The 53,163-nt window shown below is 62.1% G+C and carries 59 protein-coding genes and 1 pseudogene (2 of these 60 cut by a window edge); 32 read left to right on the top strand and 28 right to left on the bottom strand.

Annotation, left to right across the window (positions count from 1 at the left end; translation table 11 throughout):
- A protein-coding gene (locus PMM47T1_RS08760) for an aldo/keto reductase (protein ID WP_008367744.1) crosses the window boundary here: on the bottom strand, positions 1–696 show its 5' portion. The gene continues 141 nt to the left of window position 1, outside the view; only the first 696 of its 837 coding nucleotides appear in the window; the start codon lies at positions 694–696; its stop codon lies beyond the left edge, outside the window.
- A gap of 145 nt (positions 697–841) precedes the next feature.
- Between PMM47T1_RS08760 and PMM47T1_RS08755 the strand changes: the two genes are divergently transcribed.
- On the top strand, positions 842–1,408 hold the full coding sequence (locus PMM47T1_RS08755) for a helix-turn-helix domain-containing protein (protein WP_043300855.1): 567 nt from the start codon (positions 842–844) through the stop codon (positions 1,406–1,408).
- A gap of 11 nt (positions 1,409–1,419) precedes the next feature.
- Positions 1,420–1,953 carry a GNAT family N-acetyltransferase gene (locus PMM47T1_RS08750; protein WP_008367740.1) on the top strand — a complete coding sequence of 178 codons (534 nt, stop codon included), beginning with the start codon at positions 1,420–1,422 and terminating at the stop codon, positions 1,951–1,953.
- On the opposite strand, the gene PMM47T1_RS08745 is transcribed toward PMM47T1_RS08750, so the two are convergent.
- On the bottom strand, positions 1,948–2,985 hold the full coding sequence (locus PMM47T1_RS08745; RefSeq protein WP_008367739.1) for a GlxA family transcriptional regulator: 1,038 nt from the start codon (positions 2,983–2,985) through the stop codon (positions 1,948–1,950). The genes PMM47T1_RS08750 and PMM47T1_RS08745 overlap by 6 nt on opposite strands.
- Before the next feature lie 145 nt (positions 2,986–3,130).
- Here PMM47T1_RS08745 and PMM47T1_RS08740 point away from each other — a divergent pair, with 145 nt between their 5' ends.
- Together PMM47T1_RS08740 and PMM47T1_RS08735 are read left to right on the top strand one after the other, a co-directional pair.
- Positions 3,131–3,922, top strand: a complete 792-nt coding sequence (locus PMM47T1_RS08740; RefSeq protein ID WP_008367738.1) for an MBL fold metallo-hydrolase — start codon at positions 3,131–3,133, stop codon at positions 3,920–3,922.
- 41 nt (positions 3,923–3,963) lie between these two features.
- Positions 3,964–4,743, top strand: a complete 780-nt coding sequence (locus PMM47T1_RS08735) for an alpha/beta fold hydrolase (RefSeq protein ID WP_008367737.1) — start codon at positions 3,964–3,966, stop codon at positions 4,741–4,743.
- Between the two features lie 97 nt (positions 4,744–4,840).
- Here the strand turns inward: PMM47T1_RS08735 and PMM47T1_RS28980 are convergent, their stop codons facing one another.
- From PMM47T1_RS28980 to PMM47T1_RS08715, 5 genes are all read right to left on the bottom strand, one after another.
- A complete protein-coding gene (locus tag PMM47T1_RS28980; protein ID WP_008367735.1) occupies positions 4,841–5,002 on the bottom strand; it encodes a DUF2986 domain-containing protein in 162 nt (53 codons plus the stop codon).
- 66 nt (positions 5,003–5,068) lie between these two features.
- Complete coding sequence (locus tag PMM47T1_RS08730) at positions 5,069–5,827, bottom strand: substrate-binding periplasmic protein (RefSeq protein ID WP_043300854.1); 759 nt, start codon at positions 5,825–5,827, stop codon at positions 5,069–5,071.
- 75 nt (positions 5,828–5,902) lie between these two features.
- On the bottom strand, positions 5,903–6,808 hold the full coding sequence (locus tag PMM47T1_RS08725) for an O-acetylserine/cysteine exporter (protein ID WP_008367732.1): 906 nt from the start codon (positions 6,806–6,808) through the stop codon (positions 5,903–5,905).
- A 179-nt stretch (positions 6,809–6,987) separates the two neighbouring features.
- Positions 6,988–7,431, bottom strand: a complete 444-nt coding sequence (locus PMM47T1_RS08720; protein WP_008367731.1) for a GNAT family acetyltransferase — start codon at positions 7,429–7,431, stop codon at positions 6,988–6,990.
- Positions 7,432–7,434: 3 nt separating this feature from the next.
- Positions 7,435–7,794, bottom strand: a complete 360-nt coding sequence (locus tag PMM47T1_RS08715) for an NUDIX hydrolase (protein ID WP_008367730.1) — start codon at positions 7,792–7,794, stop codon at positions 7,435–7,437.
- Between the two features lie 270 nt (positions 7,795–8,064).
- Between PMM47T1_RS08715 and PMM47T1_RS08710 the strand changes: the two genes are divergently transcribed.
- Positions 8,065–8,298, top strand: a complete 234-nt coding sequence (locus PMM47T1_RS08710) for a hypothetical protein (RefSeq protein ID WP_008367729.1) — start codon at positions 8,065–8,067, stop codon at positions 8,296–8,298.
- 47 nt (positions 8,299–8,345) lie between these two features.
- Here the strand turns inward: PMM47T1_RS08710 and PMM47T1_RS08705 are convergent, their stop codons facing one another.
- The 7 genes from PMM47T1_RS08705 to PMM47T1_RS08675 form a co-directional block, all read right to left on the bottom strand.
- Positions 8,346–9,497: an epoxide hydrolase family protein gene (locus PMM47T1_RS08705; RefSeq protein WP_008367728.1), complete on the bottom strand. Its 1,152-nt coding sequence runs from the start codon at positions 9,495–9,497 to the stop codon at positions 8,346–8,348.
- Positions 9,498–9,659: 162 nt separating this feature from the next.
- On the bottom strand, positions 9,660–10,799 hold the full coding sequence (locus tag PMM47T1_RS08700) for a porin (protein WP_008367727.1): 1,140 nt from the start codon (positions 10,797–10,799) through the stop codon (positions 9,660–9,662).
- A 330-nt stretch (positions 10,800–11,129) separates the two neighbouring features.
- Positions 11,130–11,456 (bottom strand): hypothetical protein, encoded by a 327-nt coding sequence (locus tag PMM47T1_RS08695; RefSeq protein ID WP_008367724.1) that lies wholly within the window; start codon positions 11,454–11,456, stop codon positions 11,130–11,132.
- A 284-nt stretch (positions 11,457–11,740) separates the two neighbouring features.
- The gene (locus PMM47T1_RS08690; RefSeq protein ID WP_008367723.1) at positions 11,741–13,075 is read right to left on the bottom strand and encodes a carbohydrate porin; all 1,335 of its coding nucleotides are present in this window, start codon (positions 13,073–13,075) and stop codon (positions 11,741–11,743) included.
- A 217-nt stretch (positions 13,076–13,292) separates the two neighbouring features.
- On the bottom strand, positions 13,293–13,694 hold the full coding sequence (locus PMM47T1_RS08685) for a MarR family winged helix-turn-helix transcriptional regulator (protein WP_008367722.1): 402 nt from the start codon (positions 13,692–13,694) through the stop codon (positions 13,293–13,295).
- Positions 13,691–14,395 (bottom strand): HPP family protein, encoded by a 705-nt coding sequence (locus tag PMM47T1_RS08680; RefSeq protein WP_008367721.1) that lies wholly within the window; start codon positions 14,393–14,395, stop codon positions 13,691–13,693. Before PMM47T1_RS08680 ends, PMM47T1_RS08685 begins: the two co-directional genes overlap by 4 nt.
- Before the next feature lie 286 nt (positions 14,396–14,681).
- On the bottom strand, positions 14,682–15,167 hold the full coding sequence (locus PMM47T1_RS08675) for a winged helix-turn-helix transcriptional regulator (protein ID WP_008367720.1): 486 nt from the start codon (positions 15,165–15,167) through the stop codon (positions 14,682–14,684).
- Between the two features lie 134 nt (positions 15,168–15,301).
- Here PMM47T1_RS08675 and PMM47T1_RS08670 point away from each other — a divergent pair, with 134 nt between their 5' ends.
- Positions 15,302–16,069 carry an SDR family oxidoreductase gene (locus PMM47T1_RS08670; RefSeq protein WP_008367719.1) on the top strand — a complete coding sequence of 256 codons (768 nt, stop codon included), beginning with the start codon at positions 15,302–15,304 and terminating at the stop codon, positions 16,067–16,069.
- A 619-nt stretch (positions 16,070–16,688) separates the two neighbouring features.
- On the opposite strand, the gene PMM47T1_RS08665 is transcribed toward PMM47T1_RS08670, so the two are convergent.
- The 3 genes from PMM47T1_RS08665 to PMM47T1_RS08655 form a co-directional block, all read right to left on the bottom strand.
- Positions 16,689–18,209, bottom strand: a complete 1,521-nt coding sequence (locus tag PMM47T1_RS08665) for a DUF2235 domain-containing protein (protein ID WP_008367718.1) — start codon at positions 18,207–18,209, stop codon at positions 16,689–16,691.
- 537 nt (positions 18,210–18,746) lie between these two features.
- The gene (locus PMM47T1_RS08660; protein ID WP_008367717.1) at positions 18,747–19,346 is read right to left on the bottom strand and encodes an NADPH-dependent F420 reductase; all 600 of its coding nucleotides are present in this window, start codon (positions 19,344–19,346) and stop codon (positions 18,747–18,749) included.
- A 61-nt stretch (positions 19,347–19,407) separates the two neighbouring features.
- Positions 19,408–20,142 (bottom strand): SDR family NAD(P)-dependent oxidoreductase, encoded by a 735-nt coding sequence (locus tag PMM47T1_RS08655; protein WP_008367709.1) that lies wholly within the window; start codon positions 20,140–20,142, stop codon positions 19,408–19,410.
- 112 nt (positions 20,143–20,254) lie between these two features.
- Between PMM47T1_RS08655 and PMM47T1_RS08650 the strand changes: the two genes are divergently transcribed.
- Positions 20,255–20,629 carry a winged helix-turn-helix transcriptional regulator gene (locus tag PMM47T1_RS08650; protein ID WP_008367708.1) on the top strand — a complete coding sequence of 125 codons (375 nt, stop codon included), beginning with the start codon at positions 20,255–20,257 and terminating at the stop codon, positions 20,627–20,629.
- 171 nt (positions 20,630–20,800) lie between these two features.
- On the opposite strand, the gene PMM47T1_RS08645 is transcribed toward PMM47T1_RS08650, so the two are convergent.
- On the bottom strand, positions 20,801–21,592 hold the full coding sequence (locus PMM47T1_RS08645; protein WP_008367705.1) for a PhzF family phenazine biosynthesis protein: 792 nt from the start codon (positions 21,590–21,592) through the stop codon (positions 20,801–20,803).
- Positions 21,593–22,006: 414 nt separating this feature from the next.
- Between PMM47T1_RS08645 and PMM47T1_RS08640 the strand changes: the two genes are divergently transcribed.
- The 4 genes from PMM47T1_RS08640 to arsH are packed head-to-tail and all read left to right on the top strand — an operon-like array spanning position 22,007 to position 24,883.
- Entirely contained in the window at positions 22,007–22,357 is a 351-nt protein-coding gene (locus PMM47T1_RS08640; protein ID WP_043300882.1) for a metalloregulator ArsR/SmtB family transcription factor, read from the top strand.
- Positions 22,358–22,379: 22 nt separating this feature from the next.
- Positions 22,380–23,669, top strand: coding sequence for an arsenic transporter (locus tag PMM47T1_RS08635; protein WP_008367700.1), 1,290 nt, complete (start codon positions 22,380–22,382; stop codon positions 23,667–23,669).
- Positions 23,670–23,678: 9 nt separating this feature from the next.
- A complete protein-coding gene (locus PMM47T1_RS08630) occupies positions 23,679–24,149 on the top strand; it encodes an arsenate reductase ArsC (protein ID WP_008367697.1) in 471 nt (156 codons plus the stop codon).
- The gene (gene arsH / locus PMM47T1_RS08625; protein WP_008367695.1) at positions 24,149–24,883 is read left to right on the top strand and encodes an arsenical resistance protein ArsH; all 735 of its coding nucleotides are present in this window, start codon (positions 24,149–24,151) and stop codon (positions 24,881–24,883) included. Before PMM47T1_RS08630 ends, arsH begins: the two co-directional genes overlap by 1 nt.
- A gap of 217 nt (positions 24,884–25,100) precedes the next feature.
- Here arsH and PMM47T1_RS08620 read toward each other — a convergent pair whose 3' ends face one another.
- The gene (locus tag PMM47T1_RS08620; RefSeq protein ID WP_008367692.1) at positions 25,101–26,111 is read right to left on the bottom strand and encodes a zinc-dependent alcohol dehydrogenase family protein; all 1,011 of its coding nucleotides are present in this window, start codon (positions 26,109–26,111) and stop codon (positions 25,101–25,103) included.
- A gap of 157 nt (positions 26,112–26,268) precedes the next feature.
- Here PMM47T1_RS08620 and PMM47T1_RS08615 point away from each other — a divergent pair, with 157 nt between their 5' ends.
- The 5 genes from PMM47T1_RS08615 to PMM47T1_RS30570 all read left to right on the top strand — a co-directional run bounded on the left by PMM47T1_RS08615 (position 26,269) and on the right by PMM47T1_RS30570 (position 30,896).
- Complete coding sequence (locus PMM47T1_RS08615) at positions 26,269–27,183, top strand: LysR family transcriptional regulator (RefSeq protein ID WP_008367691.1); 915 nt, start codon at positions 26,269–26,271, stop codon at positions 27,181–27,183.
- A 330-nt stretch (positions 27,184–27,513) separates the two neighbouring features.
- Positions 27,514–28,503 carry a zinc-dependent alcohol dehydrogenase family protein gene (locus tag PMM47T1_RS08610; protein WP_008367690.1) on the top strand — a complete coding sequence of 330 codons (990 nt, stop codon included), beginning with the start codon at positions 27,514–27,516 and terminating at the stop codon, positions 28,501–28,503.
- 150 nt (positions 28,504–28,653) lie between these two features.
- The gene (locus PMM47T1_RS08605) at positions 28,654–29,679 is read left to right on the top strand and encodes an IS110 family transposase (RefSeq protein ID WP_008367689.1); all 1,026 of its coding nucleotides are present in this window, start codon (positions 28,654–28,656) and stop codon (positions 29,677–29,679) included.
- 543 nt (positions 29,680–30,222) lie between these two features.
- Positions 30,223–30,582 (top strand): hypothetical protein, encoded by a 360-nt coding sequence (locus tag PMM47T1_RS30290; RefSeq protein ID WP_238536607.1) that lies wholly within the window; start codon positions 30,223–30,225, stop codon positions 30,580–30,582.
- Complete coding sequence (locus PMM47T1_RS30570; RefSeq protein WP_043300853.1) at positions 30,495–30,896, top strand: autotransporter domain-containing protein; 402 nt, start codon at positions 30,495–30,497, stop codon at positions 30,894–30,896. Before PMM47T1_RS30290 ends, PMM47T1_RS30570 begins: the two co-directional genes overlap by 88 nt.
- Before the next feature lie 63 nt (positions 30,897–30,959).
- On the opposite strand, the gene yfcF is transcribed toward PMM47T1_RS30570, so the two are convergent.
- Complete coding sequence (gene yfcF, locus PMM47T1_RS08595) at positions 30,960–31,586, bottom strand: glutathione transferase (protein WP_008367685.1); 627 nt, start codon at positions 31,584–31,586, stop codon at positions 30,960–30,962.
- Between the two features lie 426 nt (positions 31,587–32,012).
- On the opposite strand from yfcF, the gene PMM47T1_RS08590 reads away from it, so the two are divergent.
- Entirely contained in the window at positions 32,013–33,227 is a 1,215-nt protein-coding gene (locus PMM47T1_RS08590) for an aldose 1-epimerase family protein (RefSeq protein WP_008367683.1), read from the top strand.
- A 270-nt stretch (positions 33,228–33,497) separates the two neighbouring features.
- The gene (locus PMM47T1_RS08585) at positions 33,498–34,025 is read left to right on the top strand and encodes a DUF3237 domain-containing protein (protein WP_008367681.1); all 528 of its coding nucleotides are present in this window, start codon (positions 33,498–33,500) and stop codon (positions 34,023–34,025) included.
- 45 nt (positions 34,026–34,070) lie between these two features.
- On the opposite strand, the gene PMM47T1_RS08580 is transcribed toward PMM47T1_RS08585, so the two are convergent.
- Both PMM47T1_RS08580 and PMM47T1_RS08575 read right to left on the bottom strand, forming a co-directional pair.
- Positions 34,071–34,280: a hypothetical protein gene (locus PMM47T1_RS08580; protein ID WP_008367679.1), complete on the bottom strand. Its 210-nt coding sequence runs from the start codon at positions 34,278–34,280 to the stop codon at positions 34,071–34,073.
- A gap of 41 nt (positions 34,281–34,321) precedes the next feature.
- Positions 34,322–35,218: a LysR substrate-binding domain-containing protein gene (locus tag PMM47T1_RS08575; protein ID WP_008367672.1), complete on the bottom strand. Its 897-nt coding sequence runs from the start codon at positions 35,216–35,218 to the stop codon at positions 34,322–34,324.
- 130 nt (positions 35,219–35,348) lie between these two features.
- Here PMM47T1_RS08575 and PMM47T1_RS08570 point away from each other — a divergent pair, with 130 nt between their 5' ends.
- Positions 35,349–35,774: a VOC family protein gene (locus PMM47T1_RS08570; protein ID WP_008367670.1), complete on the top strand. Its 426-nt coding sequence runs from the start codon at positions 35,349–35,351 to the stop codon at positions 35,772–35,774.
- 60 nt (positions 35,775–35,834) lie between these two features.
- On the opposite strand, the gene PMM47T1_RS08565 is transcribed toward PMM47T1_RS08570, so the two are convergent.
- A complete protein-coding gene (locus PMM47T1_RS08565) occupies positions 35,835–36,074 on the bottom strand; it encodes a hypothetical protein (RefSeq protein WP_008367668.1) in 240 nt (79 codons plus the stop codon).
- Between the two features lie 308 nt (positions 36,075–36,382).
- Here PMM47T1_RS08565 and PMM47T1_RS08560 point away from each other — a divergent pair, with 308 nt between their 5' ends.
- Positions 36,383–36,688: an NIPSNAP family protein gene (locus PMM47T1_RS08560; RefSeq protein WP_008367667.1), complete on the top strand. Its 306-nt coding sequence runs from the start codon at positions 36,383–36,385 to the stop codon at positions 36,686–36,688.
- 13 nt (positions 36,689–36,701) lie between these two features.
- On the opposite strand, the pseudogene PMM47T1_RS30665 reads toward PMM47T1_RS08560, so the two are convergent.
- Positions 36,702–36,803: pseudogene (locus PMM47T1_RS30665) on the bottom strand (phosphodiesterase); the annotation flags it as partial.
- Between the two features lie 386 nt (positions 36,804–37,189).
- On the opposite strand from PMM47T1_RS30665, the gene PMM47T1_RS08550 reads away from it, so the two are divergent.
- From PMM47T1_RS08550 to PMM47T1_RS08530, 5 genes are all read left to right on the top strand, one after another.
- Positions 37,190–38,224, top strand: coding sequence for an ABC transporter substrate-binding protein (locus PMM47T1_RS08550; protein ID WP_008367666.1), 1,035 nt, complete (start codon positions 37,190–37,192; stop codon positions 38,222–38,224).
- A gap of 53 nt (positions 38,225–38,277) precedes the next feature.
- A complete protein-coding gene (locus PMM47T1_RS08545) occupies positions 38,278–39,312 on the top strand; it encodes an aromatic ring-hydroxylating dioxygenase subunit alpha (RefSeq protein ID WP_008367664.1) in 1,035 nt (344 codons plus the stop codon).
- A gap of 53 nt (positions 39,313–39,365) precedes the next feature.
- Positions 39,366–40,130: an ABC transporter ATP-binding protein gene (locus PMM47T1_RS08540; RefSeq protein ID WP_085989339.1), complete on the top strand. Its 765-nt coding sequence runs from the start codon at positions 39,366–39,368 to the stop codon at positions 40,128–40,130.
- Between the two features lie 64 nt (positions 40,131–40,194).
- Entirely contained in the window at positions 40,195–40,923 is a 729-nt protein-coding gene (locus PMM47T1_RS08535; protein WP_425224354.1) for an ABC transporter permease, read from the top strand.
- Between the two features lie 27 nt (positions 40,924–40,950).
- Entirely contained in the window at positions 40,951–42,387 is a 1,437-nt protein-coding gene (locus PMM47T1_RS08530) for an amidohydrolase family protein (protein ID WP_008367661.1), read from the top strand.
- A 15-nt stretch (positions 42,388–42,402) separates the two neighbouring features.
- Here the strand turns inward: PMM47T1_RS08530 and PMM47T1_RS08525 are convergent, their stop codons facing one another.
- On the bottom strand, positions 42,403–43,029 hold the full coding sequence (locus PMM47T1_RS08525) for a glutathione S-transferase family protein (protein ID WP_008367660.1): 627 nt from the start codon (positions 43,027–43,029) through the stop codon (positions 42,403–42,405).
- Between the two features lie 313 nt (positions 43,030–43,342).
- On the opposite strand from PMM47T1_RS08525, the gene PMM47T1_RS08520 reads away from it, so the two are divergent.
- From PMM47T1_RS08520 to mnmH, 4 genes are all read left to right on the top strand, one after another.
- Positions 43,343–44,248: a LysR family transcriptional regulator gene (locus tag PMM47T1_RS08520; protein ID WP_008367659.1), complete on the top strand. Its 906-nt coding sequence runs from the start codon at positions 43,343–43,345 to the stop codon at positions 44,246–44,248.
- A gap of 166 nt (positions 44,249–44,414) precedes the next feature.
- The gene (locus PMM47T1_RS08515; RefSeq protein WP_008367658.1) at positions 44,415–45,179 is read left to right on the top strand and encodes an SDR family NAD(P)-dependent oxidoreductase; all 765 of its coding nucleotides are present in this window, start codon (positions 44,415–44,417) and stop codon (positions 45,177–45,179) included.
- A 234-nt stretch (positions 45,180–45,413) separates the two neighbouring features.
- Entirely contained in the window at positions 45,414–46,448 is a 1,035-nt protein-coding gene (gene selD / locus PMM47T1_RS08510; RefSeq protein WP_008367656.1) for a selenide, water dikinase SelD, read from the top strand.
- Entirely contained in the window at positions 46,448–47,545 is a 1,098-nt protein-coding gene (gene mnmH, locus PMM47T1_RS08505) for a tRNA 2-selenouridine(34) synthase MnmH (protein ID WP_008367654.1), read from the top strand. The genes selD and mnmH overlap by 1 nt, the downstream gene beginning before the upstream one ends.
- 121 nt (positions 47,546–47,666) lie before the next feature.
- On the opposite strand, the gene PMM47T1_RS08500 is transcribed toward mnmH, so the two are convergent.
- Positions 47,667–48,722 (bottom strand): permease, encoded by a 1,056-nt coding sequence (locus PMM47T1_RS08500; protein WP_008367652.1) that lies wholly within the window; start codon positions 48,720–48,722, stop codon positions 47,667–47,669.
- Between the two features lie 202 nt (positions 48,723–48,924).
- Between PMM47T1_RS08500 and PMM47T1_RS08495 the strand changes: the two genes are divergently transcribed.
- Positions 48,925–49,542, top strand: a complete 618-nt coding sequence (locus PMM47T1_RS08495) for a cell wall hydrolase (protein ID WP_043300879.1) — start codon at positions 48,925–48,927, stop codon at positions 49,540–49,542.
- Here the strand turns inward: PMM47T1_RS08495 and PMM47T1_RS08490 are convergent.
- Complete coding sequence (locus PMM47T1_RS08490) at positions 49,535–49,999, bottom strand: metallophosphoesterase family protein (RefSeq protein WP_008367648.1); 465 nt, start codon at positions 49,997–49,999, stop codon at positions 49,535–49,537. The genes PMM47T1_RS08495 and PMM47T1_RS08490 overlap by 8 nt on opposite strands.
- A gap of 111 nt (positions 50,000–50,110) precedes the next feature.
- Positions 50,111–51,268, bottom strand: a complete 1,158-nt coding sequence (locus PMM47T1_RS08485) for an MFS transporter (protein WP_008367647.1) — start codon at positions 51,266–51,268, stop codon at positions 50,111–50,113.
- 366 nt (positions 51,269–51,634) lie between these two features.
- Between PMM47T1_RS08485 and PMM47T1_RS08475 the strand changes: the two genes are divergently transcribed.
- Positions 51,635–52,750 (top strand): aromatic ring-hydroxylating dioxygenase subunit alpha, encoded by a 1,116-nt coding sequence (locus tag PMM47T1_RS08475; RefSeq protein WP_043300851.1) that lies wholly within the window; start codon positions 51,635–51,637, stop codon positions 52,748–52,750.
- A 73-nt stretch (positions 52,751–52,823) separates the two neighbouring features.
- Positions 52,824–53,163: the beginning of a sulfite exporter TauE/SafE family protein gene (locus tag PMM47T1_RS08470; RefSeq protein ID WP_008367641.1), read on the top strand. Its footprint extends 410 nt past the window's final position; only the first 340 of its 750 coding nucleotides appear in the window; the start codon lies at positions 52,824–52,826; its stop codon lies off the right edge, out of view.

Raw genomic sequence — 53,163 nt, 5'->3', positions numbered from 1 at the left:
GCGCGGGATTACCACGTGGCCGTTCTGCAGGTGCCAGCGCAGGATCACGTGGGCAGGGGTTTTGCCGTGGCGCTGGGCGATCTCGGCGAACAGCGGCAGCTTCAGCAACTCGCCGCCCTGGCCCAGCGGGCTCCAGGACTCGGTGACGATGCCGCGGTCGCGGCACCATTGGCTCAGTGGGGCCTGGTTGAAGTCGGGGTGAATTTCGATCTGGTTGACCGACGGCACCACGCCGGTGTCGTCGATGATGTGGCCGAGGTGTTCGGCATTGAAGTTGGACACGCCGATGGAGCGCACCCGGCCTTCCTGGTGCAGGCGTACGAAGGCCTTCCAGGTGTCGCGGTAGGCACCTTTCTTCGGAATAGCCCAGTGAATCAGGTACAGGTCCAGGGTTTCCAGGCCCAGGCGCTCCAGGCTGGCGTCGAACGCGCGCAGGGTGCGGTCAAAGCCCTGGTCGGCGTTCCACAGTTTGGTGGTGACGAAAATCTGCTCGCGAGGCACATCGCTTTCGGCCACCGCACGGCCGACCCCGGCTTCGTTGCCGTAGATCATTGCCGTGTCGATATGCCGGTAACCGGCGGCCAGGGCGGCCTTGGACGACTCGTAGGCCTGTGCGTCATCCAGTTGCCAGACGCCGAGGCCCAGTTGCGGAATTTGTACGCCGTCGTTGAGGGTGATCAGTGGGGCGGATGGCATGAAGGTCTCCTGATAAGGCTTGAATGATCAGTCTCCAGGATTCGAAAGGGGCGAGTGAAGAAAGTTGCGTTGCGTCTGTCCTGTATATTGACATTTTGTTCTTTTATAATGGAATCTTCGCTAATTCCATTCTCTCGGCACGCCCATGGACATCAACACTCGCATCGCCGCTCGCGTCAGTACGCTGCGTAAATCACTGCAGTTATCCCTGGAGGCCCTGGCGCAAAGGTGCGACGTCAGCCGCTCAATGATTTCCCTGATCGAGCGCGGCCAAAGCAGCCCCACCGCCGTGGTGCTGGAGAAGCTGGCGACCGGCCTGGGCGTGCCTCTGTCTGCGCTGTTCGAGGCACCTGCAGAAGAGGCCGGCCACTTGCTGCGCGCCGCCGACCAACTGCAATGGCGCGACCCGCAATCGGGGTACATCCGCCGGAACGTGTCGCCCAGTGGTGCGTTGTCACCCATTCAGGTGGTGGAGGTGCAGTTTCCGGCCGGGGCCCAGGTGGCCTATGAAACGTCCACACGGGAGGTGCGCGTCGATCAGCAAGTGTGGATGCTGAGTGGCCGGATGGACATTCATGTGGGTGAGCACCCTTACACGCTGGAGACGAGCGACTGCCTGGCGTTCCAGTTGGACAAACCCACGCGTTTTCATAACCCCTACGACCAGCCGGCACGTTATGCGGTGGTTATCGTCACAGACCGCCGCCTGTGAGGACAGCCGCCATGCACATCAAACGAATTGAACAACTGGACGACGCCACCTGCGCACAACTGGCCGATATTCTCATCGACTGTGTGGAGGGCGGGGCCTCGGTGAGCTTCATGCTGCCGTTGCCGCGCGCGCGGGCTGACCGTTTCTGGCACGGCGTGCGCGCCAGCGTCGCGGCAGGCGAGTGCGCGCTGCTGGTCGCCCAGGATGAACACGGGGTGCTGTTGGGCACGGTGCAGGTGGTGCTGGCGCAGCCCGAAAACCAACCGCACCGTGCCGACATCGCCAAGTTGCTGGTGCACCGCCGTGGCCGCCGGCTGGGGGTAGGGCAGGCCTTGATGACAGCCGCTGAAGCGGTGGCAATCGAGGAGGGCAAGAGCGTGCTGGTGCTGGACACCGCCACCGGCGGCGATGCCGAGCGCTTGTACCAGCGGTTGGGCTGGCAGGTGACGGGGCAGATTCCCGGGTATGCGTTATGGCCCGAAGGCGGGCTGTGCGCGACCACGATATTCCACAAAGTTGTAGCAGCGCCGCAAGCCGCGTCATAGGCGCCGCGCAGTGCCTGACACACGGTGCCGCAAGACGCAGCCTTCGGAAGCTACAAAGGGTTGGCGTTGCCGATACTTGGCGGGGGTTTCGCCCACCAGGCGGGCAAACAGTCGGGTGAAGCTGACGACGTCGGCATACCCGACGGCTTCCACCACCCGAATGATCGGCCAGTCGCCGTCTCGCAACAGGCGTTTGGCATGCTCTACCCGAGCTTCCTGCAACAGCGCCAGAGGCGATTTGCCGGTTTCCGCTTTCGCCCGGCGCATCAATGTTCGACTGCTGACGTGAAACGCCCGGGCCACCTGTTCCAAGTCAAATTCGTCCGTCAGGCGTTGTTCGAACCACTGCATCAGGTTATGCGCAAAGGTGGGGCGTGGCGTGTCCAGCATCGCCGTGTCCACATAAGGCGACTGACTGGCCCTGGGCGCCGGCAGCAAGGTCACGGCTGCCGTTGCCGTGGCGACTTCGGCGCCCAGGTACAGCTTGACCAGGTGAATGGCCAGGTCGAAGGCGGAGCTTACGGCCGCCGTGGTGATGACCGCGCCGTCCTGCATCAGGATGGCGTCGGCTTCCAGCTTTGCAGCGGGGTAGCGCGTTGCCAGGTCGGCAGAAAACAGCCATGCGGTGGTGACTTTGCGGCCATCCAGCAACCCGGCCTCGCCCAGCAGGAACGCCCCGATGCACACGGCCGCCACCGTGGTGCCGCGCGCAAAACTGTTTTGGATGAACTGGCACTCCGCCGACAGCGGCGCCAGCGCCTGCGCCCAGTCTGGGTGCCGCTGAGTTTCCAGGCCGGGCACTATCAGCAGGTCGTAGGTGCCTACGGGCCGTTTGGGCCGCAATGCAACGCCCCCCGCAACGGTGACTGCGCGTCCCGACAGCGCAACCAGTTCCACGTCTAGGGTGACACCGCGCCTGGCGCCCAGGGATCGGTCGATGTCAGCGGCGATGCGCAGCACATCAGCAATGCCGAACAGCTGAGTGGGCATGCAACCGCTATAGGCCAGCACGGCAATACGCACAGTGTTCATCGCGGTTTCCAAAAATCGAAGGATTTGGCTAATTTGACTATTTTATAGTCGATATTGACAGGCTTGTGCAGCCATTGTCGTCGTCATAATGGTGCCATCAACCGGGCGCGATGCGTCCCCAGCCACCACCCCAAGGGGCCACGCCGTGAACTCACCGCTCATCATCCCTGTTCCGATCCTGCCGTTCGGCATGGTCCATTGTCACCTGATCATTGGCTGCGATGGCTGTGTGCTGGTGGACACCGGCATCCCCGGCTCGCACGCCAGGATCGAGCGCGTGCTCAAGCAACACGGGCGCAGCTTTCGCGACATCAAGCTGATTGTCGTCACCCATGCGCACACCGATCACGCCGGTTCGGCCGCGCGTCTGCGTGAGCTCTCTGGCGCGCCCATCCTGGCCCACGCCGGTGACCTGGACTACTACGAGTGCCGCAAGGAAATGACCTACTGCGTGACCCAGTGGTGGGGGCCGCTGTTCCTGCGCTCCGGCGTGCCCGGCGAGCCTTATCAGGCGTTCACCCCCGACATTCTGTTGCACGATGACGCCAAGGTACCGCTGGACGCCTATGGCATCGAGGGTGTGGCGCGGCACACCCCGGGCCATACGGCCGGTTCCATCTCCGTGGAGCTGAGCAATGGCGATGCGCTGGTAGGCGACCTGATCGCATCTGGCATTCTGCTGGGCGGGGTGATGCGCTTGAAACATGCCACGCGGCCACCCTTCGAAGACGACCCGCAAGCGGTCAGTGGGCAGTTGCTGGGCATGGTCGACGCCGGCCTGCAACGTTTTCACATGGGCCATGGCGGGCCGCTGTCAGCCGATGAAGTTCGTCGGCATGCGCACCACCTGGCCGGCTTGAAACCCGGGCGCCGGTTTGCCTTGCAGCCCGCCCCGTGTGGCTGCTCCAAGCGCCAATTGATTGAAGTCCTGCGCTGAACCCCCGCATATAGCCCTTGCAGGCCCCCTGGAGAACCTCAATGCACATCGAGACAAACGGCACGCGTATCCACGTCCAACAGCAAGGCCGCGGCGAACTGGCGCTGGTCTTCCTGCACTACTACGGCGGCTCGGCGCGCACCTGGGACGAGGTCGCGCGGCCCTTGGCCGAGCGCTATCGCATCGTCGCCACCGACCATCGCGGCTGGGGCGACTCCGATGCCCCGGCCCACGGCTATGGCATCGCCGACCTTGCCGCCGATGCCGAAGGCGTCATCGCGGCGTTGGCACTGGAACGTTACGTGCTGGTGGGCCACTCCATGGGCGGCAAGGTCGCGCAACTGATCGCCTCGCGCCGGCCCCGCGGGCTGCGAGGGCTGGTGCTGGTCGCGCCATCGCCGCCGTCACCGATGATGTTGTCCGCCGAACAGCGGGCTACCTTGACCGGCGCCTACCAATCCCGTGAGTCGGTGGCATTCGTGATTGATCACGTGCTCACCCACAGGCCATTGAGCGCCGCCCATCGCGAGCAGGTCATCGCCGACAGCCTCAGGGCCGCGCCACAGGCCAAGGCCGCGTGGCCCAACCAGGCCATGGCCGAAGACCTGACCGAGCAAGCCGCATTGATCAGCGTGCCAACCCTCGTCATCAGCGGTGAGCACGACCAGGTAGACCGCCTGGCCACCTTGCAGGCCGAACTGCTGCCGCGCATCCCGCGCGCAGTGGTGCATGTGCTGCCAGGCGTCGGGCATCTGTCACCGCTGGAGGCGCCGGATGAGCTAGGGAGAGTGATTGCAGGGTTTGTGGCGGGGGTTCAATAAGGCGGTAGCCGCTCCCGAAGGCTACCCTGGACAGGCTTCACTGACGGCCTTCAAGGGCCACTCGGGCCCACGCGGCCTGGCGGCAGCGGCTACCGGCTCAGCCTTCAGTCGACGTGCTTGCATCCACGCCAGCCTGCTCGGCCAGCTTCAACCGGTCAGCCTTGCTGATGTACTTGGGCTTGTTCTGCGGTGCCAGTTTGGCGCTGGCCTTTTTCGCATGGGCTTGTAAAAGCTGTTTGATCTTCTTGCGGCGGTTCATGGTGTTCCACTCGGTATTCTCACGGCGTGGATGATATCAGCTTGAGGGACGCACCAATACGTCCGCTCAGGGGGCCGGGGGCGGGTCGTACTTCTGCTGGATGCGCTGCAACTCGCCTGAATGGCGCAGTTGCTCCAGGGCGCTGGACCAGGCGGCCACTACCTTGTCATCCGAATCGCGGCTGAAGGCGATGTACAGCGAGGCGCGGTACACTTCTATCGGTACCTGGCGCAAGGTGCCCGCCGGTATGTGCAACTGACGGCTGTAGTAAGCCACGCCCCTGGCCGTGTCGCCGATGATAAGGCTGGTGCGGCTGGCCAGTAGCATGCGGTAGAGCTGCTGGTCGCCGGTGGCGCTCTGGTCCAGGTTAGTGAAGCCCTGGGCGTGCAACACCCGGGGAATCAGGCCGGCCTGTCGTGTGGTGATCTGCGGGGCCTGCAGTAATTGCTCGCGGGAGTTTACCGGTTGCGATGCGCTGGCCAACTGATAGGGGTAGATGGATTCTTCGGCGATGGGCCCTACCCATTTGTACAGCGATTCGCGTTCGGCGGTGCGGAACATCGAGTAGGAGATGGTCTTGCGGTGAGTGTCCAGGGCACGGGTGGTGCGCATGCTGGGCAATAGCCTCATCGCGAAACTGTCGCCGGTCAGCGCCATGATTGCCCTGACAATGTCGGTGGTCATGCCCGTGAGCTGATTATTCTCCACGTAGTTGTAAGGTGGCCACTCTTCAGTCACCACCTGATAGTCATCGGCCCTGGCGGCCCAGCTCCAGGCGTTCAGGCCGATGCAAAGCAACGCAGGGATCAGAGTCGAATATCTCACGCGTTCTGCCTGGCCCTTTCTGTTGAAAGACAGCGTCAGTGTAGACCCAAGCCCTGCGTTCACCGTTCACCAGGCTCAGGCTCGTGCGGCAAACAACCTGGGAATGAACCCGCCAAACATGTTCACCAGCAAGCCGGCGATAATCACCATGGCACTGGCCACCTGCGCCCCTGAGAGCGTTTCGCCCAACAGTAGGTTGGCGCTGATCAAGCCCACCACCGGCACCAACAGCGACAAGGGAGCGATGCGCCACGTCTCATAGCGCTTGAGCAGGTTGCCCCAAATGGCATAGCCAAACAAGCTGGCGAGAAACGAAAGATAGATCAGCGATAACACCGTTTGCGTTGAAATGTTCGCAAGGCTTTGCTGGATGACCGTTGGGCCGTCAATCAGCCACGCACAGAAGAAAAACGGCCCAACCGGTATCAGCGCGCTCCACACCACCAGGGACAGCATCGGCGCCGAGTGTTTCTGCGCGATCACTTTGTTGGTGATGTTGCCCAACCCCCACGACAGCGCCGCACCCAATGTCAGCAACAACGGTACCAGGGGCAGGGCGTTGCCGCCTTGGGCGGGGCTGGCAGCCCGGGCGAGCAGCAGCATGCCGAAGCACGCGATCAGCATGCCGGCCAAGTGGTGCCACTTGAGTTTTTCCGCCAGGAACACCCCTGCGAACATCATTGTGAAGAACGCCTGGGCTTGCAGCACTAGGGAGGCAATGCCGGCCGGCATGCCCAACTTGATGGCCAGGAACAGAAAGGCGAACTGACCAAAGCTGATGGTCATGCCATAGGCCACCAACCATTTCAGCGCAATGGCGGGTGGCTTGATGAAGCACACGGCCGGAAAGGCCACCAGGGCAAACCGAAGCCCCGCCAGCAGGAAGGGCGGCATGCCATGCAGGCCCACCTTGATCACCACGAAATTGATGCCCCAGGCTACTACCACACTCAGTGCCAGCAGGATGTCTTTTAACCGCATGTACGAATGTCCTTGTGATGCTGCGTCATGTTTTGCTGGGGTGATTTTAGGCCTCGGGGAGGTGGGTTGGGTATGTACAGATCCGTTCAGAATGATGGGGTACAGGTGAGCCCGTATCCCCGGCGCGCGTTCCGGGTTGTGCCGATGCCCAGGGGTGGTAGCAGCGTCCGGAGGTTGCGTCAGGGGCGATAATTGCCAGGGATGTTGGTGCTGATCACCTTGCCCATGCTGATGCGTGGCTCAACCACGTAACCCAGGCGTTGGTAGAACCCCACCACGGCGTCATTGCCCGCCGTGATCTGCAGGTTGATCTTCAGGCACCCCAGCGCCGTCAACGCCGCTTCGGCATGGCGCACCAGGGCGGCGCCGATGCCGTGCTTCTGCCAGTGGGGGTGCACCGCCACCGAATACAGCCAGCCACGGTGGCCGTCGTAACCGGCCATGGTGGTGCCGGTGAGCGTGTCGCCGTCCATGGCCACGAACAGCAGTTGGTCCACCGCCAGTTTTCGCTCCAGGGCCAGGGACGGTTGGTTGTGCGCGGTAGGGTAGTCGAACACGTCGCGCCACAAGGCGATGACCGCTTCGCGGTGGTGGGTATCGTCGTAGCTGAGCACAGTGGGCATGGTTCAGGCCGCTCGCAGAATCTTCACAATGGCGCGAGCGTTGGGTGTCAGGCGCAGCTCACGGGTTTGCTGGCGATTCTGCCACAGGCACTCGGCAATTTCGTTCTGTGGATGCGGCTGGGCGTTTTCCGCCAACTGCGCTTCGAACAGGTGGTGCAGGGTATCGTCGCTTTCGTAGGCGCCAATAAATACCAGGGCGGTGGTCTGCAGGCCGGTTTCCTCAAACAACTCGCGCGCGGCGGCCACCGCCGGGCTTTCGTTCTTTTCGACTTTGCCGCCGGGCAGGTTCCAGCGGGCGTTGGCTTTGCGCACGTAGAGCAGTTGGTCTTCACGGCGGCAGATGAGGGTGGCGCGCTCTTTCATGGTGCAGGTTCCCACTGTACTGCAACGCCATGCTCTAAAACGGGCATTGGCGCTGTCACAAATTCGTCATATGAATGACTCAAGCATTAAGGATGCCAACTTATTGTGACATTGATGCGTTTGTGCGCCCGCAGTTCCGTGGCTGGACAAAGATTGTTCGGCTGATTTACGGTTGCGGGGGCGAAGGAGTGAGTTTACTTGCGCAGCTGTCACACAATTTGCAAGTGCTCAACGCTAAAGTGAAGAAAAACAACAATAAGGAGGCCGCCCATGAGCTGCTTGATATGCGCTGGGAGCGCGGAAGACATGCAGTGCGAAGGTGCTTGGGAAGAACGTCATTGCCCCGACTGCGGGCGCTATCGCATGTCCCATGAACTGGTGCTGACCCTGATGGAGCAGGGGCAGATTTTCGATGTACACAAGATGCGCGTCTGGCTGCAGGTGCAACGGCACCAGTGCGAAGTGCCGAGCGTGGAGATTCACGAAGCGCTGTTGGTGCCCTGACCTTGAGCAAACCAATGAACCCGATGTAGCCGCTGCCGCCAGGCGGTTCAGCGCAAGGGGCGGAAGAATGCGCGGATGTCTTCGGCCAGGGCGTAGGGGCATTCCATGGCGGCAAAGTGACCGCCGCGGGGCATGTGGGTCCAGCGTTGCACGTTGTAGCAGCGCTCTACCCATTGGCGCGGCGGCATGGGCAGTTCCGCCGGGAACTGGGCCACGCCCAGGGGCGGCAGCACGCGCTGGCCGGGGCTGAATTGCAGGGGCCGACGGCGGCTTTCCAGGTACAGCCGGAAGGTGGCGCCTATGCCGCCGGTAAACCAGTACAGGGCGATATTGGTCAGCAGCGCATCGAGGCCGAACGCGCGCTCCACATCGCCCTGGCAGTCGCTCCAGGCTTGAAACTTTTCCAGAATCCAGGCGGCAAGGCCTGCGGGTGAGTCGTTGAGGCCCACGGCCAGGGTCTGGGGGCGGGTGCCCTGGATTTGCCCATAGGCCCCGTGCATTTGCGCCCAGGCGCTGGCCTGGTCGAGGAAGCGCTGCTCGTCGGCGTCCAGCGCGGGTTGCCCGGCGCCCAGGGGCGGGCGGTAGGAGCCGGGTAAAAAGTTCAGGTGCAGGCCCTTGACCCGCACCGGGTAGCGGTACGCCAGCCAGGTGGACACACTGGCCCCCCAGTCGCCGCCCTGGGCGGCGAACGTGTCGTAGCCCAAGGCGGTCATCAGTTGCGCCCACAGGCCGGCGATCTCGAACGGGCCGGTGCCCTTGGCCGTGGGGGCGGGCGAGAAGCCGTAACCGGGCAGCGAGGGCACCACCACGTGAAAGGCATCGGCGGCGTCGCCACCATGGCTGGCGGGGTCGGCCAGCAACGGTAGAATCGCTTCCATTTCCACGAAAGACCCGGGCCAGCCGTGGGTCAGCACCAGGGGCAGCGGCGCCGGGCCTTGACCGCGCTGGTGGAGGAAATGGATACGCTGGCCAGGCATGTGCGCCATGAACTGCGGCAGGCGGTTAAGCCGGGCTTCCTGGGCGCGCCAATCGAAATCATCGCGCCAATAGTCCACCAGCCGGTGCAGGGTGGCGCTGTCGGTACCCTCGCTCCAGCCGTTGCCTTCCACGCCGGCGGCCCAGCGCGTGGCGCCCAGGCGCAGACGCAGGTCGTCCAGCGCCTCGTCGCTGATGGCAATGTTGAACGGCTCGATCCTCATCCGTACTGCTCCCTGACGCTGGCAATGGCTCCCGGATGATAAATGACTGCGTGGTTTTGTGCAGGTTCCCTGTGCCGCTTGCTACCTCTCCCACAATTGAGACAGGTGCTGCTACAACATGACCTGACCGTAGCAGCGGCGCAAGCCGCGTGGCCTACAGGGTTAGAAGTGGTAATAGACTCCCACCGTCAGGTTCTGCGGGTCATCGCCGGCCTGTTCCACGGGTGTGCCTTCGTAGGTGACTGAGGCGTTGCGCTGGTTACTGATCATGCCCAGGTGCACGTAGGTGGCCAGGCGCGGGGTGAAGAAGTGGTCGTAGCCGATCATGGCACCGTAGGCGTCCTTGGCGCCGAACGCCACCGTGCGCTTGACCAGCACCAGGCGGGTCAGGTCTCGCTTGCCCAGGGGCAGGATGAAACCTGCGGTGACCACCGTGGTGCTGGGGCTGCCAGGTTCGTCCACGTCCTGGCGTTGCCAGGTCAGGCTGCTGGAGAACGGGCCGAAGTCGTAGAAGGCGGACAGGCTCTTGTAATAGTTGGCCGTCTGCTTGAGCTGGCCGCCGTCTTCCCACGGGTCGCTGAGGTAGCGGTTAAAGGAGGCCAGCAGAATCAATTGTTTGTCGGTGTACTGCACCTTGGCGCCGCCACCGCGCAGGGTGCGGCCTTCGCTGGCGTGGTCGTCCAGGCCGAAACTGGCGGCGGTGCCAACGTTCCAGCCATGGAAGGTGGGCGTGGTGTAGGCCACCGTGTGCTTGGGGCGCAGGTCCAGGTAGTAGGCACCCTTGCCCGCAGCCGGCACCGCCAGGTAAGTGTAGGGCGAGCCGTAGCTGGCCAGGAACGGGTCGGCGAAGGTGGGCGTGGCCATGCCGTAGGTCTTGCCGATTTCCAGCTTGCCGTAGTCCTTGGAGCGCAACGCCGCCACGGCCAGGCGCAGGGTGCCGATGCTGCTCCAGTTTTGCCCCACGGTATTGCCGTTGACGTTGAAGCCTTCCTCCACGTCCATTTCCAGCACGGTGTCCTTGGCCACCGGGGTGCGGGCATACACGCCCAGTTTGTTGGTCCAGGCGCCACCGCCGCCCAGTTGGGTGCCGCTGGAGTGGCCGGAGTCGTGGTAGCTGGCGAACGCGTCAACGGTGCCGTAGGCCTTGAGTTTGCTGTCGAAGCCGGTGTCGATGGCGTAGTAGCCAAAGCCAGGAGCAATCATGGCGATACCGGGAAAGCCATCCGCCTGGGCGGCCGAGCACAAGGACAGGCCTTGTGTCAGCACGGCCAGGGACGCGGCGGTAACGTAACCTTTGTTCATCGACAGCTCCTTGGGCAATACCGGGGAGCACCAAGAGTCGGGCAGCGGGCACAGGAGTGGGAATGGTTTATTGGTTCAGGCCATGCGTTTTGTGCAAGGGCACGCCAGCAGCCTGAATGCTGCGGGTTTGCGTACGAAGGGGAGTGTGGGCAGGGCAGCCAGGCGTGACGAGGAAGGCGCGACGGGCGCGCTATTCTGGCGCGTTGCCACGTTCGCGATGGTGCATCGCTGGTAGCAGGTGGGCAGTCAGTGGGCAATCAACGGCCAGGGCTCAACCAGCGGTCAAGCCCTTGCCCAATTTGCAAGAAGCGGGCGCGTTTGCGACGTCGCCTACAGGCATTCGCGCACGGCTCTGTTCAGTTCGCCACGGCCAAAGGTCAGCGGCTCGCGCTGGTACCAGGACACTTCGCTGCCGGTCTGGGTCTTGTAGATGTCGAGAATCTCGTCGGCGGCCATCTTGCTGCTGACGGTCAGGCGCATGTGTTTCTGGCTGCCTGATTTATCCGTACCTACGCGCAGCGCCTGCCATTTGGGGTAGATGCAGGCACCGACTTCTTCAGGGGACTTGGTGCTGGTAAACGTCTTGGAGGGGGCGTTGGGGGTAGCGCAACCCGCCAGGCACAGCGCGGTCAGCAGGGGCAGTAAAGGTAGTCGCATTGAACGTGATCCTGAAGCGCGGCCACTGCCGCGGGGATGGCGTGAGATGAATGCCACGCAACGTTCAATTATATCGATAAATTCCGATATGAGGTGAAATTTTGCCGTTGTTAAGTGTCCGGGAGGCGGTGTTGTGACGCGGCCCGCGACCGCTGCTACAGAGTTCATCGCAGGAGCTGCCGCCAGGCTGCGAAAAGGTCCGCAGGACCTTCGCCAGTGTCATGTGGATCGCGGGCCCGCTGTGCCGGCCTTCGCGGCCTGGCGGCAGCGGCTGCGGGGCGTCTTCAGAACGTGGATTGCACCTGCAGGCCGGCCACCACGGCGTTCTGTACTTCACGCACGCCGCCAGGGTGTGCTACGTACTGCAGGTTCGGCCGCACGTTCAGCCAGTCGGTGACCTGGATGCCGTAGTTCAGCTCGATGTCGTATTCGGTGTGCTGCTCGGGCACGAAGTCGGCATCGTCATAGCTCAAGCCGCTGGCTTCGTTGGCGGCACGGGCGTTGCGCAGCAGTTGGTTACTGGCGTGCAGGCGGGCGATGCCCAGGCCCAGGGTGTCGGCGGGACGGGCGTCGAAGGGGCCTTTGTACACCAGGGCCACTTTCTGGAAGCTGTCCACCGGCGTGGTGTTGCGGTCGAAGGCGCTGATGTTGCCGTACAGCACCAGGCCGCGAGAGGCGTCGCCGTCCACGGTGGTCAGTTGCTGCTTGCCGGTCAGCCACCAGCCGTGGCGGCTATGGTCGCGGCGGTAGTCGTCACCGCTCAGCGCGGCGGCCTGGTTGTTGGCGTCCTTGTACAGGTCGTCGGCGTTGGCGGTGCTGTAGTAGTAACCGACGCGGTATTCGCCGGGCAGCTTGTCGAGCGTGGGAGCCCACACCAGTTCCACCGGAATCATCGAGCCGGCGGTGCCCGAGCCGTTGAGCTTGAAGCCGTTGTGGTTGTCGCCGTAGGAGTCGTTGACGGCGAACACGCCCACTTGCGCGTACACCTCGTCGTTGAGCCTGTACTTCACGCGTGCAGCCCACGTGCTGACCGGGCCGACGGTGATGCTGTCTACATAGTTGCCCGGCTGCGAGCTGCAGAACGCCAGGTTCTGGAACAGGCAGTCTTCCACGGCGAAGTCATCGCCGAAGGCGAAACGGCCTGCCTTGATGTTCAGGGCGTCATCGAAGAAGCCTTTGCTCAGCCACAGTTCGCTGAGGCGGGTGACGCTGCCGTTCCCGGAAATTTCCTGGGTGGCTGACAGGCTGCCCGCGCGCGGGTCGCTGATGCGGTCGTCATTGAGGCTGCTGCCGTTGGTGTTGTTCATCTGGATCATGAACTGGGCATCGTCCCAGCCCAACAGCTTTTGCAGGTCAATCGTGGCGCCCAGGCTGAACTGGTCGGCGTAGCGCGTGGCGTGGTGGTTGTTGTAGCCACCGCGCAGGTTGGCGGCGGCTTCGCCGATGTACGCCATCTGGATGTCGATCCCCTTGTTCAGCAGGTCCGTGCGGGTGCCGCCCCAGTTGCCGGTCATCCACGTGGGGGTGGGGTCGTCGGCGTGGGCATCGAAGCTGATGACGGCGGCGCAAACGGAGAGTGCCAGGCCGACGGCGCGGGCGAGGGGATTGAATCGAGGCATGTGTCATTCCATTAAATGCGACAAGGCGAGCGCTCTGGTTGGCGCCTCGCCGGTTTTCGGGGAGGGTAGAGCGGGGAGGACTATACCGGGATAAATGTTATGTTGTAACGCATTATTGCGTTTTATACGCATCTCGTTGCAAGCGGCCGAAGGCCGCGTCACAGGCGCCGGGTTGTGCCTGACCCACCCCATCGCAAGACGCAGCCTTGGGCAGCCGCTACGGGCGAAAGGGCACGCGCAGGCGCCTGCCTGCGGACTTGAGTTCTTGGCGGTGAACAAAGGCCAGTTTTTCCAGCACCTCAAAACCCTTGGCGGTGAGGCTGACCTGCACCTCACGGCGGTCCTGGTCGCCACGCCGGCGTTGCACCAGGGTCAGCGCCTCGCAGCGCTTGACCAGGGCTACGGCGCCGTGGGGTACCATTTGCAGGCGCTCGGCCAGTTCCCCCACGGTGGCCCAGTCGCGGCCGTCGAAGCCCTGGGTGTGCAACATCAGCAGGTACTGCTGCGGGGTCACGCCCTGGGCCTGCGCCGCTTCCTCGGAAAAGCGCAGAAAGCGTCGCAGTTGGTAACGAAACTCGGACAGAGTTTCAAAATCGCGCTTGTCCAGGGCGTCGGTCATGGGCAAGCCTCGCTGTTCAGCCGGGCCAGGGTAGCGCTGACAATGGCTTCCAGGTCATCAGGTTCCACGTCGATAAACTCGTCGCGCTCATCCAGCACGGCCTGTAACGCTTCATGCAAGTGCTGGCTGGCGGGCGACACGGCGCGTGCCGCCACCGGGCTGGGTGCAGGCCCGTGGGGATAGCGGTGGCGGCTGAAGCCATGGAACACCAGAGCGCACACCAGCAGGACAACCGAATTGAGCAGCACCGGGTCAAGCACGAAGCCATAACCGGCGGCATGGATGGCAGGCCCGCCCAGCACGGCGGTCAACGCCACGGCACCGGACGGAGGGTGCAGGCAACGCAGGGCCAGCATCAGGCCAATGGCCACCGACACGGCCAGGGCGGCAGCGATGATCTCGTTACCCACCCACATCGCGCACGTGACGCCAACCAGTGACGCCACCAGGTTGCCGCCCAGTAGTGCCCACGGCTGGGCCAAGGGGCTTGCGGGCGCGGCGAACAGCAGCACGGCCGACGCCCCCATGGGCGCGATCAGCAACGGCAGGTCGGCGCTCAGGCCAAGCGCCCAGGTGCACAGGGCGGCGGTCACGCCGATACCGAACAGCGCACCCGCCGCGGCGCGCAGGCATTCACGGGGGCTGAGGTGCAAGGGGGCAGGGCGCCAGCGCTGCAGGGCGTTTTGCAGGGTTCGGATCACGAGCAGCTACCAAAGTCAGAGAAACCACCGTTTTTATATCATGACGTGATGTATCAGGTCAGGTGTTTTGCACGCGTACCAGCCACCAAGGGCCGCGTCACCGGCGCCGCGCCTTCAACACCCCTGGAGCTGCCGCCAGGCTGCGAAGGGGCGCACAGCGGGCCCGCGATCGACATGACACCGCCGAAGGCCCTGCGGACCGTTGCGCAGCCAGGCGACGGGTGGCCGCCCTGCCGCTACAGCGGGCCTGCGAATGAGGTGGACCGAGCGGTCTTAAACGCCCAGGTCAATGCGAATGTACCGGTAGCGTGCCAGACAGGCGGGCCGCAGCGGCATCGGCGTTGCCACTGCCCCCGCTAGCCGCAGCCTGTGCCTGGTAAGCCTGCCGCGCGGCCTCGATGCTTTGTCGATGCCGCTCAGCCCACAACCACACGCCACAAAACGCTTCCCCCAGGCTCATGCCCATCTCCGTCAGGCGGTATTCCACCTTCGGTGGCACCTGCGGGTACACGGTTCGCACCAGTAAGCCGTCGGCCTCCATCTGGCGCACGGTCTTGGTCAACATTTTCTGGCTGACGCCGCCTACCTTGGCGGTCAGTTGGGTGAAGCGCAGGCAGCCGTGTTCGGCCAAGGCCTCGATCACCAGCATCGTCCATTTGTCGGCAATGCGGCCGATGATCTCGCGCACCAGTTCATCCAGTTCGGGGTCACGCGCCTCTGCGCCATAAGGCCATTGAGGGGCGCGGGTGACGGCTTGCAGTGGATCGTTCATGGGCCATGGTTTCCTGCGGGTAAGTACGGCACTTTCGGGCGCCTACTTCCCCAACGCCCCTGTTGCTCCTATGGTAGATCAAGTCGCCCGGCACCGGGCGCCTCCTTGTTCACCACCCCCATTGGAGACACGCTATGCACATCACAGGTAATACCCTATTGGTCACCGGTGGGGGCAGCGGCATTGGCCGCGCGCTTGCCGAAGCGTTCCTGGCGCTGGGCAACGAAGTGATCATTGCCGGGCGCCGGGAGTCGGTACTCAAGGAAGTGGCCGACGCCAACCCGGGCCTGAATTATGTGGTGCTCGACACCAGCGACGCGGCCGCCTCGAAACGGGTGGCCGAGCAATTGATCGTCGACTACCCGACACTCAACGCCGTCATTCACAGCGCCGGCATCATGCGCGGTGAATCCCTGCGCGCCGGCGCCACCGAACTCGACGCCACCGTTGCCACCAACCTGGTTGGCCCCATCCGCCTGGACGGCCTGCTGTTGCCGCACTTTCTCAAACAGCCCCACGCTGCCATCGTCACCGTGTCCTCGGGCCTGGCCTTCGTGCCGCTGGCGCTGACGCCCAGCTACTGCGCGACCAAGGCCGCCGTGCACTCCTACAGTCAATCGCTGCGCTATCAGCTCAAGGACACCGTGGTGAAAGTCCACGAATTGGCACCGCCCTATGTGCAGACCGAACTGATGGGCGAACGCCAGGCCAACGACCCCCACGCCATGCCGCTGAAGGACTTTATCGACGAAGTGATGGGGATCTTTCAACACTCGCCCGACGCCGAGGAGATCCTGGTGGAACGCGTGAAACCGTTGCGTTATGCCGAAGTAAACGGCGGCTACGCGGAGTTCTTCAAGAACTTCAACGACCAGATGGCGGCGGCGCGGTCGGGCGAGTAGGGCGCTTGCGCGATGTGGCGCAGACGCTTCGCCCGCCCCAGCGGGGGCTGGCAAGCCAGCGACCCGCCGGGGCGATGAATCCGGTGCTGTGTGGGCGCAAAGACCGCTACCGTGATGCGAGCCAATCAATGGGGAATGGGTGTTGGTTCTGGCAGTTTGTATTCGTTGTGCTGGACCGACGTGTCGGGCATTTAGACGCGCAAGGCCAGCGTCCAATGGTCGGTTGGCGCAACCAGCAGTTTTTTTGCGTCCTTGCCACAGGTATCGGGATTGCCGAAATGCAGGGTGAAATCCTGGCCACCGGGGTTGGCCACAATCTCATGATTGGACAGGCTCGAGCCTTTCTCGGTGTGCAGGGCTTCAAGGGTTCTGGCCCTCTTACGTCAATAGCGGTGCGTGGTGATCGGCTTCGGCCGCCAGGGCACCGTTGCACAGCAGTATCGAAAATAGCGCTGTATTTCTCAAGGCAGTCAACATACTCATAACGCCTATTCGGGGCTCGCGAAAGCGATATACCCTCGGTTCCTTGTCATGCTTGCTGCTTTGAACCAACGCGACTTCCAAGCGGGGTCAGTATAGAAACTGTTTGGCGATGTGAAAGGCGATAAGTGGTGGTGGGTCACTGAATCGTCAACGCCACATGCCCCTTGTTATTCCTATAACAATTCCACGCATCATTGGCATACACATACAGATACCCCGAGCGCTTCGGCGTATACGTGCCCCCCTGCCCGATCAGAAAGGCCTCGGGCTTGAGCAGGACGCCTTTGGCATCGACCCCGTCGCTGTTGGCAATGGCACCCACCAGGCTGAACCAGGGGTAGTCTTCATGACGGCGAGTGAAGTAGAAATTCGCATCGCTGTTGTGAAACAGCTTGCCGTACCAGGTGTCCAGCGTGCCCAGCGCATTACCGGCCAGGTAAGCCAATTCCCCCGCTTGAAAATGGCCACTCACGGGCCCGGCCGGGTCGCACACTACCGAGCCGTCCAGCCACTCACCGCTGGCGCGGAAGGTATACGCGGTGCCCCCGTTGAGCCACACGCCGGTTTCGTTCCACGCCAGGCAGGCGGAAACATCCAGCACCAGCGGCGGCGGTACCAGCACGCGCGCCTTGCGGTACGGCGATTGGGTGATGGGCGGATTTTTCTGCCGGGCCAGCGCCGAACCGTCGAACTGACCCGCCTGCGTGGCCATGTCAGGCACGCTGCGTGGCTGGGTCGCCAGCACGCTGAACACGCCGGTGCACGAGTCGTGCAGGGTGTCGTAGATGTCTGGCTTGATCTGCTGCATCACGCTTGCGTCAAAAACCAATCCGGCCTGACCGGCTTCGCCCAGCATCCACACCAACGCACCATTGGCCAGCCCGCATTCGCGGTAGCCGCCACCCACGTCGCAGTGCACCCCGGGAAACCAGACCTGCTTGAGGTCCGTACCTGCCGGTGCGGGGACGCTCCACAGCGTGGGTTGGAAGGAGGCGCGGCGCTCGTCCATGGCCAATGCATGGCGCGCCTGTTTGACCGATGGGTGCAGGGTGGTGTCGTGAAAGGTGTAGCGGTCACGGTTGTCGAGCAGGCTCAGCAACGCCATGTCGTCTGGAATACCCAGTGCGCCCACGGTGTCCCACACACCGATAAAATGAATGGGTATCGCCTCGAAAGCCTTGTTGTGAAACGCCCAGCCGCGTGAATCCCAGTCCACGCGGTGTTCAGTTTTGCGCCGGTAGCCAAACGTGAGCAGCGTCTGGATGCGTGCCCATACATCGGCCGTTTGCAGCCCGGTCAGTTGCAACAGCCCGCAGCACGCCATAAACCCCGCCAGGCTGCGCACCGTATAGGCACCGCGGCTGAAGCCGAACAGGTAAATGGCGTCGCCCGGCTGGTAGCAGTAACAGAGCTTCTGGTAGGCGCTCATGATGTTGTTGTCGAGCCCCGCACCGGTGCCGCCGCCCACGGCCTTGTCCCACCAGGTGCCGTCGGTACCCACGCCAGGGTGGTAATAGGTGTTCTGTGGCACGCTGTTGGCGTCGCTGCTCGCCACGGCATTGAACAGCCGCACCACATTGGTGGGCGCCGGCACGCCCTGGTCGAGTTGGTCGGGGGTATTCCAGGTACCGTCGCAGCAGATCACTAGATTAGCCATGGCAAGATCCTCTCACCCGCCAAGCGGGCGACCGTTCACAAACCCCGACAATCACATGGCCTACAGGCTGCAAACAGCGCCAGGCACCTTGGTTGGGGGCGGCGCGCTGACCAGGAATCCAGCGTAGACAGGATTCAAGGCCAGGGTTGGTGTGGCGTCAAGCGGCGCTGGTCTGGAAGGTGGGGCTGTTCGCCGGACGCGGACGGCAGGTTGCATTGGGGGGATCGGGTGTTGGCTTGACCATTGAAGCTCCTCGCGTGTTGACGAAGCTGCCAATGATCGTGACCAAACCTTTCGTAACGTACCGCTTTCGGCCAGAAGCAGCCGCTCGGGAGTGATGTCTTTCGACCCAAAGCGTCACCCGCTCGCTGGCCTCTGGCCGGCATCCTCTCAAAAATGTCCATCGTGCGGACAACATCGACGAAACGCTTGTTAGCGAAGGAAAGTAACTGGCCGACAGCAGTCAGTGGCGACGCTCATATCACTTGTCAACCGCGGGTGATTGTATTCGCCGCTGGCAGCGATCTAATCCATTGCTCAGTTTGGTTTGACCAGATCCTTAAAGATCAATGGACCCCAGCTATTGCCCCGCGCTTGCACAAGCAGTCCACCTTCCGAAAGCCCTCCCAGTTTGATCGGTGCGAAGCCGAGGGTTTCGGCAAGCGAACCGATTTCCTCTGCCGCAGCGTCATCGTCGCTGGCTAAGAAGACGACTCTTCGGCCACCCTGCACGGTCGGATCCTGTTCAAGGACATTTGAGCCCAAATGGTTGAACCCCTTGACCAATCTTGCGCCCGTAAACGCCTGAGCGACGGCCTTGGACGATGGCTCGCCACCCAGTTCTTCAGGCGATACGCCATACGCATTCGTCACATCGATGACGGTCTTTCCCTTCCAGGTTGGCAGCGCCTTCGCGACATCCAGATGGGACTCAAAACGCACAGCAAGAAAGATGATGTCCGCGCTGACGGCGTCGGTCAGCGTTTTTGGAATGATCGTCGGCCCGATAGCAGCCGCATCGGCTGCAAGGTTTTCAGGCCTGCGAGTGGCTGCCACGGCTACGTCGATGCCTTTGCGGGCAAACGCCTTTGCCAGGGCATGGCCGATTTTGCCAAAGCCGATAATTGCGTAGCTCATACTATTCCTTTCGGATTTACCGCACCCGACGAATGATGGAAAGAAGGTCGCGCGCAGCGGTTTAAAGTTGCGCCAGGCCGCCGTCGACGGCGACTTCGCTGGCGGTCATGAAGCTGCTGTCCGACGACGCGAGAAACGCAGCCACGGCTCCAATTTCCGCCGGCTCGGCCATGCGCTGGAGCGGAGTCATTGCACCGTAGGCTTTCTGACCTTCTTCGCCCAACGCTTGCTTGGCCAGTTCGGTCGCCGTCGCGCCAGGGGAGAGCACATTGACGCGGATGCCCGTGCCCTTCAAATCCTCAGCCCAGGTCCGGGCAAGATTGCGCACGGCTGCCTTGCTTGCGCTGTAGGCGGTGAATCCCGGGGCACCGGTGGTGTCGGCGCTCGAACCGGTGAGGATGATCGAACTACCTGGGCCCATCAGCGGCAGTGCCTGCTGAACCGTGAAGATGGTCCCCTTGACGTTGGTATCAAAGGCTTCGTCAATGTGCTCGGCGGTGATCTTGCCAAGCGGCAGTGGGCTGCCAGCGCCGGCATTGGCGAAGACGATGTCGAGGGTTCCGCGTTCGGCTTTAACCGCTGCGTAGAGCCGGCCGAGATCGGCCTCATTGGAAACCGATCCTTTTACCGCTCGGGCATTGGGCCCCAACTCTGCCACTGCAGCGTCCAGCGCCTGCTGCCGGCGGCCGAAGATGAAGACGAAAGCGCCTTCCTCGATAAACCGCTTCGCCGCCGCGCGGCCGATGCCGGTAGCGCCGCCGGTGATCACGGCGGTCTTGCCATTGAGTCTGGTCATGTTGTGCATCCTCGATTGCGGGTAGATGCAAGCGAAACTGCTTGCTTGAGAACAAGGATGCATTCCTGATAACCTAAGGACAAGTATGCACCTTTTGGTAAGTAGGTAGGTTATGACCACATCTGATGAAGTTTGCGGTACCGGTTGCGGGCTCAACGCCACACTGCGCGTCATTTCGGGCAAGTGGAAACCACTGATCCTTTTTTTTCTGCGCGATGGTTCGAAACGCTATGGCGAGTTGAAACGCTTGATCCCAGGCGTCAGCGACAAAGTGCTGATTCAGCAGCTGAAGGATCTTGAATGTGACCGCGTGTTGGCCCGCAATGACTACCGGGAAGTGCCACCGCGCGTGGACTACACGCTGACCCCACTGGGTAGCAGTTTGTCGGAGGCGATTCTTCCCCTATGCAGTTGGGGAACCCGGAACGCCGCTGAAATGGCGAGGATCTTCGCTGAGCGTGATGCCCTTGCTGAGCAGGAGGTCTAAGCGCTAGTGGCGGGGGGAGAGGTCGGCATGCGCCAGATCGCGGCAGGCCTGCTTCCCACGGACTGCATCTGAGGGTGCAGGGGCTAGTGGGAACGTTGCGGTATTTCTCGAATGTCCACTGACTGCTTCTGGCCGATAACTGCCCGTCACGGACAGCGCGAGTCGGCGAGGTCAGAGGCTGATAATCCCTTCCAGATACTGCACGGCATTCCCCGCCACGAACACGCGCCCGTCAGCTACCCGGCAGTCCAGCACACCGCCGCGCTCGGAGGCCTGCAACGCCGACAGTCGCGCCTTGCTCAAACGCTTCGCCCAGTAAGGCGCCAGGCCGGCATGGATAGAGCCGGTCACGGGGTCTTCGGCCCCTCCGTTCGCCGGCCAGAAGTAGCGCGAAGCAAAGTCGTGCTGCACTCCCGGCGCAGTGACCACCACATCCAGCGGGCCTAGCTCCACCAGCTTGTCCAGCCGGGGCACCACGGCTTCGACCTGCTGCTGGCTGGCGTATACGGCAAAGTACGCCTGCGGGTTCACCCAATACTCCACCGGCTCGATCGACAACCCTTCCAGCAATTGCGCAGGGACATCAGCCAGGGGGCGCGGTGTGCGATCGGGGAAATTCAGCTCAATTTTGCCGTCAGGCAGTTGCTGCACCGGAATCTCGCCGACCGCCTTAGCCCAGAAAGTGACCGCTTGCGGCGCATTCGACTGGTTGAAAAGCACGAACGCACTGGCCAGCGTTGCATGGCCGCAAAAATCGATTTCAGTGAGCGGCGAGAACCAGCGAATTTCATATTGCCCTTTGGCGTTGCGCACGAAGAACGCCGTTTCCGGCAACGAATTCTCGATGGCGATCGCCTGCATGGTTGCCGCCGGCAGCCAGGTTTCCAGCGGCACCACGGCTGCGGGGCTACCGGAGAAGACTTGGGAAGTGAACGCGTCGATCTGGTAGAGCTTGAGGCGCATGGCGCAGTCCATTCGAAGTAGGAAGCTGGGTACGGTAGCAAGCGGGCAGCGTTGGTTTGTAGTCACAGACGGCAGGTTTTTCCGCCATACAGAAGAGGCGGTAGCGGGCCGGCGACTGGCTGACCAGGTACTGGCTCATGTCCTTGTCGGCGGCGACGATGCTCAGCACCCTTTTTGGGGACTTGTTCGGAGATTCCCTAGGTCGATTACGGTAGGCAGAATCGACCCACGACTGCTAGCTAGCACAGGCGGAACTTGGCCGATAACGGCCGATCAAGCAGTTCTCTGCCCCATGATCTGCTTGTGGGCATTGATATCAAGGCCCTCAACTCCCTGAGCGAGGCATTTGTACAAGCAAGCTACATGTGGTTAAATCTGGATATTCGGTTATTCACATATTCAGAGCGGCTGATAATGAGCCTTGCACCGTACACATTCTTCAAATGCCTGGGGGACGAAACCCGCGCTCGGATCATGCTCATGCTTTCGGCTGAGGGCGAGCTGTGCGTGTGCGAGTTGATCTGGGCGTTGGATGACAACCAGTCGAAGGTTTCAAGGCACTTGGCCCAACTGCGTGCCTGCGGGTTACTCGCGGATCGCAGGCAAGGGCAATGGGTTTACTACCGTCTACATCCTGAGCTTGAACAGTGGGCGCTGGATGTTCTGAATGTCACTACGCAAGCCCACCAGTCCTGGGTTAACGACCATCAAGGACGGCTGGCTGCCATGGAAGACAGACCCGTGCGCCAAGCCTCCTGCTGCTGACCTTCTGATCTGGAAAACCCCCATGCTGACCGCTGCGTCGATTTTCGTCGTTACGCTGGTACTCGTTATCTGGCAACCAAGGGGCTTAGGTGTCGGCTGGAGCGCAGCAGCGGGTGCCGTTCTGGCACTGCTGACGGGCGTGGTGAGCCTAGGGGATGTGCCGGTTGTGTGGCACATCGTCTGGAACGCGACCGCTACCTTCATTGCAGTGATCATCATCAGTTTGCTGCTTGATGAAGCGGGACTCTTCAAATGGGCAGCGCTTCATGTGGCTCGCTGCGGGCAGGGCGAAGGTGGACGCCTGTTTGCGCTGATGATCCTGCTCGGTGCAGCCGTAGCGGCACTGTTCGCTAACGATGGCGCAGCGCTGATCCTGACCCCCATCGTTATAGCGATGTTGACGGCGCTTCGTTTCAGCCCGGCATCCACCTTGGCATTCGTGACGGCCGCAGGTTTCATCGCGGATACCGCCAGTCTGCCCATGGTGGTGTCCAATCTGGTCAACATTGTTTCGGCTGACTTTTTCGGCGTCGGTTTCGGTGGGTATGCATCGGTCATGTGGCCAGTGAACCTAGTGGCGGTGGCCGCGACGCTGTTCATGCTCTGGATGTTCTATCGCAATGACATTCCCGCCCAGTACGACGCGGATCGACTTGAGGCCCCAGAAACGGTGATTCGTGACCGGGCGACGTTCATTGCGGGCTGGTGGGTACTTGGCCTGCTGCTGGTTGGCCTGTTCGCGCTGGAGCCGCTAGGCATCCCCATCAGCGCCGTTGCTGCGGCGTGTGCGGTGATCCTGCTGGTCATCGCAGGTAAAGGCCACATCATCTCCACAAGACAGGTCCTCAAGCACGCGCCCTGGCAAATCGTCGTGTTTTCACTGGGCATGTATCTAGTGGTCTACGGCCTGAGAAATGCCGGGCTCACCGACGCGCTCTCGGCGCTACTGAGCATATTTGCTGAGCATGGTGTGTGGGCCGCTACCCTGGGCATGGGTATGACCGCTGCGCTGTTGTCCTCGATGATGAACAACATGCCGAGTGTGCTCATCGGTGCTTTGTCCATTCAGGGTAGCGACGCCACGGGATTGGTGCGTGAGGCCATGATCTACGCCAACGTCATCGGTTGCGATCTCGGCCCAAAGATCACGCCAATCGGAAGCCTGGCCACGTTGCTGTGGCTGCATGTGCTGGCGCAGAAAAATATCCGCATCACTTGGGGCTACTACTTCAAGGTCGGCAGCGTCCTCACCCTTCCTATCTTGCTGGTAACGCTGGTGGCACTCGCGTTGCGGCTTAGCATCCCTGTCTAGGAGAAACCCATGAAAGTGCTATTTATGTGTACGGCAAACAGCTGCCGGAGCGTTCTCTCGGAGGGGGTGTTCAACCACCTGGCGCCGAGCGGCTTTACTGCCGTCAGTTCGGGCAGCTTCCCAAGCGGGCAACTGAATCCACGCGCTGTGAGCACGCTGCAAGCGCTGGGCATCGACACTACAGATCTCTACAGCAAGGGCTCAGAAGTGTTTTCGGATTCCCCACCGGATGTGGTGATCACCGTGTGCGACAAAGCCGGGGGCGAACCATGCCCGGTGTTTTTCGGGCCAGCCATCAAAAGCCACTGGGGCCTTGCCGATCCTTCCGATGTTGAAGGAACGGACAGCGAAATCCAGGCCGCATTTGACGCAACCGTCGTTCAGATTAAAAAGCGTTTCGAGGCATTCTTCAGCCTGGATCATTCGGCGCTTTCACCGCCGGAACTGAAGCGCGAGCTAGATCGAATAGGTGCACTTTAATGGACGAATTTCTCTCGCAAAGCAGTCTGGAGCTCCCTAATCTGGATCAGGCGCTGATTGACGTTGCCACACTGGATCGCCTGCAAGGTAACGAGCAACCGACTCACAAGCCGCGCATCTTGTTGCTGTATGGCTCAACTCGTGAGCGCTCTTTCAGCCGGCTACTGACCCAAGAGGCCGCGCGCATCCTGACCTTGATGGGAGCCGAGACCGTTGTCTTTGATCCCTCAGGCCTGCCTCTTCCTGATGACGCTCCGGAAAACCATCCAAAGGTTAAAGAGTTGCGGGATCTGGTTCTGTGGTCAGAGGGACAGGTGTGGTGTTCGCCAGAGCGTCACGGTGCAATGTCTGCTGTGTTCAAAGCCCAGATCGACTGGATTCCGCTCGCGCTGGGTGCCGTCCGGCCCAGCCAGGGCAAGACGCTGGCGGTCATGCAGGTCTGCGGTGGATCACAGTCGTTCAACACGGTAAACCAGCTGCGGATCCTCGGGCGCTGGATGCGAATGATCGCCATCCCAAACCAGTCGTCAGTACCCAAGGCCTTCCTGGAGTTCGACGACGCAGGGCGTATGAAGCCATCTGCATACTACGACCGTGTGGTGGACGTGATGGAAGAACTGATGAAGTTCACGCTGATGGTTCGGGGCCGGGAAACGTATCTGGTAGACCGCTACTCGGAGCGTAAGGAAAGCGCCGAGGCACTCTCGAAACGGGTCAATCAAAGATCAATTTGAGCCTCCCAGGGGATAAAGGATGAGCAACAACACAGGGGCTGGTAATGGCCGGTATTTGCCCCTCATAACCGGTGACCGTCAGTCCAGGTCCCGCTAGCAGCTTGTGTTTGACAAGAGCGCTCCCAGGTTCTATCGCAGCCAGCGGCACCCGCTGGCGTTACATGATTTGGACAGCCACCCTCCGCACAATGGTGGCAACCGGGGTTCACGAGCTGAATCAGGAAACCTTGATGACCACTTTGCCGAAGGCTCCCTTTGCCAGATGCTCGAACGCTTTGTGGGCTTCTTCGAACGCGTAGATGTGGTCGATCACCGGGCGGATCGCGTGTTCGTTCAGGAATGCGTTCATGCGATCAAACGCGGAGCGAGGTGCCACGGCGATTCCTCTGATGGTGGTCTGGCGGAAGATCAACGGCATCAGGCTCAGTGTTGTGGTTTGCCCGGTAAGGAAGCCAATTTGCGCGATCTTCCCAGCGGCCTTGGTCGCCAGAATCGACTGGTTCAATCCTTCGCCACCGGCCACATCCAGCAGCAAGTCGACGCCCTTGCCGTCGGTGAGTCTCAGTACTTGCTCCTCCCAACGCGGACAGGTCCGATAGTTGACTCCGGCGACTGCGCCGAGCTTCTTCACCGCCTCAAGATTGGTATCACTGCTTGAGGTAACAATGACTTTGGCGCCAAGCGCGGTGGCGAGTTGTACAGCAAAAATCGAGACGCCGCCGGTGCCTTGCACCAGAACGGTCTGGCCAGGTTGGAGCTGACCGTAGTCAACCAACGAGAACCATGCCGTCAGGGCTGCGATGGGAAGCGTTGAGGCTTCTTCGTCTGACATGGCGTCCGGGGCACGCACGGCACTTTGTTCATGAATGATCATGTACTCGGCCAGGCCACCGGGCAGTGGCATGCCGAAGCAGTAGGCGGGTTCGTCCGGTCCCGGCTCGCCGTCTATCCAGCGCGAATACAGGTGCGAGTTGACGCGGTCACCCACCTTGAACCGGCTTACGCCTTCACCCACGGCGACGACCGTGCCTGAAGCATCGCTGACCGGAATCAGAGGTTTGGGCACCAGATGAGGTTCATAGAAGCCATCGACGATGGCCTTATCGCGGAAATTCAACGAAACCGCACCCACTTTTACCAGCAGCTCGCCAGCTTTAGGATCAGGCGTGGCCGCCTCGCCGAGGGCCAGATTATCGAGACCGAAGTCGTTCAGAAGCCATGCTTTCATGTGTCGTTCTCCACTTGGGTTACCAGTTGACGACATTCTCATCAAGCGTGGCTGCCCGATAAATGCCTGGTCCGGCACAGGATTGTTATTTATGAAGATAACAATCAGAGTGAATGCTGGCATTGGGTGTGCAACAAATCATAAGTGAGATGACGTTATGGAATTGCTCCAGTCTATGCAGGTCTTCGCCCGGTTGGCCGAACTCGGCAGCTTCACCCGTGCAGCCGACGCGGTACAGATCGGCCGCCCGCAAGTCACGCGAGCGATCCAGGAACTGGAAGCCTCTCTGGGCGTACGTCTGTTTCAGCGCACCACCCGTACGGTGCGACTGACCTCGGAAGGAGAGCGGTTCTACGAGCGCGTCAAATCGATTCTTGGCGAAGTCGCGAGTGCGACAGCGATGTTTGCCTCTCCACGTTCAACCCTCCGTGGTCGGCTGCGAGTCGACATTCCGACGGCGTTTTCCGAACCGGGTCTCATCGAAAGCCTGCGTACGTTTGCCACGCTCTTTCCTGCAATCGAGCTGGCCCTCGGGGTCACGGATCGGACGGTGGACCTGGTTGCCGAAGGCGTCGACTGTGCATTGCGGATCGGTGAATTACCCAGTTCGAGCCTCGTGGCCCGTCGCATTGGCCTGGCCACCATGGTCACCTGCGCGGCGCCGCGATACCTGGCGGAACATGGCGAGCCCAAAAGTCTTGAGGATTTGAACGCGCACCGCGGCGTGACCTTTCTGTCAGGCCATAACCAGCGGCCACAGGCCTGGCGCTTCGTCGATGGTGGTCGTGAGCAATGTCATGTCAGTCGCCAAGGTATCACCGTCAACGAGTCCAACGCCTATGTTGAGTGCGGGGTCGCCGGCTTTGGCATTCTTCAGGCGCCTGGGATTACGCTGGATCGTTTTCTTGCGGACGGAACCTTGGTTGAAGTACTGCGCCCCTATCGTCCGCACCCAAGGCCTGTCTCAGTGCTGTACCCCAGCCGCTCGCACCTGGCGCCGCAGGTCGAGGTGTTTGTCGATTGGGTGCGCGAGCAGTTCCCCCGACTGTATGGGCGGTGGCTAGAGGATTAGGCAGGAAGTTCTGGGAAGGTGGATCTGCCCAGTTCCAGCGTTGCAGGTCTATGGGGTGAAGCAAGCGACTGGGTCGGTAGTTATCCCGCCTTGGAATGAACCCTATTCCGGCCGACCAAGTTATCGCGGTCCAGGGCAACGGATAGATTGTCATCACCGTGTCGGCCACCGGTAGACGTCAAAACAGGTGCCGTGTGTCTCACCCTGGGCGAACTGCTTCCAGGGTGGTGAACAGGCGCCACAGATTTTCTGCCGATGCAATTCCGTTTCGGGCGGCGTTGGCTGCCCGGCTCGCACATTCCGTGCATTAAATTTTTCGAGGAAATACCCATGTCTCGCACCATCAAGTTTGCTAAGCCCGGCGGCCCGGAAGTTCTTCAATTCGTTGAAGTGGATGTGCCTGCACCGGGCGCAGACGAGGTTCGTATCAAGGTCAAGGCGATTGGCATCAACCGCGCCGAATCGATGTGGCGCACGGACCAATACATTGAGCCGGTTACCTTCCCTGCCGGGCTGGGTTACGAGGCCGCAGGGCTCGTGGACGCGGTCGGTCCAAACGTCACCGGCGTTGCAGTGGGTGATGTGGTCAGCGTCATGCCGTCGTTCTCGCAAAACCAGTACTTCACCTACGGCGAAATCGTCACCTTGCCTATCCATGCGGTGGTGAAACACCCGGCATCGCTGTCCTTCGAAGAAGCGGCTTCGGTCTGGATGATGTTTGTCACCGCTTATGGTGCTTTGGTTGAAGACGCGACGGTCGGCAAAGGCGACTTCGTTGTGATCTCCGCCGCCTCCAGCAGCGTAGGGCTTGCCGCGATTCAGGTCGCTGCTTACCAAGGCGCCATCCCCATCGCGCTGACCCGTACATCGGCCAAGAAACAGCAATTGTTCGACGCCGGCGCTGCGCACGTGATCGCTACTGAAGAAACCGATCTGGTGCAAGAAGTCCTGCGTATCACCGATGGCCAGGGCGCACGGGTCGTCTTCGATCCTATTGGCGGCGCTAACTTTGCAAAGCTGATCTCGATTATCAGTTTCCAAGGCATTGTTTATCTGTACGGCGCGCTCGCTGAAGGCCCTGCACACCTTCCAGTTCTGGACATGATTGCAAAAATGCCAGTGGTGAAGGGTCACAATATCTGGCTGACCAGCGGAGACGACGCGCGTCGCAAGGCAGCAGTTGAATACGTTGTGAAGGGTTTGGAAGCCGGCGCACTCAAGCCGGTTATTGATCGCACGTTCCGATTCGACGAGATGGTCGATGTTCACCGCTACCTGGAGAACAACGGACAGTTCGGCAAAATCGTTGTAACGGTCTAACAGCTAAGGCGCTTCGCCGTCTTCCCGTCGCTCGTCTGCCACAGCAGACGAGCCGCCGGATGGATTTTCGACGGGTAATGAGATGGTCACCCCCGACATCCTGCGAAGGCTACGCTTTCGTAGGGTGTTTTTAATTCGGAGACCATCACCATGAGCAATTTGGCACTGGTCGGTATCGACCTCGGCAAACACACCTTCCATCTGCACGGCCAAGACAAACCTGGCCGAGAGCTGTTTCGCAAGAAGCTTTCACGACAGCAGATGATGCGGTTCTTTGCCAACCTGCCCGCGTGCACCGTGGTGATGGAAGCCTGCGCCGGAGCGCACTTCGTCGCACGCGAACTGACCGCCCTAGGGCATCAGGCCAAGCTGATTTCCCCGCAGTTCGTTAAGCCCTTCGTCAAAGGCAACAAAAATGATTTCGTCGATGCGCAGGCCATCTGCGAGGCCGCTTCGCGCCCGACAATGCGCTTTGTTTCGCCGAAGACCGAAGGCCAGCAGACTCTTTCAGTATTGCATCGGCTGCGCGAATCGCTGATCCGAGACCGCACCAAGGCGGTCAACCAGATGCACGGTTTCTTGCTCGAGTTCGGTATCAGTCTGCCGCAAGGCCTGGCCGTGATGAAACGCCTGTCGGCCGTTCTGGCGGAGCATGAGTTGCCTGTTCGGCTGACGGTGTTGCTGCACCGTCTGCATGATCATTTCGTCTACTTGGACGAGCAAATCAAGCAATTGGATAAAGAATTGGCGGGCCAACTGGCTGACGATGATCTAGGCCGTCGCTTGCTGAGCATGCCATGTATCGGCCCGATCACCGCCAGCCTGCTGGCTGTGGAAATGGGCGACGGACAGCAGTACGGCTGTAGTCGAGACTTCGCGGCTTCGCTAGGCCTAGTGCCAAGGCAGTACAGCACCGGTGGCAAAGCCAACTTGTTAGGTATCAGCAAGCGGGGAGACAAGAACCTGCGAAGCCTATTAGTGCAATGCGCAAGAGTCTATATGCGGCATCTGGAGCGCCAAAAGGGCGGGTTGGCCGAATGGGTGCGATCGCTGCTGACACGGCGGCATTCCAACGTGGTTGCCTGCGCGCTGGCCAACAAGCTGGCCCGCATAGCCTGGGCAATTTCTGCGCACCACACCCAATACGAAGCAGGGCCAGACGTGGTGAAAGCCTGATCCTTCGGTTGTTGCTGTACCACGATTCACCTTTCAGGTTTTGCGATAGTTGAACAACAGATGATGTGAACGGCCAACCGGCCTGGCGAAGATCCTGGATAAACATCTGGCTTTTTAAGCCGCACGGGTTTTTAAGGATCGCCAGGCGCGACTCTCATCGTGGCGCGGGGCTTGCCCCAACAGACGCCGGATAGATTTAAGCAAGCCACCACATCGCCCGTTAATCAGCATTGCAAAAATGGGGGTGACCATAGATTGTTTATCCTCGCGACGACCGAACACGTGCGCCCGGCGCTCGAAGTAGGCAGGCGTTGCCAGCACCCGGCGTCTGGCTTCCCCTATGCATTGGGCGGTCATGCTTGAGTCTTGTAATGCGCCCATTCGCAGAGCCAGGTCTGCGCAGCGGGTCCTGGAGAAAGCAGTCAGGCGCTCCTCGCTCAGGCTACGAGCGCAGTACTGCTGATCAGCGGCGCGACAGTTGCAGGTGCGGATGGCGGCGGTACTTATATTTCAAACGGCGGCAGCCTGCTGCTCAACACCACCTTGAATAGCCGCTCTGACATGTTGGTCGTTGACTCGACTCAGACAGCAAATGGCGCCACACGCGTGACAGTGAGCAATGTGGGCGGGCAGGGAGAGCTGACTCAGGGCAACGGCATCGCGGTCGTCGAGCTGCTGAACAAGACGACCGGGCCAGCGATCCGGATGCGTTTCGCCTGGCTCGCCACGTGTGGCGGGCCCCTAGGCGAGGAGCGTCTGAATGAAGACGAACCTCTGCCAGCCCAGGATCAGAGCACCCTTTCTCCGTCGATGGGGTGGGGGCGCGTGATCTATCGAAGTGGCAAACGGGACGGCGAACGAAAAATGCGTTCGGTCATACCCCCGAATACAACTACGACCTGACCGCCTTCCAGGTGGGCACCGACCTTTATCGCAAGGTGAGAGCCGACGGCAGTCATGAGCAGGCTGGTCTGTCCCTGTCCGCCGCTACGCTGGATGCAGGCGTCAACCACTACACCCGCCGCGCGGCGGGCGAAGACACCTTAAGGGCATACGGACTCGGAGCCTACTGGACACACTTTGGTCCGTCCGGCTGGTATCCGGATGGCGTGGTTCAGGTCAACCGCTTCGATATCAAAGCCAGACCCAACGAGTTGGGCAATCTCAACACCCGCGGCTGCGCTCCCGACCTGTTTCAGTCAGTCGGTGGTGTCTGACCTTAATCAGATATCGAAGCGGACGGCCAGCAGCTCCCTCAATGGTCTTCTTCAAGCACAGGTTTAAAGCGGCGGACGTTGGAGTGTCACCCATGCTTTCACGCTGGGACGCTGCCATTGGCGTTGGGCATATTCCACGAGAGCCGGGGGCACTGCATCGCCATTCAGTATCAGCCGATTGAGCATGAGCGCGAGATCCACATCGGCTATGGACCATTCGCCGAACAAATATTCCGCATCGTCCTTCAGGAGTGCTTGCGCCGCGTTGAACAACTTGTCGGCTGCCACGTTGGCGGTAGGTGACAAGGGGCCTGATTTCTCGCCGTAGAAGACGACGAGAGTCGAGCGCTCATGCCGGATGGGCAGCAGGTCGCTGCGGATCCACGCTTGAACCTGCCGCGCTTTTGCAAGCAGCCGCATATCGTGCGGATAGATCGGCACCTGGGGATAAGCGTTTTCGAGATATTCGGTAATCGCAGAAGATTCGGACAAGGCAAAGTCGCCGTCCAGCAGGGTCGGGACCCGTTGGGTTTGCGAGAGAGCAGCGTAGCCCTCTGCCTTATTCTCCAAGGCCTCAAGGTCGACAGTACTCATCTCGAAATCGATGCCTTTCTCAGTCAGTGCGACGAAGACCGACATGGCGTAGGGGCTGGTGAATTGCGAATCAACGTATAAGCGCAGTGGGTTCACAGACGGGTCTCCTTATGCAGAAGGCTGCACCCTACGAGATCGGGAATCGATAGTGAAATCAATGATTTTCATGGGGGCATTCCTGGTCGGAATGCGCAAAATCGCGGTTCAGATGCGTCGCTGGAGACACAGCAGACACTCGTCACCCATCGGCGGGGCTGTCCGCTTCTGGCCGAAAGTGGCCCTTCGCGACCGGCGGCTGCGCCCTCGTCGCTACTCGGCCTTCAGCAGCATCACCGAATCTGCCTCGTGCGCGCGCTACCCTTCGGTCTAATGTAACAGCGAGCCCGCTGGCAATCGCGTCGACTCAATTCTCCGCTTGGCGCAATCCACACTGGATATTCGCCGGCAACATCGCTCGCGGAGCTTGCTGAAACGTTTCTTCAAGTCTATAAAAACGGTACAACTCCAAGAAAGGCTACTGCAATGACCCCGCTCAAACTCTGTGTTGCCCTTGGCGCACTATCCGCTGCTACCCACGCCATGGCCTGGGATTACGTGCTGCTCGACACCGATAAAGCCGCCCAGAACTGGCAGATCACCAGCCAGCAACTCGGCGTAAAAACCGACAAACCCTTCAGCGTTACCCTGCGCACCTTGCACGGCGGCCGGCAGGAGGGTGTCAGCATCGTCGACATCGACAACGGTACGATGAAACTCTCGGTAGTGCCGACTCGCGGCATGAACGTCTTGCACGCCTCGGTGGGTAACGTGCGCATGGGCTGGGATTCGCCAGTCAAGGAAGTGGTTAACCCAGCCTTCATCGAACTCAATGGCCGCGGCGGGCTGGGCTGGCTGGAAGGTTTCAACGAAACGGTTGTGCGCTGCGGATACGAATGGGTGGGCCACCCCGGGGTCGACAATGGCGAACTGCTGACCCTGCACGGTAGGGCCGCCAATATTCCTGCGAGCAACGTCACCCTGCACATCGATGAAAAACCACCGTATGCCATCACCTTGCGTGGCGAACTGAAAGAGCAGGCGTTCAAGCAGGTCGACTTCTCCATCGCCACCGAGCTGGTCACTGAACCCGGCAGCGTGGTGTTCGCCCTCAATGACACCCTGACCAACAACGGCGATTATCCGAAGGAATACCAGGCGCTGTATCACAGTAACTTCAGCACCCCGTTCCTGGAGCAGGGCGCTCGTTTCGCCGCGCCGGTGAAGCAGGTATCGCCGTTCAACGATAAAGCCAAGGGCGACCTGCACGACTGGCAAACCTACCGCGCGCCCACCAAGGACTATGACGAGACGGTGTACAACGTGGTGCCCTATGCCGATGCCAAGGGCGACACGTTAGCCGTGTTGCATAACAAGGCTGGCAGCCTGGGCGTTTCGATCGGTTTCAACACGCAGACGCTGCCGGTGTTTTCCCTATGGAAAAACACCGATACCCAGGGCCAGGGCTACGTCACGGGGCTGGAGCCGGGGACAAGTTTTTCCTACAACCGCCGTTATCAGCGACCACTGAACCTGGTACCGACCATTGGGCCGAAGGAACACAAGCAGTTCCACATCCGCTACAGCTTATTGGCGGACAAGATGGCGGTGGATCAGGCCTTGAAGCAGGTCAGCGAGATTCAGGGTGGGCGGGAGACTGAGGTGCGGCAGACGCCTTTGGTTGATTTGACCAAGGGGTAATGCCGGGCAGCGGTGGGATTTCAGTGCCGCGATAGCCGAACCTGTCGCGCGCTGGAGCCCTCACTCCAGCCACGAGCGGATTTTTGCGCTGCCAGTGCCCACGCCAGCGGTCAGTATTGCGATGAGTTGGCCTCCTCGACACGATGCTGAGCCTGTTCACTGATGGCCGAAATCAATGTCTGTAGCCGCACAGACCTATTGCCATTTAACGGCATAGGCAGTAATAGTTAATGAAATTAACTAAAGTGACGGAGCAGGGGTCCTAACACCATGAGCCAGCGTACACAATTGCCAACCGCCTGCGCGTCCATGTCCCAACCGGCCACATACAACCCGCCACCCCTCACGCTTGAACCCCTGGCGCGCTTCAGCGTAGACCTGGTAGCCCCCATCTGGGAGCTGGGGGCTACCAGCGGCCAAGGAAAGCGACGCATCATCCCTATCACGGGAGGACACTTTGAAGGCCCGCGGCTCAAAGGGACCATCCTCGATAGCGGCGCCGACTGGCAGGTGGTAACCCCGGACGGCGTGGCGATCATCGACACGCGCTACCTGTTGCAGACCGATGACGGGGCATTGATCTACCTGCGCACCGAGGGTTTCCGATTTGGTCCTGCGCACGTCATGGAACAGGTCGCGGCGGGAGAGGACGTCGACCCTGGCCTTTACCAGTTTCGCATCACCCTGCGGTTCGAGACGTCGGCACCTCAGTATGCCTGGCTCAACCGCACGGTAGGGGTGGGCAGCGCCATGCGTCTGGGCAATGCGGTGGTCTACGACGCTTTTGAAGTGAAATAGAGCAGGTGTCTGGTTAATGGAGTTAACCGGATGCTCGCGGCGCCATCACGGAGCAGGCAGGCACACAAAAAGGCAGCAGCCCGGCGGCAGCGCCGACGAGGCAGCCATTGGGCCAAGGATAGGGTGGGTGCTGAAGGGCGCGAACGACGCCTCGATCACCTGGTCCACGCTGGACGGCACCAGCGGATCAAACTCGATGGCCTCCAGCTGCTCATCCAGCGCTTTGAGGATTGGCGCGGCGACAATCGCGCGCATGACCAACTTTAATTAGGCACCTGACGATTGGTTGTTGCAGGTCACGTGTTGGCGTCGCCCTGACTACTCGGCAATCCAACTGCGTCATGAATAATCTCGATCAGCGCCCGAACAGGATCACTCACCGCACCCTTACCCCTGTGAACCAACCCAATATCCCGGTGAAAGGTATGGTGTCCCAAATCCAGGCTCGTGACGTTCGCTGGCCAGTAGGCATGGCTTGCCGTCTGCGGCACCAACGCGACACCCATGCCGTGCCCCACCAGGCTGACGATAGCCTCCAATTCATCAAGCTCGCACTTTTCATGAACCACCAGGTGCTGGTGGCGCAGAAAGCGGTCCACTTGCCGCCCCCCGAACGATGACCGGTCGTAGCGAATAAACGGTTGCGTGCGCAACAGGTCCTGCCAGTTTTCATTCGCCAGATGTTCAGGCACCCACAAACGATACGGCTCGCGTATCAAGGTGGTCCACCGCAGGTCGCTTTGAAGCGAGAAGGGCGGCCGGATCATCAGGGCCATGTCCAGATCGCCGGTGTCTACCAGGTTGACCAGGTCCATGGACAAGCCCGGCAGTATACGTGTCCGACACTGCGGGAAGCGCGCGTGGAAGGTGGCCAGTACCTGAGGCAGCAGGGAGCGTTGCACGGAGGCGATCGCGCCGATGTTGACCAGTACCGAGGGTGCGCTCCCGTGCGGGGCGCTGCCCAATTCGTGGTAGAGGCGGATCAGTTCCTGGGCCTGGCGCAAGGTGTGCTGGCCGCGGCGGTTCAGGTGAGCGGTTCGGCCGCTGCGGTCAAACAACTCAAACCCCAACTCGCTTTCCAGACGCTGGACTTGTGCACTCACGGCCGCCTGGGTGAGGCCGATCTTATGACCTGCGGCAGCAAAGGTGCCTTCTTGTGCAACCGCCACAAGTGTCTTGAGCTCACGGATCATTGATCAAAATCCTTTGTGCTAAACATAACATCATATTGCTTTTTTTATTCTATGACGCTGTCTAGGATCGTACCAGCAGCTTGAGTGCAGGCTGCTACCTACCATCACCCCTGAAAACTGGAACCTGATGATGAGCCTGTCTCCCTTTCACCTTGCCATTCCGGTTTACGACCTTGCGGCCGCCCGGTCCTTCTACGGTGAGGTCTTAGGCCTTGAGGAAGGTCGCTGCAGCGCGCAATGGGTCGATTTCAACTTTTACGGCCATCAGTTGGTCATTCACGAACACCCCAAAACCGCTTCCCAGGAGAGCGTGCACAGCAACCCCGTGGATGGTCACAATGTTCCGGTCCCGCATTTCGGCATCGTTCTGCAATGGCCACAATGGGAAGCGCTGGCGGAGCGTTTGAAGTCATTCGGGACGAACTTTGTGATTGAACCCTACGTCCGCTTCAAGGGCCAGGCGGGCGAGCAGGCGACCATGTTTCTCTTTGACCCCTGCGCTAATGCGCTGGAGTTCAAAGCGTTCAAGGACATGTCCCAACTCTTTGCCAAATGACGCAACGCAGCCAGCGTGCCGGGCAGGCTGCGCTGGCCGTCAGCCTCGCCGATGAAAGCGTTACTTCCTCAGCGCTTTGGCCTCTGCCGCCAGGCACTCAAGGGCGAACTGCTCCGTGTACGTCATCTGGATCGGTGTGGTCTCGCCCTTGACGGTCCTTTCACCCTCAAGGATGTAGCGAATGCGCTTGTCCGTGACACCGAGGCGCTTGGCGATCCACGAAGGCGTCTGCCCAATGCGCGAAATCAGCTTGTCGGCATAGTCGGTGGAAGGGTTATAGAGTTCTGCGTTGGGTGACATGGGGTATCCAGAAAAAGGTGAGCGTAAGCAAACATGCTTCCCCGATAGCATAAACGTCTTTGCCTGCTTGCGTGGGTAGATGTGGTCGGTTGATGGATTAACGTAGGCGCCCACAACAGCCACCGCGCCAAGGGAAGCACTGCATTACTGGCCCAAATCGCCCATCGCAGTGGTTGGCGATTCGGCGCAGGAAAATCGCTCCAGGTTACGCAGCGGGGCAGGGCGATGTTTCACCGTCACTGCCGAGCAACGGTTACCGACCCAGGATAGGTAGAATACCGCCTACCCATTTCAAAGGACTGCCCATCATGATCACCTGCCACGTCAAATACATCATCGACCCCTACCAACTCCCCGCATTCGAACGCTACTCACGCCAATGGATCGGCCTCGTAACCCGCCTGGGCGGCCAGCATCACGGCTATTTCCTGCCTGCCGAAGGCGCCAACAATATCGCCTATTGCCTGTTCAGCTTCCCCAGCCTTGCCGATTACGAGCGATACCGCGAGCAAGCTGCGCAAGACGCGGAATGTGAACGCCTGGTGGAGGAGGCAACAGAACTGAAGTTTATCCTGAGCTACGAGCGCAGCTTTTTACGGCCGGTTCTGGAGTAACCGCCCCGGCATCTCAGGCAAAGGGCAGCGGCCCAGGAAACGTACCGATTGGAACCCAATGGGTGATAAGCCCCGTATCCGGCTTCCAGTGATGCAAGAGCAACGCAGGCGGCTCTCGAACAACGCTGCCACAGGCAATCTTCAGTGCGCACCACCGCAGCACACCAGGCTATGCGGCCTGCACTGCATTCGAGCGTTCCCCCGTCACCGCATCCCGGCCCATGCGCGGATTAGCTGGTGTTCACCGAATTGGCACAGCTCCTGCTACACCCATTCCCGAGTAGAAGCGGTCAGCGCCGGCCCCGTGCCAGCGTAGGACATTGCTCTTGCGGCTTTCGCCGCACGCCCGTGATGCGGGCGCTTGGACGTGACCCAGGGTCATGAACGAGAGAGACGTGTCGCCAGCTTCACTTGCCTGCCTGGCCGTCTCCTCGTCCTGACCACTTCGCCCCACACCCCGCATCCCGGTTTCCTTCGTGCTTTCCTTTTGGAGAAACACCGATGAAAACCAATGACGTGCCGATCTTTACCGCTTCTTCCCTGCGCCGAGCCTGCCGGCACACCGTATTGCCCCTGGCGTTGTTGCTGGCCCCCCTGGCCCAGGCGGCGGACAAGGTGGTGCTCCTGACCTCCTGGTACGCCCAGGCCGAGCAAGGCGGCTTCTACCAGGCGGTGGCCGAAGGGCTGTACGCCAAGGCCGGCCTTGATGTGACCATTCGCATGGGTGGCCCTCAGGTCAACGGCGTGCAATTGCTGCTGAACAAGCAGGCGGATGTGATCGTCAGTTACGACCTGCAGGTGCTCAAGTCCGCCGAACAACAGCTGCCAGTGGTGGCCATTGCCGCGCCGTTCCAGGGCGACCCCCAAGGCCTGCTGACCCACGGGGATGTCCATGACCTGAGCCAGATTGGCGCGCGCCGCGTGCTGGTGTCCACCTCGGGGCAGACCACCTGGTGGCCGTGGCTCAAGCACAAATACGGCCTCACCGACGCCCAGGCGCGGCCTTACACCTTCAACCTGCAACCCTTCTTCAGCGACACGGCCACGACTCAGCAGGCCTACGCCAGCTCCGAATTGTTCCAGGCCAGAAAGCAGGACCAGGACGCGCGCTTTTTCCTTTTCGCCGACGCCGGCTACCCCCCCTACGGCTCGACCCTGGTAACCCGTCCGGACGTCATTCAACAGCGCCCCGAGGTGCTGCAGCGCTTTGTGCAGGCGACCATGGAAGGCTGGCGCAGCTACCTGGCCAACCCCGCGCCCGGCAACGCCCTGATCAGGCAGGACAACCCCAGCATGAGCGACGAACTGCTCGCCTGGGGCGTGGCCACCCTCAAGCAGTATCGCCTGGTGGACGGCGGCGATGCCCAGACTCAGGGCATCGGCGTGATGACCGATGCGCGCTGGCAGGCCACCCGCGACTTCATGGTGGGCGCAGGCCTGCTGGCCGCTGACGCGAACTGGCACAACGCCTACGACACGCGCTTCGTGCAAGCCATGAAAGTGCTGCCCGCCACGCCTGCCGTCGCCGCCAACTGATCCGCCCTGTGCGCCTTGCGCACACCGCGCCTTGCCATTTCGAGGAATACCCCATGCTGGTCACTCAACAACCTGTACTGCGTCGCTTCTGGTATGCCTTGGCCCCCGTCACCGCGCTGGCGGACGGCCCCCATCCCTTCACCTTGCTGGGCGAGCGGCTGGTGCTGTTCATGGGCAACCAGGGCCCCGTGGCCCTGGCCGACCGCTGCTGCCACCGCACGGCCCAGTTGTCCAAGGGCTGGGTAGAGGACGGGCAGATCGTCTGTGGATACCACGGCTGGCGCTACGACAAAAGCGGCGCCTGCGTGTGCATCCCGCAGCTGGCCGACAACGCTCCCATCCCCAATGGCGCCCGGGTGCCGGCCTACCGTTGCGAAGAAAAATACGGCTACGTGTGGGTGTGCCTGGGCGAGCCGTTGCAGGGCATCCCCGACTTCGAGGAAGACAGCTCACCGGCCTACCGGCGCATTTTTCAGTTCTATGAGCGCTGGAACACCAGCCCGCTGCGCTTCATGGAAAATTCCTTCGACAACTCGCATTTTTCCTTCGTGCATAAAGCCAACTTCGGCATGCTCAACCAGCCCCAGCCGTCCAGCTACCAGTTGCAGCAGACCGAGTGGGGCTTCGAGGCCGAGACCGTGGTGCCCATCAACAACCCACCCGCCGGCCACCGCATCACCGGCACCGACACGCCCACCACCACCCGCCACCTGTTCAATCGCTGGTACTTGCCGTTTGTACGCCGGTTCGGCTGCACCTACCCCGACAGTGGCGTGCACCACATCATCTACAACTGCGCCACGCCCATCGACGACAAGCACATCCAACTGGTGCAGTGGCTGTACCGCAACGACAGCGAAGCTGCGTGCAGCACCGAAGAACTGATCGCCTGGGATGCGCCCATCACCCGCGAAGACCAGGACATCCTCGAAGCCACCGACTATGACGCCTGCGTCGATACCCGGCGCCGGGTGGAGTTTCACATGGTATCGGACAAGCCCGGCCTGATCATGCGCAAGATGCTCTTCGAGCTATTGCAGGCCCACGGTGAAGAAGAACAGTTCCGCCCAGCCGGGGCGGCCCTGTGAACGCCGCCGTGGATGCCGCCAGTGTGCCGGCAGGCGAGGGCGCTCCGGTGCTGATGGCCAACCAGGTGGAGAAAACCTACGGCAACGGCACCCATGCCTTGCAGCGGATGAAACTGAGTGTGGGCCGCGGTGAATTTGTCTCGCTGCTCGGGCCGTCGGGGTGCGGCAAGAGCACCTTGCTGAAAATGTTCGCCGGGCTGGAACAGCCGTCTGCCGGCCATGTGCGCTGGTGGGGCAAGGGCGATATCAATGCCAGCCCGGCCGGGCAGAAGCTGGCCATGGTGTTCCAGGAAGCCACCCTGATGCCCTGGGCGCGGATCGCTGACAACGTGCGACTGCCCCTGGACCTGGCCCGCATGCCCAGGCAACAGAGTGCCGGGCGCGTGCATACCGCCCTAGAACGGGTGGGCCTGAGCGATTTTGCCGACGCCTACCCGCGCGAGCTGTCGGGGGGCATGCAAATGCGCGCGTCCATCGCCCGGGCCTTGGCCACCGAACCCAACCTGCTGTTGATGGACGAGCCGTTCGGGGCCCTCGATGAGTTCACCCGCAACCGCCTTGACAGCGACCTGCGGCAGTTATGGGCGCGTCAGGACCTGACAGTGGTGTTCGTCACCCACAGCATCTACGAGGCCGTGTTCCTGTCCTCACGGGTGGTGGTCATGGGCGCCCGGCCAGGGCGGGTGCTGGCGGACGTGAACATCGAAGGCCCCCAGGAGCGTGACGAGGCCTATCGCACTTCACCACAGTTCATCCAGCAATGTGCCCGGCTGTCAGCGCTGCTGACCCAGGCCAACGGAGGTGCGTATGCCCATTGATCAAACACCCTGGCTGGCCCGTCGTTCGGTGCGCAACACCCTGGCGCCGCTGGCAGTAGGCGTGGTGCTGCTGAGTATCTGGCAGGTGCTGTGTGTGGCCCTGAAGGTGCCGGTATACCTGGTGCCCAGCCCAATGGACATTGGCCGCACCCTGGTCAGCGATGGGCCCATGCTGCTGGGCGCGCTGTGGGTGACGCTGAAAATCACCTTCCTGTCGTTCGCGTTGGCGGTGGTGCTGGGGGTGCTGGCCGCGTTTGTGTTCGTGCAGAGCCGGCTGGTGGAGGCCAGCCTATTCCCCTACGCCATTCTGTTGCAGGTGACGCCGGTGGTGGCCATCGCGCCGCTGATCATCATCTGGGTCAGCAACACCACGTTGGCACTGGTGATCTGCGCCACCTTGGTGGCGGTGTTTCCGGTGATCTCCAACACGGTGCTGGGTCTGCGCAGCGTCAACCCGGGGCTACTCAACCTGTTTCGCCTCAACCGTGCCAGCCGTTGGCAAACCCTGCTGCGCCTGCGCATTCCCAGTGCGTTGCCGTATTTCTTCGGCGGCCTGCGCATTGCCAGCGGCCTGGCGCTGATCGGCGCTGTGATTGCCGAGTTTGTCGCCGGCACCGGCGGCACCGGCGCCGGCTTGGCGTACCAGATTCTGCAGGCGGGCTTTCAATTGAACATCCCCCGGTTGTTCGCAGCCCTTGTGCTGATTGCGCTGACCGGGGTGCTGCTGTTCAGCCTGATGGCCACCCTGGCCCGCTACAGCCTGGGCCACTGGCACGACAGCGAGCAGGGCTGACCCCTCATGACCACGGAGACGGTAACCATGAACACAGGCAATAACTGGCTGATACGCCATGCCCGCGCGGTGATGACCGGGCTGCCAGGCCACGCCGCACGCCACGCCGGCCCCGACATTCGCGTCATCGACGGCCGCATTGCGGCTCTGGGCAGCCTGCAACCGCTGCCGGGGGAACAGGTGATCGACGCCCGTGACTGCGTGGTGTACCCGGCGTGGGTCAACACCCACCATCACCTGTTCCAGTCGTTGCTCAAGGGTGAGCCACAGGGGTTGAACCAAAACCTGACGCCGTGGCTTGCGGCAACGCCGTATCGCTTTCGCGCCGCCTTCGACGCGCACAGCTTTCGCCTGGCCGCGCGCGTAGGCCTAGTGGAATTGCTACGCTCGGGCTGCGCCACCGTGGCAGATCATCACTACCTGTATTACCCCGGCATGCCCTACGACAGCGCCGAGATCCTGTTCGAGGAGGCGCAGGCGCTGGGCATGCGCTTTGTGCTGTGCCGGGGCGGGGCCACCCAGACCCGGCAGTTGGAAGCCGACCTGCCCCAGGCTTTGCGCCCGGAAACGCTGGACGCCTTTGTGGCCGACGTCGAGCGCCTGGCCAGCCGTTACCACGATCCGGCGGGTGATTCATTTCGGCGCATTGTGATGGCCCCGACCACCACGCTGCATTCCACCACCCCCCAACAACTGCGCGAGACCGCTCGCGCCGCGCGCGCCCTGGGCCTGCGCCTGCACAGTCATCTCTCGGAAACCGTGGATTACCTGGACGTCGCCCAAGCGAAGTTCGGTACCAGCCCGGTGCGTTTCTGCGCCGAGCAGGAATGGCTGGGCCCGGACGTGTGGTTCGCTCATCTGGTGAAATTGCTGCCCGACGAAATAGCCTTGCTGGGCCAGACCGGCACCGGCATTGCCCACTGCCCGCAAAGCAACGCCCGGCTGGGCAGCGGCATTGCCGACATTGCCGCGCTGGAAGTGGCGGGCGTGGCGGTGTCCATCGGGGTTGATGGCGCGGCGTCCAACGAGGCCGCCGACATGCTCTGCGAAACCCATGCGGCCTGGTTGCTGCAGCGCGCGCGTAAAGGCCAGCTGGCTCAACCGCGTTATGCCGGTGGGCAGTTTGAAGGCGGTGCCGACGCCGCCACCATCGAAGACGTCGTTCGCTGGGCAACCGCAGGCGGCGCACGGGTGCTGGGCCTGGACCAGGTGGGCACCCTGGCGGTGGGGCAGGCCGCCGACCTGGCGGTCTATAAGCTCGATGACCCGCGTTACTACGGCCTGCATGACCCGGCCATCGGCCCGGTGGCGTGTGGCGGGCGAGCCCACCTCAAGGCGCTGCTGATCGGTGGCCAGCGCCGGGTCGAGGACGATCAGGTGTGCGGGGTGGACCTGGCCGACCTGGGGCGCCAGGCCCATGCGACGGTCATTGCGTTGCAGCGCCGGGCAGGGCTGCGCGCTTGAGGGGGCTTTCAGCCCTCAATGCGCAAACGCATACTCGCCACCTTGCTCCACCGCCTTGCGATAAGCAGGCCGCGCCTGGAAGCGTTGCACCCACGCGGCCAGGTTGGGGTACGACGGCAGTTTGCCCTGGGCCTTGGCAATTTCGCCGATGAAGCTCATCTGGATATCCGCGCCGGTCAATTCTTCGCCCACCAGGTAGGGCGTGAGGCCCAGGGCGTTATCCAGGTAGCCCAGGTAGTTGGCCACTTCCGACTCGATGCGTGGGTGCAGCGGTGCGCCGGCATCGCCCAGGCGGCCCACGTAGAGGTTGAGCATCAACGGTAGCATTGCCGAGCCTTCGGCGAAGTGCAGCCACTGCACGTATTCGTCAAAGGTGGCGCTGGCCGGGTCGGGTTGCAGGCGGCCGTCGCCGTGGCGGCGGATCAGGTAGTCGATAATGGCGCCGGACTCGATCAACGTGTGGGGGCCATCCTCGATCACCGGCGATTTGCCCAGCGGGTTGATCGCCTTGAGCTCCGGCGGTGCCAGGTTGGTTTTCGGGTCACGTTGGTAACGCTTGATCTGGTAGGGCAGGCCAAGCTCCTCCAGCAGCCAGAGAATGCGCTGGGAACGGGAGTTGTTGAGGTGGTGGACGGTGATCATGGCGGCTCCGGGGCAGGTAAGGTGTCTAGAGACAGACTACTGCGCGGTGGTGGAGTGCCGTGAATTAATTCTGCGCCCCTCCCCCCGGAGCTGCCGAAGCCTGCGAACGCCCGCACCGCGGGCCCGCGATCGGCCTGACACCGCTGGAGGTCCGGTCCTGCGGACCTTTTCGCAACCTGGTGACGGATGGCGGCCCCGCAGCTCCAGGGGCAATCTCATGTTCTGATGGAGCGGCGCAGGTGTCGGAAGCCAAGTGCGTGCCGGTAGACTTCAACGTCGCCGCTCTCTTTCTTGAACCGTGAAGGACCTCACCATGCAGCTAAGCCGCGCCAACCTGGCGGACTTCGTCTATTTCCTGGCCATTGCCCGCCACCAGAGCTTCAGCCGCGCGGGCCAGGAGGTGGGCATCAGCGCGTCGGCCTTGAGCCACGCCATCAAGGGGCTGGAAGGCCGGATTGGCGTTCGGTTGCTCAACCGCACCACCCGCAGCGTGACCCTGACGGCGGCAGGCGAGGAGTTGCATCAGGTGATCAGCGCGCCGATGCAGAAAATGGATCAGGCCATGGAGGTGCTCAACCGGTACCGGGATGAGCCCACCGGCCGCATCCGCTTGAACCTGCTCAGCGACGCCGCCGACCTGCTGCTGGGTCCGGTGTTGCCGGTGTTCAATGATCGCTACCCGGAAATACAGGTCGACGTGACTGCCACCAACCTGATCGTTGACGTGATTGGCGGCGGCCATGATGCCGGTATCCGCTACGGCGGCACCGTGCCTGAGGACATGATTGCCCAGCGCCTGTCAGCGGACATTCGCTGGGTGGTGGTAGCCGCCATCGAGTACCTTCAGCGATTTGGCACCCCCACACACCCAACCGACCTGCTCAGGCATCGCTGCCTGCGGATTCGCCTGGGTAACGGCAACCTGTATGACTGGGAGTTCGAGCAGCAGGGTGAGCAGATAGCGATCGCCGTGCCCGGCATGATCACCATCGACGAAACCCGCGCCGGGCTGGCCCTGGCCCGGCAAGGGGCTGGCCTGATGTACCTGCCCGAACCGGTTGCGGCGCCTTTGATAGAACGCGCAGAGCTGGTCACGGTGCTGGATGATTGGGCCAGCGTCGGGCCCGGGTTTTACCTGTACTACTCAAGCCACCGGCAACTGCCGACGGGGCTGCGCTTGTTGATCGAGCTGATTCGGGAATTACAGCCACTGGGCTGATTCGGCGTGAGGCAAAGAATGGCGCTTATCAAGCGTCAGCCGCGCACCCCCGGCATTCACCGTCATTGATGAGTGTTGCTCATCAGAACGTCCCGGGTTTTCCCCGTATTCGCCCATTCCCGCATGGATTAGCCTGATTCCACTCATCCAAACCGAGGAAGAATCCATGAGCTTTTCATTCGAGAACAAGGTTGCCCTGGTCACTGGCGGCGCCTCTGGCATCGGCCTGGCCACGGCCCGGGCATTTGCCCAGGCCGGCGCATCAGTGGCGGTGGTTGACCTGAACCTCGAGGCCGCGCGCGCTGCCGCGCAAGCGTTGGTCGACGCCGGCCACCGGGCCATCGGCATTGGCTGCGACGTGGCGGACATCGATCAGGTCGAGGCCATGGTCAAGGACACCGTCGCCACCTTCGGCCGCCTGGATGCCGCCTTCAACAATGCTGGCATCCAGAACCTGCTGGCGGAAGTCGCCGACGCCACCGTCGAGGACTACGACCGGGTGATGTCGGTCAACCTGCGGGGCGTGTGGAGTTGCATGAAGTTCGAGTTGCAACACATGCGCCGCCAGGGCAGCGGCACCATTGTCAACTGCTCGTCCCTGGGCGGCCTGGTGGGCGGTGCCGAGCGCGCCAACTATCACGCCGCCAAGCATGGCGTGATCGGCCTGACCAAAAGCGCGGCACTGGAGTACGCGGCGCGCAATGTCCGCGTCAACGCGGTGTGCCCAGGGCTGATCTGGACGCCCATGGCCGACCAGATGGTGGCGGCGGGGCAGGGCGAGGCCCTGGAAGGCATGACCAAGGCCGTGCCCATGGGCCGCCACGGCCAACCTGAGGAAATCGCCGATGCGGTGCTGTGGCTCAGCAGCACGGGTTCGAGTTATGTGACGGGTCAGTCTATTTCGGTGGATGGCGGGTTTGTCATGCGTTGAGGGGGTGGCTGACGGCTCACTGTTACGGCCCAGACACCCCGTATTTACTGGTTGTCCATCCAGTTTTGGCGGAAAAGTTGTCCCCGGAAATCGTGAATATCTCTGTGGATAAAACGCCAAAACCTCGCAAAACAGGGGGTGAGGTCGATGTGATGAAATAATGACCAAATGCAACGGTCAGCGGGTGTTTCGCCCCTCTGGTAAAATGATTTGATTTACCGACGGGGCCCGACCATGAATGAACCCATTCGCCTGACTCAATACAGCCATGGGGCTGGTTGTGGCTGCAAGATTTCCCCCAAGGTGTTGGAAGTGATCCTGGCCGGCAGCGGCGCGCAGGACCTGGACCCCAATCTGTGGGTGGGCAATGCCTCGCGCGACGACGCGGCGGTGTATGGCATCGACGAAGAGCGCGGAGTGGTGTCGACCACCGACTTTTTCATGCCGATTGTCGATGACCCGTATGACTTCGGTCGTATCGCCGCCACCAATGCCATCAGTGATATCTACGCCATGGGCGGCGACCCGATCATGGCCATCGCCATCCTCGGCTGGCCCGTCAACGTGCTGCCGGCCGAAGTGGCCCGTGAAGTGATTCGCGGCGGCCGCGCGGTGTGTGACGCGGCGGGCATTACCCTGGCGGGCGGCCATTCCATCGACGCGCCGGAGCCGATCTTCGGCCTGGCCGTGACCGGCATGGTGGAAAAGCGCTTCATGAAGCGCAACGACACCGCCACCCTGGGCTGCGAGTTGTTTCTGACCAAGCCGCTGGGCATTGGCGTGCTGACCACGGCCGAGAAGAAGGGCCTGTTACGCCAGGCCGACATCGGCGTGGCCCGTGACCAGATGTGCACCCTGAACAAGCCTGGCAGCCGCTTTGCCCGCCTGGCCGGGGTCACCGCCATGACTGACGTGACTGGCTTCGGCCTGTTGGGCCACCTGGTGGAAATGGCCGATGGCAGCGGCTTGACCGCGCGCCTGGAAGCGGCGGCAGTACCGCTGTTGCCCAACATCGAATACTACTTGGACAAAGGCTGCGTGCCCGGCGGCACCCTGCGCAACTTTGACAGCTATGGCGAACGCGTCGGCCGCCTCACGGCCATGCAGAAACTGTTGCTGTGCGATCCGCAAACCAGCGGTGGCCTGTTGGTGGCGGTGCACCCCCAGGGCCGTGCCGAGTTCCTGGCGCTGGCCGCCGAACTGGGCCTGGACCTGGCGCCGATCGGGTTATTGGTAGCGCGACAGAGCCACGCGGTCGAGGTCGTCTGATGCGCAATAATTGCGTCGACTTTGCCGCGTTGTTCCTGACCGATACACCGCTGATGGATGTACGCGCCCCGGTGGAATTTCACAAGGGCGCTTTTGATCAATCAATCAACCTGCCGTTGATGGATGACCGTGAACGTGAACAGGTGGGCACCTGCTACAAACAGCACGGCCAGCAGGCCGCCATCGAACTGGGCCATCGCCTGGTGCAGGGTGACCTCAAGCACGCTCGCATCGAGCGGTGGCGGGCGTTTGCCAAGCAACACCCACAGGGTTACCTGTATTGCTTTCGTGGTGGCCTGCGTTCGCAGATCACCCAGCAGTGGCTCAAGGATGAGGCGGGTATCGACTACCCGCGCGTGGTGGGTGGCTACAAGGCGTTGCGCAGCTACCTGATCGAGGTGAGCGAGCAGGCGGTGGCGGACTGCGACTTCGTTCTGGTGGGCGGGCTGACCGGGTCCGGCAAAACCGAGGTGCTGGCGCGCCTGGACAACGCCCTGGACCTGGAAGGCCACGCCAATCACCGCGGCTCAAGTTTTGGCAAGCACGCTACCCCGCAGCCCGAGCAGATCAATTTTGAAAATCAGCTCTCGGTGGACATTCTCAAGAAACGCACGCGCGGCATCGGCCAGTTTGTGCTGGAGGATGAAGGGCGGGCGATTGGCAGCCGGGCGGTGCCGTTGTCGCTCTACCGGCGCATGCAGGCGGCGCCGCTGGTGTGGTTGCAGGACAGCGTGGAACTGCGCGTGGAGCGTATTCTCAAGGACTACGTGGTGGACCTGTGCGCCGAGTTCGTCCAGGTGCACGGTGCTGAGCAGGGTGAGGTGCGGTTTGCCGAGCGTTTGCAGCAAAGCCTGGCCAGCATCGTCAAGCGCCTGGGGGGCGAGCGCTATCAGCGCCTGGCACAGCTTATGGATGAGGCGCTGGCAGAGCAGGGCCGCAGCGGCGCGGTGGCTGGCCACCGGGGTTGGATCAGCGGCCTGCTGAACGAATATTACGACCCCATGTACGCCTACCAGCGCGAGGCCAAGGGCGCCCGGATCGAATTCGCCGGCAACCACGACGACGTCGTCGCCTACCTGCGTCACCGTGCCGGGTAACCGTTGACCTGCACCCCCCGCGTGATTCTGTGGAGCTGCCGCCAGGCTGCGAAGGCCCGCACAGCGGGCCCGCTATCGGCATTATATCGTTGAAGGTCCTGTGGATCTTTTCGCAGCAGGTTTACAGCACCAACATGCCCACCAGGCCGCTGATCACGCCCACCAGCATGGTCAGCAGCGCCACCGTAACCAGCACCTGCCGGTCGAACGATTTACGTAGCATCAACAGCGACGGCAGGCTGATGCTGGGCAGGGTCATCAACAGCGCCACGGCAGGGGCGGTGCCCAGGCCCAGGGTCATCAGGGTTTGCACGATGGGGATTTCCGCCGCCGTGGGAATCACGAACAGCGTGCCCACCACCGCCAGGGGCACCAGCCACAGCAGGCTGTTGCCCATGGCACCGTCAACATGGGGGAACAGCCACACCCGCGCGGCGCCCAGCACCAGCACCGCCAGTATGTAGACCGGGATGGTGGTCCAGAACAGCTGCCACAGGGTACGCATCCAGCGGCCGAACAGGTTGCCCTGTTCCTGAGTCGTCACCTGTTCCACCGCTTCCACGGCCGGCTCAGGCAGCACCTCGGGGCGCGAGATGCGCTGGGCAAACAGCGACACGCCCACCACCAGCACCACCCCGGCAATCACTCGCAGCACCGTGAAACCCCAGCCCAGCACAAAGCCCATGAAAATCAGGGTGGCCGGGTTCAGCACCGGGTTGGCGATCCAGAACGCCAGCGCCGCGCCTACCGATACCCGCTGACGGCGCAGGCCGGCCACCACAGGGGCCGCGCAGCAACTGCACATCATGCCGGGCAGGGCGAACAGGCCGCCACGCACCGTGGAACCCAGGCCGGCCCTGCCGAACACACGCAGCAGCCAGTCGCGGGGAATCAGTACCTGCACCAGCGAGCCGAGCACCACGCCCAGCACCGCCGCCTTCCAGATCGCCAGGAAGTACACCTGGGCATAGGCCAGGGCAGCTGCCATCGGGTCTTGCGGGTGGTCATTGATGATGGAACCGCCAATGCTGTGGCTACTGGCGGCCACGAATGACTTCAGGTAGTAGGGCGACCACTTCACGTAGTACAGGCCAATCACGGCCACCAGCACAAAGGCCAGGGGTTTGAGCCAGAACAGGCGTGAGCGCTGTTCGGCGGGGGAAGTCAGGGTGGTCATCGCAAGCATCCGGGCTGGGGAGGATAAAGAGCAATTTTAGCCCAGTGGTGGCGGTGTGCCTATTTGCCTGTGGCGGCGCCTATCAGGTTTGTCCGCTACAGTGTCGTTACCAATAAGGATAATGGCCCGATGCGCCGGTAAAAACGGGGGTATACGGGCTTCGAGGCAGCATCGTCTGCGACCCGTCCAGTGGGTGTTCATCATGCGTTCGCTCCGTATTGCTGCAGGCATGGCAACGTTGTTGTTCATGGGGCCGTTGCTGGCCGACGATCCCTCCGCCAGCCCACAACAGGCCATCGAAAAGGCCCAGGTGCTGGAGCACAAAGCCGCCGACAAGGACCCCGCGCCGGTGCCCAAGGCGCAAACCATCACCCCGCCCGAAGCCCAGGCCGTGGACCCGGTGGGGGAAAAGCCGGTAGACGACACGCTGACCTGCCTGGCCCGCACCATTTACTGGGAAGCCAAGGGCGGCACCCCGGCCGACATGCAGGCGGTGGCCCATGTGGTACTCAACCGGCTAGGGCACGAGGGCTTTCCGGACAGCGTGTGCGAGGTGGTCAAGCAGGGTGCGGACAAGAAAGTGTGCCAGTTTTCCTGGTGGTGCGACGGGCGCTCCGACCAGGTACAGGAGGAAGACCGCTATGGGGCAGCCAAGGAAATCGCGCGCAAGGTGCTCAACAAGCAACTGGCCGACAACACCGGTGGCGCCATGTATTTCCACGACCGCAACGTCAGCCCGCAGTGGGCCGGCAAATACCTGAAGACGGCCCAGACCGGCAAGTTCATCTTCTACAAACCACGTGAGGGCAAGGCTAAATAGGCGCGGTGAGGTCGATGAGTCGGGCGCTGGCCTGGCCCTGTTCAAGGCTCAGCAATGCCAGGCAGATCGGCAGTTTGAAGCGTCGCGGCCCGGCGCTGCCGGGGTTGATGTGCAGCACGCCGTTGCGCTGTTCAATCAGGGGCTTGTGCGAATGGCCGGTGACCACCACCTGCACCCCGGGCGGCAGTGGTTCGGGCAGGTCACAGGCTTCATGGGTCATGTACAGCTTGAGGCCACCCAGGCTGACGGTCACGGCCTTGGGCAGGTCGATGGCCCAGGCTTTGTCGATGTCGACATTGCCAAACACCACCGTCAGCGGCGCCACGGCTTTTAGCGCGGCCAGCACCTCGGGCTTGCCGATATCACCGGCATGCACAATATGATCGCACCCGCGCAAGGCCGCCAGCGCCTCGGGGCGCAGCAGGCCGTGGGTATCGGCAATCAGGCCAATGAGCATCGAGGTGGCTCCGGTGTCGGTGGGCATCGTGGTACAGGCTATCACTTACGCTGTAGCAACTGCCAAAGGCTGCGTTTTGCGCCCCGTCTTCGAGGCCGCAAGGACAGCACATCAAGACGCTGCCAACCGCCCCCGTGCCTGCCACACCCCACCCAGTGCCGTGCACACGAATACCCCGGCGGCCACCGACAGGGCCATCGGCAGGCCGGCGCTGGACGCCTGCATCAGGCCGCCGCTGACCACTGGGCCAAGCACGCTGCCCAGGCCAAACAGCAGGCCGGCACCGGCGTTGGCGGTGACCAGGTCCTGGCCGCGAAAGCGTTCGCCAATCAGTACGATGGCCAGGGTGTAGGTGCCACCCGCGGCGGCGCCCAGCAGGAACAGCATGGGCCACAGCAGCGTGCTGCCGCTGATCAGCCACGCCAGGCTGGCGCCAATGGTCAGCACGCACAGGCCGCAGGCCAGGTGCAGGGTGCTGCGTGGCACACGGTCGGCCAGCCACCCCAAGGGCAGTTGCAGGCACATGTCGCCCAGCAGGATGACGCTGACCATCAGCGCCGCCTCGGCCGGCCCCACGCCGTTGGCGGTGGCGTACACCGGGAATAGCGCCAGGATCACGCTGTCGAAGAACGAGAAGAACAACACCCCCATGCACAACGTAGGGGCCAGGCGCAGGAAGCCCATCAGCGAAAAGCTGCGCACGCCGTCCTCCTCGCTGACCGCGACGTCACTGCTGTCGAGCGCCAGCAGCGTCAGCCACGCCAGGCCCAAGGCAACGCTGACGGTGATGATCACTTGCGGGCCGTCGGTGCCCAACAACGAGATCAGCAACGGCCCGAGCATCTGGCTGCCGGTGTAGGCCGTGGTATACACCGCGATCGACTGGCCGCGGCGCTGGTCGCTGCTCAGTTCGTTGATCCAGGCTTCGCTGAGGATGATCACCAGGCCCATGCCCAACCCCATGCCCAGGCGCAGGCCGGCCAGGGCGTACAACGAGTGGCGCGCCGGTTCCAGCAAGGCCACGCTGGCCAGGCACACTGCCAGGCAGGCCTGGAACAACTGTCGGCGGTGGAAACGCCGCGACAGGCGTGCGCACAGGCTGGCCGCCAGCATCATGCCCACGGCGGGCAGTGCCGAGAGTATGCCGATCTGCGCGGCACTGGCGCCGCCCTCCAACAGGCGCAGGGCGGTGAGCGGCGCGGTGGCGCCCAGGCAAATGCCGGTCACGGCGGCAACGAACAACAGTACAGGCAGGGTCAGGCGGTTCATGGGGTCTTCACGCGGCAAATCGACTAAAGGCGCGCGCAGGACGAACAAGCGCGCACAGGGGCAGGCCGCGCACGTTCAACAGGCGAGGCGAGCCGTTGCAATCAGGTGTGGGCGATGGGCGGCGAGAAGGTGAACGCGAACAGCACGCTGCGGCGACGACTGAGGCCGGCGTCGGTCATGCAAGGAGGCATTGCCTGGAAGGGGTGGTGGGCACAGGTCATGTGCGAAGCAATCCGCTGAAACAGGTGGCTATTCTGGGGCAGGGCGCGGCAAACGGTCAACACCGCGGGTCGCGCAGTGTCAGTTTGGCGTTTGCCGCTGTCCAAGGGTTATCCTTCAGCCACTTCTTCTGGTTTTATTGCCGTCATGCTCACAAATCTCTGGTACGTGGTGCTGCCCTCGGCGCAGCTTTCCGATGGCCTGTCACCGGTGCAACTGCTGGGCCAGCCGTTCGTGGCTTTTCGTGATGAACACGGCCAGGCGCGGCTGCTGTCGGATGTGTGCGTGCACCGCGGCGGCTCGCTGTCGGCCGGTGGCAAGGTGGACGCCAGCGTGCAATGCCCCTATCACGGCTGGCGCTTCAGCGCCGATGGTGTGTGCACGCACATTCCAGCGCAGCCTCACGCGCGGATACCGCTCAAGGCGCGGGTAGACGCCTACCCCACGGTGGAGCGCCACGGCTGGATATGGGCCTTCCTGGGCGACCTGCCCGAGGCCGAACGGCCCCCCTTGCCAGCACTGGACTGGGTAGATGACCCGGCCGTGCGGGTGGTGTCCGGTCATTTCGATTGGGACGCCAGCTGGGACAGGGTGATGGAAAATGGTCTGGATTTTGCCCACGCGCCCTTTGTCCATGGCACCACCTTCGGCGACCCAGACCACCCGGAAATCGCCGCCTTCGAAGTCCAGCGCCAGGCCTGGAGCGGCCAGGCGCACATGATCATGCGCCGGCCGGTACGCAAAGGTTGGCTGCGGCGCACGCCCACCGGCGAGTACGTGGAGGTCACCACCGTGCCGGGCTACCACTTCTCGGGCCCCTGCGCCACGCTGGAATTGGCGCCCCGCGCGGGCTGGACTATCCATATCGTCTCGGCCCACGTGCCGGTAGCGGCCAACCGCACGCGCACCTGGTGGATGATGGGCCGCACCTTCCTGCGCTCACCACTGTTCGACCGCCGCACCATCGCCAGCAACCTGCGCATCTTCGAGCAGGACCACGAAGTGCTGCGCAAGGTGCGCCCCGAACGCGTGCCTGACAGTTGGCAGCAGGAAGTGTCGGTAAAGTCCGACGGCCTGCAGATCGCCTTTCGCCAGCGCCTGCGTGAACTGGAACAGCACGGCTGGCGCATCGACGAGGCGCGGTTGGCACGCGAATTCACCGGCCGCACCGCGTGCGTAGTGCCCAGCCCGGAGCGGCGGGCGGGTGGCGCCTGGGCCATCGAGGAAATTCCGCTGCTGGACGTCACCCCTCAGCGTTCGTGATTGTTGAATGCCTTTGGCTGCAGTAAGGTCGCGCTCACGCGCAGGGCGATCGAGACAACAGGTAGTGAAATAAATGATTGAGTGGGTGATGTACCTGGCGCTGGGCGCCGCCATGGGCACGTTGGGCGGGGTGTTTGGCATTGGCGGTGGCCTGATCGCCATTCCGGTACTGGCGCTGTTCTTCAACATGGACCAGCAGTTGGCCCAGGGCACGGCTTTGGTGATGGTGGTGCCGAACATTCTGTTGGCCATGTGGCGCTACCACCAGCGCACGCCCATCAACTTCTTCCAGGCCTTGCCGCTGGCGGCTGGCGGCCTGGTGTGCGCAGGGCTGGCGTCGATGATTGCGGTGGGCCTGGACCCCAACGCCATGCGCATCGGTTTTGCCGTGTTCATGTTGCTGCTGGCGGCCT

Source organism: Pseudomonas sp. M47T1 (genome assembly GCF_000263855.1).
Lineage (GTDB): Bacteria > Pseudomonadota > Gammaproteobacteria > Pseudomonadales > Pseudomonadaceae > Aquipseudomonas.
The sequence above is the reverse complement of the archived record's forward strand: the minus strand, read 5'-3'. Positions and strand labels throughout refer to the sequence as shown.

Excerpts from the sequence above, each read along its gene's own strand:
- PMM47T1_RS08755 (WP_043300855.1), top strand. The coding sequence starts at position 842 with ATGGACATCAACACTCGCATCGCCGCTCGCGTCAGTACGCTGCGTAAA.
- PMM47T1_RS08750 (WP_008367740.1), top strand. The coding sequence starts at position 1,420 with ATGCACATCAAACGAATTGAACAACTGGACGACGCCACCTGCGCACAA.
- PMM47T1_RS08745 (WP_008367739.1), bottom strand. The coding sequence starts at position 2,985 with ATGAACACTGTGCGTATTGCCGTGCTGGCCTATAGCGGTTGCATGCCC.
- PMM47T1_RS08735 (WP_008367737.1), top strand. The coding sequence starts at position 3,964 with ATGCACATCGAGACAAACGGCACGCGTATCCACGTCCAACAGCAAGGC.
- PMM47T1_RS28980 (WP_008367735.1), bottom strand. The coding sequence starts at position 5,002 with ATGAACCGCCGCAAGAAGATCAAACAGCTTTTACAAGCCCATGCGAAA.
- PMM47T1_RS08725 (WP_008367732.1), bottom strand. The coding sequence starts at position 6,808 with ATGCGGTTAAAAGACATCCTGCTGGCACTGAGTGTGGTAGTAGCCTGG.
- PMM47T1_RS08720 (WP_008367731.1), bottom strand. The coding sequence starts at position 7,431 with ATGCCCACTGTGCTCAGCTACGACGATACCCACCACCGCGAAGCGGTC.
- PMM47T1_RS08715 (WP_008367730.1), bottom strand. The coding sequence starts at position 7,794 with ATGAAAGAGCGCGCCACCCTCATCTGCCGCCGTGAAGACCAACTGCTC.
- PMM47T1_RS08710 (WP_008367729.1), top strand. The coding sequence starts at position 8,065 with ATGAGCTGCTTGATATGCGCTGGGAGCGCGGAAGACATGCAGTGCGAA.
- PMM47T1_RS08705 (WP_008367728.1), bottom strand. The coding sequence starts at position 9,497 with ATGAGGATCGAGCCGTTCAACATTGCCATCAGCGACGAGGCGCTGGAC.
- PMM47T1_RS08700 (WP_008367727.1), bottom strand. The coding sequence starts at position 10,799 with ATGAACAAAGGTTACGTTACCGCCGCGTCCCTGGCCGTGCTGACACAA.
- PMM47T1_RS08695 (WP_008367724.1), bottom strand. The coding sequence starts at position 11,456 with ATGCGACTACCTTTACTGCCCCTGCTGACCGCGCTGTGCCTGGCGGGT.
- PMM47T1_RS08690 (WP_008367723.1), bottom strand. The coding sequence starts at position 13,075 with ATGCCTCGATTCAATCCCCTCGCCCGCGCCGTCGGCCTGGCACTCTCC.
- PMM47T1_RS08685 (WP_008367722.1), bottom strand. The coding sequence starts at position 13,694 with ATGACCGACGCCCTGGACAAGCGCGATTTTGAAACTCTGTCCGAGTTT.
- PMM47T1_RS08675 (WP_008367720.1), bottom strand. The coding sequence starts at position 15,167 with ATGAACGATCCACTGCAAGCCGTCACCCGCGCCCCTCAATGGCCTTAT.
- PMM47T1_RS08670 (WP_008367719.1), top strand. The coding sequence starts at position 15,302 with ATGCACATCACAGGTAATACCCTATTGGTCACCGGTGGGGGCAGCGGC.
- PMM47T1_RS08665 (WP_008367718.1), bottom strand. The coding sequence starts at position 18,209 with ATGGCTAATCTAGTGATCTGCTGCGACGGTACCTGGAATACCCCCGAC.
- PMM47T1_RS08660 (WP_008367717.1), bottom strand. The coding sequence starts at position 19,346 with ATGAGCTACGCAATTATCGGCTTTGGCAAAATCGGCCATGCCCTGGCA.
- PMM47T1_RS08655 (WP_008367709.1), bottom strand. The coding sequence starts at position 20,142 with ATGACCAGACTCAATGGCAAGACCGCCGTGATCACCGGCGGCGCTACC.
- PMM47T1_RS08650 (WP_008367708.1), top strand. The coding sequence starts at position 20,255 with ATGACCACATCTGATGAAGTTTGCGGTACCGGTTGCGGGCTCAACGCC.
- PMM47T1_RS08645 (WP_008367705.1), bottom strand. The coding sequence starts at position 21,592 with ATGCGCCTCAAGCTCTACCAGATCGACGCGTTCACTTCCCAAGTCTTC.
- PMM47T1_RS08640 (WP_043300882.1), top strand. The coding sequence starts at position 22,007 with ATGAGCCTTGCACCGTACACATTCTTCAAATGCCTGGGGGACGAAACC.
- PMM47T1_RS08635 (WP_008367700.1), top strand. The coding sequence starts at position 22,380 with ATGCTGACCGCTGCGTCGATTTTCGTCGTTACGCTGGTACTCGTTATC.
- PMM47T1_RS08630 (WP_008367697.1), top strand. The coding sequence starts at position 23,679 with ATGAAAGTGCTATTTATGTGTACGGCAAACAGCTGCCGGAGCGTTCTC.
- arsH (WP_008367695.1), top strand. The coding sequence starts at position 24,149 with ATGGACGAATTTCTCTCGCAAAGCAGTCTGGAGCTCCCTAATCTGGAT.
- PMM47T1_RS08620 (WP_008367692.1), bottom strand. The coding sequence starts at position 26,111 with ATGAAAGCATGGCTTCTGAACGACTTCGGTCTCGATAATCTGGCCCTC.
- PMM47T1_RS08615 (WP_008367691.1), top strand. The coding sequence starts at position 26,269 with ATGGAATTGCTCCAGTCTATGCAGGTCTTCGCCCGGTTGGCCGAACTC.
- PMM47T1_RS08610 (WP_008367690.1), top strand. The coding sequence starts at position 27,514 with ATGTCTCGCACCATCAAGTTTGCTAAGCCCGGCGGCCCGGAAGTTCTT.
- PMM47T1_RS08605 (WP_008367689.1), top strand. The coding sequence starts at position 28,654 with ATGAGCAATTTGGCACTGGTCGGTATCGACCTCGGCAAACACACCTTC.
- PMM47T1_RS08590 (WP_008367683.1), top strand. The coding sequence starts at position 32,013 with ATGACCCCGCTCAAACTCTGTGTTGCCCTTGGCGCACTATCCGCTGCT.
- PMM47T1_RS08585 (WP_008367681.1), top strand. The coding sequence starts at position 33,498 with ATGAGCCAGCGTACACAATTGCCAACCGCCTGCGCGTCCATGTCCCAA.
- PMM47T1_RS08580 (WP_008367679.1), bottom strand. The coding sequence starts at position 34,280 with ATGCGCGCGATTGTCGCCGCGCCAATCCTCAAAGCGCTGGATGAGCAG.
- PMM47T1_RS08575 (WP_008367672.1), bottom strand. The coding sequence starts at position 35,218 with ATGATCCGTGAGCTCAAGACACTTGTGGCGGTTGCACAAGAAGGCACC.
- PMM47T1_RS08570 (WP_008367670.1), top strand. The coding sequence starts at position 35,349 with ATGAGCCTGTCTCCCTTTCACCTTGCCATTCCGGTTTACGACCTTGCG.
- PMM47T1_RS08565 (WP_008367668.1), bottom strand. The coding sequence starts at position 36,074 with ATGTCACCCAACGCAGAACTCTATAACCCTTCCACCGACTATGCCGAC.
- PMM47T1_RS08560 (WP_008367667.1), top strand. The coding sequence starts at position 36,383 with ATGATCACCTGCCACGTCAAATACATCATCGACCCCTACCAACTCCCC.
- PMM47T1_RS08550 (WP_008367666.1), top strand. The coding sequence starts at position 37,190 with ATGAAAACCAATGACGTGCCGATCTTTACCGCTTCTTCCCTGCGCCGA.
- PMM47T1_RS08545 (WP_008367664.1), top strand. The coding sequence starts at position 38,278 with ATGCTGGTCACTCAACAACCTGTACTGCGTCGCTTCTGGTATGCCTTG.
- PMM47T1_RS08540 (WP_085989339.1), top strand. The coding sequence starts at position 39,366 with ATGGCCAACCAGGTGGAGAAAACCTACGGCAACGGCACCCATGCCTTG.
- PMM47T1_RS08530 (WP_008367661.1), top strand. The coding sequence starts at position 40,951 with ATGAACACAGGCAATAACTGGCTGATACGCCATGCCCGCGCGGTGATG.
- PMM47T1_RS08525 (WP_008367660.1), bottom strand. The coding sequence starts at position 43,029 with ATGATCACCGTCCACCACCTCAACAACTCCCGTTCCCAGCGCATTCTC.
- PMM47T1_RS08520 (WP_008367659.1), top strand. The coding sequence starts at position 43,343 with ATGCAGCTAAGCCGCGCCAACCTGGCGGACTTCGTCTATTTCCTGGCC.
- PMM47T1_RS08515 (WP_008367658.1), top strand. The coding sequence starts at position 44,415 with ATGAGCTTTTCATTCGAGAACAAGGTTGCCCTGGTCACTGGCGGCGCC.
- selD (WP_008367656.1), top strand. The coding sequence starts at position 45,414 with ATGAATGAACCCATTCGCCTGACTCAATACAGCCATGGGGCTGGTTGT.
- mnmH (WP_008367654.1), top strand. The coding sequence starts at position 46,448 with ATGCGCAATAATTGCGTCGACTTTGCCGCGTTGTTCCTGACCGATACA.
- PMM47T1_RS08500 (WP_008367652.1), bottom strand. The coding sequence starts at position 48,722 with ATGACCACCCTGACTTCCCCCGCCGAACAGCGCTCACGCCTGTTCTGG.
- PMM47T1_RS08495 (WP_043300879.1), top strand. The coding sequence starts at position 48,925 with ATGCGTTCGCTCCGTATTGCTGCAGGCATGGCAACGTTGTTGTTCATG.
- PMM47T1_RS08490 (WP_008367648.1), bottom strand. The coding sequence starts at position 49,999 with ATGCTCATTGGCCTGATTGCCGATACCCACGGCCTGCTGCGCCCCGAG.
- PMM47T1_RS08485 (WP_008367647.1), bottom strand. The coding sequence starts at position 51,268 with ATGAACCGCCTGACCCTGCCTGTACTGTTGTTCGTTGCCGCCGTGACC.
- PMM47T1_RS08475 (WP_043300851.1), top strand. The coding sequence starts at position 51,635 with ATGCTCACAAATCTCTGGTACGTGGTGCTGCCCTCGGCGCAGCTTTCC.